Genomic DNA, 53,168 nt, shown 5'->3' with positions numbered 1-53,168 from the left:
GTCGATACAAACATCACTAAGAACACTTATATTTCTTATTAATGGCAAAGTTGGGATAGAGGAGATCTGATGCCGTGAGCCGGAAGAATCACATTATTATTGCCCGCCTGAAGAAGAAAGGATTCTCGACAGAGATGTCGAAGCATATCAAACTGACATTTCAGCACAATGGGTGCGATACAGAGATCCGAACATGGGTATCTCATGGCAAAAAGGAGATCGGCGATCGGCTACTCAGTCTCATGGCAGAACAGCTCCATCTCTCAAAGCAGCAGTTTATTGAGGCAATCGATTGCACGGTTGATGAGGCTGATCTGATTCATCTATATAATGAGCTGGATCTTCTTTAAGATCGAATCATTCAAATCAGTTTCCAAGCAGATATACTATCAAGAAGCATCATTTCCATCACTCACTCCCCTTACTGAATTTCTTGTTGTATCCCATTCATAGGAGATATCACGCACCTTCATGAGCATCTCATTTTTGAATTCTTCGAGTGGCAGGCAGGTGGGTTTTGAGAACCCGATCGCTTCGAGAGAGGATGGAATCCTGTACCTGATCAGGTTTCGATCGGATGTCAGAAAATAGTCTGAGTGATATGCCATCGCATAGGCAAGGTGGGTGCGATCGGTCGGCTCACGGATCATCCGGGTGTCAACCTCTTCCTCTCCCATAGTATAACAGAGGATCCGGACAGAATCGTTTGGAAAAAGAACGGTAATGTTCCATTCATCAAGGAGCTGATTCAATGCAGTGATATAGTCAAGCCCTTTTTCGTGCTCATGCATCTGGATGAAGGCTTCACCAAGAACCGAGATGGAGGTTTGAATCAAATACCCGGCATTTTTGGCATGCTGCAGAGGAGTCCTGGATCGCATATCTTCAGCGCAGGTGAAGAAGATAGGTGTGTCCAGAAAAATGGTTGGATTGTTCATGTATTCCTACAGTATCGTGGTTCAGCGATCGGAGGGGGCTTTCATAATCGATCGGAGGCGCCTCATATCTTCCAGGTACTCTTCCTCACTCACAGCAAACGAGATCCTGCCTCTGGCAACTCCCCCCCCGTAGGGTAACATCCCTCTCCTGTAGGGTTTCCCGATGACATCTTCGGGATTGAATTTCTTCTCCGTCATGCTTCTCCTGCTCCTTTAGTATTCATATTCTTAAGAAACCAGATAACCCTTTGGATATCCGCCTTTACCGCTTGTCTATATCGCTTCTCTCCAGTTCACGCGATAGAAACGAATCGTGGACAGACATTACCAGCAAACCCCCTCATAGATGGATCCAACCGCCGCCTTTTGAATACGCCTTCCATCGAGCACCAGCTTCCCGGTATAATCGAGTGCTTCAAAACCTTTCCATTCCGTTATAATGAGAACAGCATCACTCCTGAGCACCTCTACGGCAGATGAGGCATAGGTGATCTCCGGGAAGAGTGATCTGAAGTTCGCTATCGCCAGTGGATCATAGGCGATCACATCTGCACCCGCATCCAGTAGTGCAGAGACGATCGGGATCGCCCGGCTCTCCCGGATATCGTCGGTATCCGGCTTGAAGGCGAGGCCGAGTACTCCGATCCGCTTACCTTTGAGATCCGGGATATGCTTTCTGAGGAGAGCAAGGAGCCGGAGGGGCTGGTCTTCGTTTACTGCAACCACACTCGAAAGTATCTTCGGATGAAGACCGGAAGCTTCAGCCTGTGCGATCAGTGCCCGGACATCTTTTGGGAAGCAGGAGCCGCCAAAACCGATGCCGGACCTGAAGAACGCCGGGTTGATCCGGGCATCCAGACCAACGCCTGCGAAGACCTCGGCGGTGTCAATGCCCATCAATTTACAGAGGTTGCCGATCTCGTTTGCAAAACTGATCTTGGTTGCAAGAAACGCATTGCTCACATACTTGATCATCTCGGCAACCGGGATCGCGGTCACGAGTTTCGGGCAGTCAAAGGAGGCATAGAGTGTCTCAAGGACCTCCCGTGAACGGGGATCTTCTGCACCGATCACAATCCGATCCGGTGAGAAGACATCCGCAAGCGCCGATCCCTCCTTAAGGAACTCGGGGTTTGATGCAAGCCCAAAGTCACGGAATGCCTCTTTGCCGGATGCTTCTTCAAGTGTCGAACGAACGATTCCCTTCGTCGTTCCTGAGACAACGGTACTCTTCATCACAACCGTGTGCCAGCCCTCCTTCTCCTGGAGCACCAGCCCGATATCCCGGCTTGCGGACTCAATATACCGGAGATCGATTGAGCCATCCGGGTTCGATGGTGTCCCGACGCAGATGAAGGTGGCATCCGTGTCGCGGATCGCCTGTGTGGTGTCTGTAGTAGCTGAGATTCTATGCAGGTTCCTTGTCAGCAACTCATCGAGCCCTGGTTCATAGATGGGGGAGCGGCCGGTTCTGATACAATCGAGTTTCGTGGGATCGATATCGACAAATGTGATATCGTTACCCAGTTCTGCAAAACAAGCGCCGGTCACCGCACCGACATAACCGGTTCCAAGTATTGAAATTTTCACGCAGTATCACCAATAATTCTATTCAGATAGACCAATGCAGGCAATGAAGAAGGATATGGTCACGCATCATCTGTAGATGACGCTTCCTTCCCGGCATTGCCGTTTCAAAAGGAGATATCGTGCAGGATCTGTAACAAATTGTTACAACACCCGATACACACATCCATCCCTGACCTCATCATCCCCTCGAAGCATCCCGGTCACATCCACAACAATCGGTTTCCCATTGCAGATCCCGCAGACCTTCTCCAGCGTCAGTTCTGAAAAGACCGAGTGGGGTGCATTGATCACAATACAGTCAACCGGAAACCCAATCTCCTGAAGCGATGCCACAGGTAACGCCCCGAACCTTTCAATCTCCTCCGGACGAAGCAAAGGATCATACCCATAAACATCCACCTCAAACTCTCGTAATTCCCGGATCATCTCTTCGACAGGGCTTTCCCTGGTGTCGGGGACATTCTCCTTGTAGGTGAGACCCATGATGAGGAGGCGGGAGCCTTTGATCACCTTGCCGGCCCGGTTCAGCTCCTTGATCGCCAGCTGGGCGACATGCCGGGGCATCGCATCGTTGATTGCCCGGCCGGCCAGGATCACCTGCGGGTGGTAGCCGAGCTCCTCTGCCTTCATCACCAGGTAGTAGGGATCAACCGGGATGCAGTGGCCGCCGACGAGGCCGGGCCGGTAGCGGTGGAAGTTCCACTTGGTGGCAGCCGCCTCAAGGACCGCCCGGGTGTCGATGCCCATCCTGCCGAAGATGATCGCAAGCTCGTTCATCAGAGCGATATTCAGATCCCGCTGGACATTCTCGATCACTTTTGCCGCCTCAGCTGTCCGGATGTCAGGCGCAAGATGGACAGTTGTGATCATTCCATACAGGGCGGCGAGCCGGGCAGCGGTTGCCTCGTCCATGCCGGCGACGACTTTTGTGATCTTCTCGAGGGTATGGTCGTCGTCGCCCGGGTTGATCCGCTCAGGCGAGTACCCGACAAAGAAGTCGCGGCCGCAGACAAGGCCTGATGCACGCTCAAGCGCCGGGACGAAGATCTCCTCGGTGAGGCCGGGGTAGACGGTTGATTCAAGAACAACAATCGCACCGGGCTTCAGGTTCTGCCCGACGGTTTCAGCGGCAGATCGGACATAGGAGAGATCAGGATCCTTTGCCTTTGTAACAGGTGTTGGGACCGCGATGATCACATAGTCGGCATCATGGATCCGCAGAGGGTCGGTCGTGGCTTCAATCCTGTTGCCGGGGGTGGCATTGATGGATGCGATCTTAGTCGCATCGAGATCATAGCCGATTGTTCTGACCTTTTCGGCAAATACACAGGCAAGCGGGTAGCCGACATACCCAAGGCCAACGACGCAGATGGTGGTGTGGGAAGGATCCTGGCTCTCCATTTCAAAATCCTTCATTCCTGAATTGGACATCTCTAAAGATTGATTGGCATACAAGACATTAAGCGCTTTGATCCGGATTCAATCTCACCTGAATCTGCGCCAGGTTTTTGGGGAGATGCCTCCCCAGCCTACCCCTGCGCCCACCCGGTATACTCAAAGACCTTTGCCCCGGTCAGATCGTCATGGGATTCATAGATGAGGGTGAACTGCGGGAGGGTCTTTGCACCCTCGTGATGCAGCCGGAAGTATACCGATTCACCGGCGATATCAAGGAACTCTGTCTCGGTGAGTGTGCTGATATCGACACCGCCGAGGGAGAGGAAATTGGTGAATTCTCCCTGTGTCAGGTGCTGGGTGACGACATACCGGACATTGCGGCGATCAAGGATCCGCTCTGCGTCCTCTATGTCTGTCGTTGTCAGGAACCGCGATGACTCAACGATAGCTGTCTGGAAATTGTTTGACACAACCGGTCTCTCTGCTATATAGATGATATGGTTCCCCCAGTCCCAGCGGCTGATGACACTATAGTCGGGCTGCATTGTCATATCATGATAGCCTCCCGGGGAGGGCGTCTCACTTTTGAGAAACTCAAGCGCCCCAATCTTCTCGTCTGACGGAGGCCCGGGAAGCCGCTCATTCATGCCTGCTGCCGAGTGTACCGTCGGAACGATTATGATCAGAAGAGCAACCAGAACGCCAGCTGCACGCTGCATCTTCAGTGACTCCTCATTCTCCCGGTTCTTCTTCTTCCTCTTCTTCTTCTCAGCTTCTTCAGGCACCCCTATCTTTCGGATGCCAAGAGCCTCAAGTAGAGAAACAGCACCATATGATGCCCAGATCACCACCGGAACAATCAGCAGATCCAGGAACCGCGTCTGGAAGAGTACGAGGATGAGGCCGAAGAGTGCGAGGAGAATGAGCATAAGATCCGCATCATCAAAGGTTTTGTTCTTGACCCTTTTGGAACAATAGACGATCGATCCGATGACTGCAAGGAAAAGCGGGACAGTATAGAGGTCCCAGAACGGCATCAGTGAAAAGCTCCCTGTGATGTAGAGTATGGAGGCAGCCTCGCCAATATAGCCAAAAACCGGATCTGCGCCTAATATATAATTAAATCCTGAGAGAATCGCATTGTAGACGGACGGGAAGAGGAAGTATACAAGGGCGGCCCCGCCTCCTCCAATCCCGGCGAGCGTGGCGATGTACCAGGGCCATGGCCGTTTACTGAGGAGATCAGAGAGGAGGGCAGCTCCGGCTATTCCTCCAAGACAGAGGAAGAGGAAGGCCGGCTGGAAGACTGAGAGTAGTATTGGCTCAAAAACAAACCCTTCGAAGAAGAGGGTGTTGATGATGAGAGCGATAACTCCTGCAGAGCCAAAGGCGACTCCACCGGCATAGAGGAGATCGCGGGATGAGTGATTCCGTATATGGCGGAGGATGATCATGGCGACCAGGAAAAGCCCAATACTCCCGATATAAATCAATGCTGAGGGAATTGAGTAGATTGTAGCGAGAAAGGTGGCACCCAGAAAGAGAGACCAGAGTGTCAGCTTCTCAGGGCACCGGACAATCAGTAGTACTCCAAGGACCATGCAGGCCTGGAGAAGGGTTTCCATAACATGATGATCAACAAATCCAAGGAGTGAGATCAGCACATGCGCAGGGAGGATCGCGGCAATCCCGGCGGCTGCCAGTCCATACTCCTCTCCACCAAAGAAAACTCTGGCAGCGTAGTAGATTGGGAGAAGGAGAAGAAGGCCGATTACAACGGGTGCCACTGCCCCGACTGTTTCGATGAGCGTGACAGAGGGGCTTCCAAGCCCGAGTATGAAAGCAACGCCTCCAATTGCGGTATCAAAGAGTGGGGGCCAGCCGATTGCATGGCCACGCGGAAAATTGATATAGGTGTCAAAGGAGATGAAATTCGGAAAATATTCAGCAGAATAGGCAATTCTGCGCATATGGTAGTAGGGGTCATACTCAAGAAACAAGATTCCATGCTCGGTGAAGACCTGCTGGAACGTCTGGATCCGAAGTGCAACTGCAGCAAGGACAATGACGGCAAGAATACCCACTTTCTCCACAATCCGCAACCGGGGCATACCAGATGAGTCCGAGTTGAGAGATTATATAAGTAATTATTTGCGTATCCTGGTCTCTATCCGGGTATCGTTTCTGCTCCAGGCTCTTCATCTTATGTCTTGAAGCTTCTTGGTAGTAGAAGAGTCACAGACAGGCATGGAGTTACATTGGATAGGGGGCTCTGGTACTCTCGTGTCAGAAGACCCCCCCACCGCCCCTGACCCGTCCGCACATGCTTCGCAAGGGGTGTTGAGTCGGGTGATGGTCGTACTGGGTGTACTGGGTGTACTGTATGGCCGCATATGCTGGCGCGGGAGGGGCGGGAAAGCTTCCGTTTGGCTTTCAGAGGAGATATGCCCCGAAACTTTTGGAATCGCCTTTCAGGTTGCTCTGATGAGCAAGGGCTTATCACCTCTGCCAGCCTGCCTCTTTCGCTTGACCCCGCCCCCCTATACCCGCGCCGCAGCTGCTTCACTCATCCTGATTATTGTGGTTGCTGCATCTGGATCTCTACCCGGGATCTTTTCCCACGTTTCGAAGAATTCAGGAAAAACACAAGCGATCAGAATTTTGGAGAAGCGTCCTTGTACATTCATCTGTGTAACATTCTGTTACAATAGTCTGTGTAGTCTGTGTAGCCCGTGTCGTCGGGGTTGTCCTGGTAGTCCGAGAAGATGCTGCGAGGATTTGTGCTGAAGCATAAGCAAGACCATAAATACGGGTAAAATAAAAATGGATATAGGTTCCATGTCTCTTTCTGCACCAGATATCTCAGTTGTAATGCCCACTCTCAACGAAGAGAAGACGATCAGATCCTGTATTGAAAAGATCCATCAGGCCTTTGAAGAGCTTGGGATGGTGGGAGAGATTATCATTGCTGACTCTTCAACAGACAGAACCTCAGAGATTGCACGATCGCTTGGTGCAATAGTTGTGCATCCTGACTATCTCGGATATGGGAATGCATATCTTGCGGGCCTTGCCTCTGCACGGGGACGGTACATTGCAATAGGGGATGCTGATGATACCTATGACTTCCGTGATCTGCCAAAACTTGTCAGGCGCATCGATGAGGGATATGATTTTGTCCTTGGATCCCGCCTGAAGGGGGAGATCAGGCCCGGTGCAATGCCACGCCTGCATCAGTACATCGGAAATCCGTTCCTGACATGGCTTTTGAACAAGCTCTTCAATACAGACATCTCAGATGCTCATAGCGGCTTTCGGGTGATACAAAGAGATGCACTTGAGCAGCTTGACCTCAGGACAGGAGGGATGGAGTTTGCCTCTGAGATGTTCATTGAAGCGGCAAAGAAGGGGCTTTGTATCGGTGAAGTCCCGATCACCTACTGGCCGCGGGTCGCTCCATCCAAGCTGAACAGTTTCAGGGATGGATGGCGGCATATCAGGTTCATGCTCCTCTACCGCCCGATTCCGTTTATTGCTGTGCCGGGCCTTGTCTTCACCTTCTTTGGCCTCTTTATGATGCTCTTCTTCTATCTGCAGGGGGATATTGAGACCTCCAGTATGCATTCCTTCATCCTTGCCGCACTCGCCTTCATCGGCGGCCTTCAGGCTCTTCTGATGGGGGTGATGATCAAAGTGTACTCGGTTATTCACGGGTACAGCGATAAGAGCCGGTTCATTGGACAATTCATGCACTACTACAATCTTGAGCGGGAGCTCATACTTGGACTCCTCCTCATCTGTGGTGGTGTCGCGATTGGGCTTGGTATCATCTATGAGTGGGTGGCAGGCGGATTTGGTGATCTTTACCAGATAACAAATGCAGTCTGGTCACTCACCCTGTTTCTCTCAGGGATGCAGATCGTCTTCTCGGCAATTATCATCAGCATGATGCTGGTGAACCAAAAGAGCGATGAGGTGGAGTGACGGGATTTCCGGGTCCGGGAGAGCTCTGGTCTGGAGAGCCATCTCAGGATCGATCGGCTCTTCTCCATATGTCTGAAGGTTATTGGTATTGGGTATCAGATAACCGCCCCAACCGCCCCTCCCCCCGTCCGCAAGTGCTTCGCAAGGGGTTGTTGAGCCGGGTTGCCGCAGATGCTTCAGTCTCTCCTGATAATTCGGCTGTAGCATCGGGTTCTCTATCGGGATCTTTTCCCATATGTTCCTCAGACTTCAGGAATATCTTCGTGATTAGCGTTATGGAGAGGATTCAGATAACCCCCCCAACCGCCCCTTCCCCCGTCCGCAAGTGCTTCGCAAGGGAGGTTGAGTCGGGTTGCCGCAGATGCTGGCGCGGGAGGGGCGGGAATGCTCCGGGGGCTGCCAGAAGCAGATACCACCCCGATTCCTGCGGAATCGCCTTTCAGGTTGCTCTGATGAGCAAGGGTGTATCAGCTCTGTCATCCTGATCCCTATCGCTGACCCCGCCCCCCGATACCCGCGCCGCAGCTGCTTTTCGTCACTCCTGATGACTGATACTTGTTCTGGCACCTGACACTGGTACTGGTGACTGACACTTGTCTGTGTAACTACAATGGTCTCGCACCTGACAATGATCTGGACAACTGACACCTTTCCTGGCACCTGATGTGGTTATGAAGAATCGGGTGCAGTGTTGTGTGTAATGTCGTCTGTGCTATTGTCTGTGCTATTGTTTGCAGTGTCGTATGCCGTGTCGTACGCAGTGTCGTCTGCGATCTGAATCACCCCTCCCTCAACCGATTGGATCGAGCAGAGGGCATGCACAGGAATCTCCGGCCGGATCTGTTGCCTTCCCCCTTCATACACCTTCTCAACAAGCACCCCGACCCCGACAACCTCTGCACCTGCCCGGACTGCGAGCCTGATCAATGCAGCAACCGTCTCTCCCCTGGCAAGCACATCGTCGATGATCAGCACCCGGTCATCCCCATTCAGGTGATCGGAGATGATGGAGAGGGAGCTCTCTCTTCCCTTTGTCCTGGATATGACCTTCTCCTCGATCAGGTTGGCTGGAAACGTCTTTGGAACCTCTTTCCGTGCGATCAGGACAGGGATGTCCAGATGGATGCCCGCTGGCAGGGCTGCCAGGATCCCGCTCACCTCGCCAGTCAGGATCTTTGTCGGCTTTCCGGGCCTGAAATGCTCAGCAAATACTGATCCACACCGGTCAAGCAGTCCCGAATCTGCAGTATGGTGTATAAAGGACTGCATCCGGATCAGCCCGTCAGCACCTGCGGTGGCATCAGTTCTGATTCTGTCTGCAAGCTCGTCTCTTGCTCCTCTCTTTGGCATCATCAGGCCTCCCTAGCAGAAGAGAGGCAGGTATAATCGCATAAGTGTATCGCCTGTGTCGTGCCTGGCTTACGAAGGCAAAAGGTCGAATGGACTGCCAAAGGATGGTACACAGGTTTCACGAGAAGGGTGTTGCATAGGGTTCAATCCCCCTGTGATCCTGGACTATCCTGGATTATTCTGGATTATCCCGGATTATCCCGGACTATCCGGGTTTAGTCGAAAAATAAAAAGAGAAGCGAGTCTCAGAGTGAAAATACCCAGAGATTCCAGGAGATTATCCACCAGAGCATCGCAACTGCGGCGGCTGCAACAAGTGTGTAATGGATTCTGTGCAGGCGGCTCCAGTATGCCTCTTTCCAGGCAAAAGCAACAAAACCAACTGTTAGGAGCGTCAGGAGAAGAGACAATACCGGCACAGTCAGGACGATTGAAAATTCAAATGGTGGAACAGGACTCTGTAGGTATGTTGCTGCCAGTGCCGCATCATCAATTACCTTTGGCACGAGTATAAGGACAAATCCAAGGAGTGAGAGTGCAGCTGTACCTGCTATCCACCGTGCACGGGTTGCATTCTTGTTTGCATAGGGATCAGGAATGGCATGACTCACCCTGAATGCGGCGAGAAGCGGCCAGAGGAGGACGGTCGCAAGGATAATCCCTGCTATTGTAAACACATTCCCAAGAAATGCCGGGGTGTCATACCAGGCAAGCCGCTCAAACGCAAAGATCGGGACATTGCTATAGACAAAATAGTCCGCTCTCCCGGAATCGCCCACATTGAAGATGAGGTTCCCGGTGCCCTGTGTATCGCCATCAGGCAGCGCGAAGATATCGGGCTCGATCATTACGTACTCAAGGGTGGTGCTTCCGTAATCTATGAGGAGTGTCCCAGCACCAGAGGCAGAAACCACAATCGGCGATCGCTCGCCGTGATACTTCTCAAAGTGTGCAATGTTGCGCCGGTTTGTCTCATAGGTTCCGGCATATATCCTGAGATCGGGAACAAGAGCTGGGTCCGGATCAGGGATCGTCACCTCTTCAGCCGGGTAATAGTGATCCATAAAGGCGAATAAGAGATCATTTCTTGCCGTCGCCCCGCCGACACTGTTGTATGAGACGAAGAAGCCGGCCTGCTCTTCTGGAATATACATGAGCAGTGAGTGGAAGGTGAGGGTATCGCCGCCATGGCCGATCAACCGATGGTTATTGACATGCATCTCATAGAATCCAAGGCAGACCCCTGAGCCGCGTGGATCATTGGTGAACGCCTCTGCATGCATCAGCTCTGCTGTATCACGGGGGAGGATTGTGACATCATTACGTGTTCCTCCCATCATATGCATTGCAAGAAATGCCGCCATATCGGGTGCATTTGAGCTGATGGATCCGGCAGGGCCGATAGTAAAGATAAAATCCGGGGCTTCACTGTTCTTCCTGCCGAAGACATATCCCTTCGAGAGCCGCTCAGCCCTTTCAGGGGGGAGATCCTCCCTGATACTGGTACTGTCCATCCTGAGGGGTATGATTATCTGCTCATCGAGATACGCTTCAAAGGGAATGCCGGTGATATCCTCCACAACAACTGCTGCAAGCGTGGTGCCGTAATTTGAATAGGAGGTAAGTGTTCCGGGTGGACTGACCCGTGCGGGCATGTAGTCTGCACAATAATCCCGAAACGAGATCAGGTCATCCACGCTTTCAACCTGCATCATGACAGTACACTCTTCAAAACCGGCGGTATGCGTCATCAGGTGGCGCATCGTGACCGGCTCGCCGGGATAGGTGTCTGGTACCTGGAAATCCTTCAGGTACTGGTTTACATCAGTATCGAGATCGAGTCTCCCCTCAGACTGCAGCTGCATCACCGCTGTCCAGGTGAAGAGTTTTGTGATCGATCCGATCCGAAAGAGCGTGTCATCCGCATCCACGGGTACCCGGTTTTCGATATCACTATACCCATAGCCTTTCGCAACCACGAGTTCTCCGTCTTTCACAACCGCAACCGTTGCCCCCGGCACATTGTAGAGGGCGAGGTTTGCAGGCATGATATCATCAAGAAACGCCTCGACCCCGTCAGGGTCTGCTAATCCGATTGGCTGTACAGCGTGACCATCTGCTGCAGCAACCGGCTGGGCTGCTATGAAGCAGAGAAAAAGAAGAAGGGGAAAGAACCATCGTGAGTCCATGATGATTCATACACCGAAGTGGTAATAAGCCTTACCACGTCTCTGAAGCCAGTGTACAAGGCTTATATTTCTTTGAATCAGTCTTTTAAGCGAATTGAAACGATTGAATAGACCTCCAGCTGCTCAATTGGAATGATGACCCGGTTGCCAGTACTTGAAAACGCTATCTCACCGGTCACACCCGTCTCAAGATTATAGAGGATGACCTTCTCCGGGACCCGTCCATCAGGCATCTCAATTGAGAGCTCAAATCCGGGTGCGGTTGTGAATGTATCGGTTCTGTGATTATAGTTGTAGTTGACGAGATGAACCAGTACATGCTCATCTGTTGCATACCTCCTGATACCAACAGTTACCGGGGCATCGGTTCTGATCTCGGGATCATAGTAGGTTGTGAGGATGTCGCGGAATATTTGCAGGTTTGGATCCGCATCTGTCTTCTCTGAAGGCAGCCTGATTTCTCCATCATGGAGGTAATACGCATACCCTGGCATCTCAGCCACCGTATGCCAGGTGCCAGCACCGATCTGCTTTGCCCCGGTTCGCCGCAGCTCTTCCAGGCGATTATGGGTATTCGTCTCAAATTCCTTGTTGTAGAGGCCGAACTTCCCTGTCTGGATCACAACACCTCCGTTTCGCACATACTCAAGCAGTACATCGATCTCACCCTCATTCAGAATCGTTGTCGAGGGAAGGATGACAACCTCATAGCCCGCAATATCTGGTGCTGTTATGTCTCCCGGCACTACATCGCAGCCAGAGACGATCATAGAGAAGGGAACATAGAGATCAAAGAGGAGATCGACTGTTCCGGTGAGATCCATATCTGAGGTGCCGCTCAGTTCAAGAGGGAGGTACTGGCCTTTTCGTGAGGCAAGTGAATGAATGACAGCTACCCGTGCCGGCTCATCTGCATGGAATAATTCCGGATGATCATGGAGGTACTGTATGTACCGCCCGGCTTCCCTGCCATCATACCGGACATAGTCACGGAAATCGACATATGTCCTCCCATCCATTGTGAGGATACCTTCAGGCCCCCGAATCAGCATATTTGTCCGGGATGAATAGGCATCTGCAAACAGGTACTTGAAGAGGTTCTCGGTGTCACGGGGAATTCGTCCCCTGTCATAACTGACCTCAATGTAGGGGGTGAAATGCCTGGAATACCCTTCCGTCATCTTCTGCTCGATTCCAACCTTCTGCGGGCTGTGAAATACTGTACCAAAATAGAAGAATTCGCCACTGAGATAATCCAATGAATCCATCGGCAGGAAGCGATCCGGAAATGCCGGACCGGCATTCATGCTGAAGAAGAACTCCCTGCCATACGTCTCCCTTGAATACACTTTCATCTCATTGACTGTCTCTCTCCAGAACTCCATTCCGGCAAGTTTCTGGGATCTGCCAAACTCATAGATCAATGGGTGGGGGTTATATGAGGATTCCGTGAGCAGGTGTTCCATATTGTTTTTTAGAAGATAGTCGCCGAGATGGAATGTATCAATATCAGGGATGCCAAAGCGTGATTTGAGTTCCTCGTCAGTATACCTGTCTTTGAGGTACGCATTGAACAGGGCCATTGAGTACTCATCAAATGATCCCCCTTCCCTGAAGATAACAATATAGGCGCTCTGAGGATGATCCACGACGACTCCCTGCACTCCTGCATCAACATATGCCTTCAGATCAGATCGTATCTCCTCCTGCCAGAGGGGATTTAGGATATTCCGATAGTAATAGCCTTCGAGATAACCGGGATTGTGGGGATCAAACCATACTATCGGGTTTCCATGGATGTCGACTGCAGCCAAATCCTCCCGTTTGGTTGGATGCGGGCTTGTCGGGAGGTTTTCATCACGTCCTGCACCAATAAAATGGATATTTCTCTCCCTGAGCATCGCCATCATGTTCATATGGCCTACTCTATAAAATGACTCAAGAATAACCGGACTCCAGGCGACTCCATGTGGCTGCAGGTCATCAAGGGTTGCACGATCAATATCATAGGGTGTGCTGGAGATGAGAAAAACCGGCCCGTCAAAGAAGGTGTCTGCATCACCCGCCCTGATATATTCAAAATCAGGATCTTCACACCATGGCGGGGTCGGCCATGGCCCGGGTGGCGGACAGATCTGGAAAACCGCCATCATACCAATCCCAAGCAGTATGACAGCTCCAATACCTGCGGCTATAAGTATTATAGGGCTTTTCCCTGCCTCTTTTCGTGCGGAGAAGAGTGCTGCTATCCTGCATTGCTGATCAGTAAGCTTCAGGTATCCGCCATACAGGAGAAGCAGGCCTGCAAAGATGGTGATGTTCAGTCCAAATGCAAACAGGAGGACGACACCTGATACTGCCATAAGCCCTCCGCCAGCTCTCTTATCCGGGAGAAGAGCTCCTGCAATTCCTGCAATTGATATGATTAAAGCGAGTATGAAGGGCCAGTACTCTCCAGGCTGCAGAGCGTCTGCTGCACCAAGATCTCCAATGAGGATCAGGGGGAAGATATCCATTGCAAAGAACCAGGCTGCAAAGATGAGACCGATGAGACCACCGGCAAGCCCATACCAGAAGGGATGACGGGATGATGCTGTCATAATCCTTCCTTTGGGAGAGAACAATATTTGATTGTTTTGACAGCTGCTTTGGGAAACGAGAATGGCAGGATAGAAGCTGTCAGGGCAGAAGCTCAAAAGAAGGATTATCAGACCCATTTTCCAGAATTCTGATAACGAGGGTTTTTCCTGCATTCTTCGGAGCGTGGGAAAAGATCCCGGGTAGAGAACACGATGCAATAACCGGGATCATTGGGAGCAACTGGAAGCACATGCGGCAACCCGGTACACCCCGCTCAACCATCACCCGGCTCAACACCCCTTGCGAAGCACGTGCGGACGGGGCAAGCGGGCGGTGGGGGACACTCCTGATAATCGTCACTGCGTACGTGCATTGCTCTTGCATGCAGGTATGCACCAACCACCATATGTTGTGAACATAGAGGGGGTATACACCCACCCTTCAAAAACGGAGGAGAAGAACCAGATTAAATAAGCTTTGAATCTATCAGACCTGCAAGCATACGCCCAAGTTCTGTCAGCCTGATTGAGATATTCCTGCCATGCTTTTCCTTCCTGATGAATCCCGCCTCCTCCAGTTTTGTCAGGTGGTGGGAGAGCCTGCTCCGCTCGCTCCTGAACTCCCGGCTCTCCTTCCGGATACCGGGGTTGATCATAAAGATGATGCTGTCCAGAGACTCAACACCCTCGCCGATATGGGTGATAATCTCCCGCTGCTCGTCCCGTGGATAGCTTACTGGCAGAATAGGGATCTCAATGACATCCCCGATTCCAACTTCCTTCCCCTCTTCGTTGTATTTCTGTATTGAGGTGAGCATTCTTGACTGGGTCATGCAGGCTGCAATATATGCCCCGATTGAAAGTGTATGGGGTGAACCTGACGTGTTCAGGAATACTTCGTTTCCTTTGATCTTTTCCTCAGTGATTATCCTGAAGAGCTGGCTTGTTGCATTCAGCACCGACTGGCTGTCAATTGCGTGGATCTCGATCTCCCACATCACTTTCATTTCAGATGGTATTTGTCGTGAAATATTCGAAATAGCCTGTTTTCCGGAGTTACTTGTATCGTCTCCAACAATCAGGAAGAGTTTCGATAATGGGATCTCACGGAGGGCACTGATTGATTCGATCAGGCGCTCCTCCTGGTTTCCCACAAAAAAAATGTGTGTGGTGGGCATATATTTATTATAAAGTTGAATTGTTTATAATACTTTCTATGGATCAAAGAATAATCCATTGTCATTGTTTGTTATATAACAATCTCTCTCATCTTTGTGCATCATTTCCAATCGAAAATGCCCCTGAACGGACACGAATCTCAAATCGTGCCCCTTTCCCAAACACCCCGGTCTCCCGGATGACTATCCCGGTGATCCCAAGGATTTCCTGTGTCAGGAAGAGACCCAGTCCGGTATGCTTCCCATACCCGCTCTGAAAGATGAGTTCCTTCTGTTCCGGGGGTACTCCCGGGCCGTCATCCTCCCAGGTGATCAGCAGATCCCCATCCATTTTGCGACACTGTACCTGGACAGCGCCTGCACCTGCAGCATGCCGGAGCGTATTATCATAGAGGTTTGCAAAGACGAGCTCCACCATCGGATCTGCATAGATACTCACTGACTGGCAATCCAGGGTTATCGGGATGGTGGAATCATCAAGAGAGGAGACCAGTTCGCCGATGGAAAGCCATGCCGGATCATGGGCTCCAAGCTGCTCATACTGCCGGGTAAATTCTATCTGGCGCTCAATGAATGCTGTTGCCTGCTGGATCTGGTGGAGATGGCCGGTAGTCTCCTCATCAACTCTGCTGCTGTCTATGAGGGTGAGGTAGCCTTTGATCGTCATGATCTTATTGAGGATGTCGTGCCGTGTGATACTTGAGAGGAGGTTGAGTCTCTTGTTTGCCTCCCGGAGAGCATCATCAATGGCTTTCCGCTCTGTAATGTCAATGCCGATACCGATGATCATGCCTGCATCGGCTGCTGTCCGGACATATCGCCCATACCATTCGATGAGACGGCGCTGTCCTGTTCTGCTGATGATATGATTCTGGTTCACTGTTGCCTTGCCGGAACTGAGAAGCTCCTGAAAGACCGCACTCAGCATCATATGTTCTTCCGCAGGCACCACCGTCTCAATATAGCTCTTCCCGGTCAGGTCTGCCCAGTCTGCCTCAAGCGCCTCGGCAAGAGCGGGATTCACCTTCAATATCGTCCCGTCGTCTGCTATTGCGACGATATATGCAGGAGAAGTGTCCAGAAGGAGCCTGGTAAACGCCTGTTCCTTCCTCAGTGCTTCTGTTGCTTTTTTCCGTTCAGTACTATCCAGAATAATTCCATCCAGTAAGACTGTACCATCGTCTTCCATGATGGCACGTCCGTTTTCATAGATCCATCGGATGCTTCCATCCCTGTGGGTAAGACGACATTCAATCTCCCACGGCTTCCCCTCATGAATTGCCGCCTGCACCATTCGATCAACATAGTCCCTGTCATCCGGATGAATGATGCTCTTGAAGGTCCTGGCAGCATTGTTGATGAAGTCGCCTGCGGGATATCCGGTGATATCTTCGATATCGGTATTCAGATAGAGCATTGTCCAGTCTGTATCAGGGAGACAGCGGTAGACGACACCGGGAATATTGGCAACAAGTGATCGAAACCGGTCCCTGCTCTTCCGGAGTTCCTCCTGCAGCTGCTTCTGTTCAGTTGTATCGATGATGATGCCGCGTAATCCGGTAATGGTATCCCCTGAATAAACGGGTGATGAGTAAATCGCAACAGGTATGACCATACCGTCTTTTCTCAGGCCGCGATACTCATTTGGGATGGTATCCGGCAGCAGCCCTTCAAGCTGCCGTGAGAAGTTCTCCTTAGCCCTCAACAGGTCATCTGGATGGATGGTGGAAAAGACATTCAGACCTTTTTCAAACTCGCTCTGTGAATACCCATACATCTCAAATGCCTTCTGGTTGGCATAGGTCAGGTTTCCTCTCAGATCGGTCTCATAGACCACCTGTGGAAGCATGTCTGCAAGCTCCCTGAACCGGCTTTCGCTCTCAAGAAGAGCCTTTTCAGCGGCCTTGCGGCTGGAGATGTCACGGATAATACCAACAGCATGCCACCCGTCCTCGAGTTGTATTGCGGATATGGAGAGTTCAATTGCTATTACGGATCCATCCTTGCAGCATGCCTCGAGTTCGAGGGTTTTCCCAACAACCCTGCCCTCACCACTTCTCTGGAACCTCACAAATCCCTCTGTATATGCAGTATGGTAGCGGTCTGGTGCGAGCAGCAGGTGCAGATCTGATCCCAAAACCTCATCCTGTGTGTATCCGAAGATCCCCTCTGCTGCCTTGTTCCAGAATGAGACCTTTCCGGATGGATCCATCATCAGCACAGCATCCTGTGCAGTCTCCGCGATGGCACGGACACGGGCCTCCTCTGCACGCAACGCAGCTTCAGCTGCTTTCAGTTCGGTTATGTCCCGGATGCTCTCAATTGCTCCGGAGACCTCGCCGCGCTCGTTGTAGAGGGGTGAAGCGGTGAACCAGAGGGAGGCACCCGCTCCATCACGGAGATGCGGGATATGAATCTCTGATATGAGCTTGTCACCATCTGAACTGACATAGGGATACCGTTGCCGGAGCGCCGGATCATCCCTGAGCACAAGATCGATCAGTAAAGGCCTGCGTTCCCTGTAGATCGGAATGGCATACTCATAGTTGCCTTTTCCAAGCATCTCCCTGGCAGGAACTCCGGTCATCACTTCCATTGCCCTGTTCCAGGTAATCACTCTCCCTTCTGCATCAATTGCAAACGTGGCATCGGGGAGGAAGTTCAGGATATCTGATTCACGCTTCTGGAAGCGTTTCACCTGCTCTTCTGCCTTCCTTTGATCGGTGATATCCACTCCATGTGCAATTACCGAACGGAGCCTCTCCCCGGTGCTATCCATGATGGCTGCAGAATTCCAGATGACTCTCCTGCGGGTGCCGTTTCTCTGTTGTATCTGTATTTCGGCATTATTGAGCTGTTTTCCGGCAACTGTTCCGGATATGAGTTTCATTGATGATTCCATCATCGTTTCCGGGAAGATGGTGCCAGGGCTCTCTTCGATCAGCTCCTCAGCTCGCATGCCGGTCAGTTCGAGAACGGCATGATTGATACGGGTGATCCTGCAGTCCGGGTTCCAGATGATAATGGGGGCATTTGCATGGGTAATGAGATTATTCAGGTACTCATTTGCCTCCTGCAGGGCATCTTTTGCTTCTATGACCTCGTCAACCTGGGATCGCAGCTCCTCTTCAGCTGCTGCCAGCTCCTCGTTCTTTCTCAGGATCTCTTCTTCCCTCTCTTTCCGTTCAGTGATGATTTCTGTATAGACGATGAGGCCGCCTATTGAGCCATCCGGCTCAAACCAGGGGCGGCACTCCCACCGGGTCCATTCGATTCTCCCGTCTTCACGCGGATAGGGGTCATCGTCTGCACTGAATACCCCCTCTCCAGCAAGTACCCTCCGGTGAATCTCCTTCCACTTCTCCGGGAGATCCAAAAAAACGTCATAATGGTGCCTGCCGATGATATCTGCCTCGCTCACCCCGTAGGTATCCAGGTATCGCTGACTCACAAAGATATACGTCAGGTTACGATCATGGACGGCAACGGCAGCATTGTTATGCTCGATGATATAGCGGAGCAGATCATGGGAGTGGGCCAGCTTCAGTTCAGCTTCCCTGGTCTCCGTGATATCCCTGCCAACAGACTGGTATTCACTCAGGCACCCGTTCTCATCAAAGATTGCCGTTGTATTCCATCGCTGCCAGTGTACTGATCCATCAGGCATGAGGATCCGCTGGTCAAGAGATCCGGATGGATCATCCGGGGTGAGGGAGTTCAGGTGCATATGTACAGTCTCCCTGTCTTCAGGATGAATCGATGGACGGAACTTCGTCCCGGCCACACGCTCGCAGTCAATCTGAAAATACCGGCAGTATGACTCATTTGCAAAGAGTATTGTTCCATCAGGCAGGAATCGGCAGATAAACTCAGTCTGATCAGTTACAACACTCCGGTACCGCTCCTCGCTTCTTCGCAGTGCAATCTCGCTTCGTCGCCTCGCAACTGCATACCCCACCTTATTTGAGAGTTCAGCAAACTGGGACTTTGGATCCCCACCCTTCTGGAGATAGAAATCAGCGCCGCTGTTTAATGCCTCTATCACAACGTCTTCCCTGCCTTTGCCGGTGAAGATGATGAATGGTGTATCGTCCCCTGTCTGCCGAATGTGCTGAAGAAATGCTATCCCATCCATTCCGGGCATCTGGTAATCGGAGATGATCGCATCAACGGGCTTGTTTTTAAGAATTGCAATCGCCTCCTGTGCACTCTCTGCTGTCAGAACAATGGCATCACCATCCCGCTCGAGGAACATCTTTCCAATCTCAAGGAGCGCTGGTTCGTCATCAACATACAGCATCCGGATACAATCCGGCGGGGAGGGAGCAGGCATAAAAATAATGTGCAGATTGTCTGGTAATTAAGCCTTCGGTAAGGGGCGGAGAAAGATGATTTTCAGGAACCAATTCGTAATTCATAGCAATTCTGGCAGCCTCAACGAGAGATGCAAGGAAAAGAATTAATACTATGGAAAATCACATACAGTGATCGGCGAGGAGTACCCCCCTCTGGGCAAATTTGATCTCCTCGTCGTCCTCTTGTAGAATTGGAAGATGGAGGATCATTTTTCGTTCTCCCCATCCCTTCAAATGTGAACCGTTCTTCTGGCTCGGATAAGCCCCAGCCGTGATTTGAACACGGGACCTGCTGATTACAAGTCAGCCGCTATGCCGGGCTAAGCCACTGGGGCAGGATTATGCATCCGTGATTGCACATTTGCAATACGCAGAATGCCTTTAACTGTATGCCTGCAACCTTAAAAAGGTCTTCGGAACGGATTGCTCCGGGTGCAGGAGGGGGGTGCAGGAGCCGGGAATCTGTCCAGGGTGCCTTCCATACAAACGTGAGCCTATGCACGTATTCCGGCGATCACCGAGAAAGTCAAAACCGAGAGGATGAACGCCAGGGTGAGCATACCGACACTTAATGGGGGAATAAAGATCAGCATGGCATTGACCGTGCTTGCAAACTGTGCTATACGGTGCGATCCAAAGATGATCACGCCTTCGCACCAGGTTGTTGATGATCCAGCCTCTGCGGGTGCACAATCTGCAAGCGCCTCCGAGACAGCAGATCTGACATGCGGGATGATCTCGCCTGCCGGAATCACATGCCCGACAGGGTTCTTCCCGCTCACCAGGTTGACCACATGGGTATCTGTTGTCATAATCTCTGACTCATCGACAAGATCAGCAATCGCGAGGCGTATCTCCTCCCTGACACCTTTCTGGATATTGTTGCCATCAAAGAGCACATAGGCAGCAGTCACCCCATCCACGCGGGTAACAAGCACCTGGATGCCAAGATCCCCAAACCCTTCAGAACGTGTGAAGGGAAGACGATGGTGGGACACCCCGACTGCAAGCGGGAACAGCGGGGCAGAGGCTGCCTCTTCGAGGGCGGCAAGTGCTGCACGGTGATACTCGGTTCCAAGCGAGGTTGCATGCATAACCGGGGAGGTGACATCCGTCATGCAGTTGTGTGCGTCAATAAAGAGCACATCAGAGAACCACCTGTGGCCTTCGGCCATGATCAGGGCGCCGATTGTATAATCAATATCTTCTGTCCGCTCAGGTGATCTCGTCGATACCATCATCACCGAATCAGCAAACCGCTGTGTCAGGATTTCAACACTCCGGTACCGTGTCCTGACCGGCCGTGACGCCCCTTCACTGAATGTAAGATCTGCAAATGAACCCTGTAACGCATGAATAATCTTCTCAGCTTCAGATTCTGCGACAAGATTGAAGTCATGGGTGGCACACCCGTGGGCGACCAGCACCTCGCCATCCAGGTTGTCATGGAGAACCTTTGGAAGGTTTGCGCTCCCTATCTCACCCATCGGCCCCGGATGGACATTTGGAACCGTCAGCACCACCGGTTCGCGGTCTTTGCGGGAAAAACCAACACTCACCTGAGGCACTGTCACATCTTCGCCGATCTCCCGGAAGAAATCCTCAAGCGCCTTTGACCCATCAGTCATGTGGGCGATGAAGGCATTGAGGAAACTGAGTCCTGATAAGCCAAACGACCGCTTCAAAGGGCGATCAATGAGCCAGATAAAGATCGCACTCCCGGCTCCGAACGTGCATAAGAGTCCTGCTGCCCAGAACACAAACTCCGGGCCAAAATAGTAGTAGCCTGCCAGAACCCCTCCAAGACTCTGGAGAGCAGCAGGCAGCACCATCCTTCGGAGACGGTAATCCGAGACCGCAACCAGCACAGGCATCCGGATGGAGAGGATGATCCCAAGGCCTGTTGCATAGGTGATCGGCAGGAAAAAACCCGAATCAGCGCCAATTGCTGCACAGGCCGTTACAATAACTCCAAAGACACCTGAAGTAACTGCAAGAAGTGCGGATCTGTTCCAGCTGAGCTCCTTTCCGGTGAGCCGGATCAGCGGGCCCGTACAGGCAAATGCAACAAGTGCAGGCAGCGTGAAGGCAACTGTTCCAAAGAACCATATCGGCTCCTTAGCCTGAAGCAGTGCGATATCAATGAGAAGGCCGAGAATGACAATATAGGAGAGGGAACGCGGCCATGAGGGGGCTGTGAAGATATATCTTGACAGCCGCTCGATCCTCACATCACCCCCTCTCTCAGGCATCTCTTACACCAGCCCTTTCAGTATCAGCTCGCTTCTGCCAGGATATATCCTTGTCTCCTCCCCACTCCACCGGATTGGTGAATGGTAGAAGGGGGCGTTGACTGCCAGTGTTTCATATTCACCCCCTTCTCCTGCGATATGAATCCTGTTTTTGCCTGAGATTGTCCTGAGCGTATTCAGCATAGTTTCATCAATTGATGATCCAAGCATATCGGGGGAGAGCCCGTCTGCTGCACAGACCACAAGGATGGCATCCAGGCGGGTGATCACCTGTTCCATGATCCATTCCGGGTCCTGCTGCCAGAGCGGGCAGAAGAGTGCGAGGTTTTGGGCCTCTGCAATCGCACCGACCCGCTCAAACTGGTACCGTGATTCTATCGCACCGGCGATGAGACCCGTTATCGGCAGTTCTGCAAGCCCATCCCGGAGATCAAGAAGTTCCTCCTCCTTCTCTCCACCTGATCTGATCTCAATATATTTCATATTGCCCCGATCAGCAATCAGCCTGACCGCATCGAGGTTTGATGAGTGGAACATATAGGAATCGGGATTATCCGGCCTGACTGTCACGATGTACTCAACATCAAGTCCTGCATCCAGTGCCAGCTGAATGGAGAGGACAGAATCCTTTCCACCTGATGTCAATGCCGCATACACCGGCTCATCACCCGAAGTACTGCCTGTACCGTTCCTGAACCTGCTCCCATGTCGGGAGGTTCGTCTGGCATCCTGCTTTTTCAATGACAAACGATGAACAGACCGTGCCGATTCTGCAGCAGTCCTCAAGTGTCTGCTCCTTCTGGTAAGCAGTCAGAAAACCGGCCCGGTAGGCATCGCCTGCGCCAGTCGGGTCGACCAGCGTCACAGGCACTGATGGAATCACGGTGAGCTGACCGTCCTCAAAGAGCCTGCTTCCGTCACCACCCTGCGTAAAGATCGCAATCGGGACACGGGCGGCAAGCTCTTCCTCGGTATGGTTCAGGACACGCCCCATAATCTCCGCCTCAAACCGGTTTGTGAAGAGGATATCGATTGTATCAAGCAGCTGTTCAAACTGTTCTGCATCGTATTTATGGATATCCTGGCCAGGATCAAATGTGGCAAATCCGGCACGTTCGGCAACCTTCACATTATATGATGGATCGGCTGTTGCCATGTGAACAAAATCAAAAGACGGGGGATCTTCTTTTGTGAAGGCAACTGATGCTCCCCATTCAAAGAAGGTGATCTGGTCTTCCGCATCATCGGTGAACATGCAGGCAAGCGGCGTGTGGGCATCCTTCTCAATATAGAAATACCTGCCCACGTGGTTTTCATGCAGCCACGCGTCATACCCCGACCCCTCAAAATCACCGCCAACTGCCGATACAAGCGTTGACTGGCCGCCAAGGCAGGCGATACCGACTGCAATGTTTGCTGCCCCCCCTCCATAGAATATCTGGTGATCGATGATCTGGGTGGAGGTATTTGGGCTGGGAAGGCGCGGGACACGGAATATATGATCAGTTGCGGTATGGCCGACCACGTGGATCATATCTCAATCACCTCAACAACCTGAAGCGGGATTTCCCGAAGGGCTTTGCCAACTGTTGACTTTGCGATCCGCTCCGCATGCTGGGGTGACTCAGCCTTAAAGACCTTCATATCAAGCGTCAGTCCGACCAGTGCGGTGTGTGCCACCATAAGTGCGTTATTCAGCTCTTCCTCACAGCTTGGACAGGATGTCGCACCGATCTCCACCTCGACAAATTTTGCCGTCGGGTTCAGTCTTTTTCCCGCTTCACTGATTGCAATGCCTATTGCATCATCCACGGTTTTTACATCCTTTACAATCCACGCTGATTCAAGTGTTACATGATAATCTGCCATGATACCAATCTCTGTTACCAATAATCCTCGTGCAGGTGTTCGTGCGCGGGCATTCGTTCAGGTGAGGATGCATGCTCTGCAGCCTCCCCGATTGCAAGGATTGCAACCGGCCTGACATGGGTGGGTATCCCAAGAAGCTCCCGTACCTCATCCTCCTCAAATGCCCCAACCCAGCAGGTGGCACGCCGGAGGGCGTGAGCAGCAAGCATCATATACGTTCCGGCAATTGTTGCATCCTGTACGGCATAGAGTATACCGCGTTCTCCATACCGTGACATGGATCTGACATAATTTGCACAGACAACACATACTGCCCCTGCCTCCCTGATAAACTCCTGTCCATATGCAGCATCAGCGAGCGCCTCGAGGAGATCGTCCTGCCTGCATACGATCACGTCCCATGCCTCGCGGTTTCCGGCAGAGGGAGCAGTCGATGCAGCGGTGAAGAGGTACCGGATCTCATCAGGAGAAAGCTGATCTCCGGTATAGCTCCTCACCGAACTGCGGGATTTCAGAAATCCCAGGAATTCAGAAGATTCCATGGCTTGAGAGCACTTCCCATGCACGCTGAGCAGCAGTTGTTGCAGCAGATACACCCTCGCCGGCACGCTCCGTTGCAAGCCCGAACTGGTCGCTCTCGGTGAGGCTGATTACTTCAGAGAGGGCATTGCCTGCCTTTGTAAACTCCATCAGTCCGGTCGTCTGTGCAGCGATCTGTGCGTCTGCACGCACCTCTTCGATGACTGCAATCAGCATTCTGCGTGCTCCTGGCCGCTCACCCTTTTCATAACCCGGCAGGCTCATCAGCATCTTTGAAACCGAGATGATTTCGGCTTTCAGACGCTCGGCGTACTGCCATGTTATAACAGCTGTCTTGACATCCATATGGATATAGAAGTTTCAGAAGAATATAAAAAGGTAGGTAATCTTCTATTACCGCCTGGATTTTTCTTTTGCGCCCATCGCTGTCTTCTTCGATCGGCGGATATGTCGGCGGATACGGGGATCTGCAAGCTGTGGTCCTCTGCGTCCACGTCCGCGTCCCTGCTGCATAGAATTTGCAAGCTTCTGCTCAAGCTTTTTGACCATGGTATGTCGTTTATACCGCTGGTTTGGTCCGGGCTTCTTTGCCTCTCCACTCTTCTGTGGAACCAGTCTGATCTGACCCTGGTTCCCCTTAATCTGGTGCCAGTTTATACTGCCTGTTTTTCCCATAAGAAACTCCTTATAACTACTGTCTGGCGTTTTATTAAAGATATCTTTTCAGAGGATCTTCTGGATGGATCGTTTCAGCACATCTGAAACAACCTGGCCATCGATCCTCCCCCTGACTTCCTTCATGACGATCCCCATCACCGGGCCAAGTGCTGCCATGCCGCGTTCACGGATGAAGTCTGATCGCTCATCAACAATCCGATCAACCAGGGATTCGAGGTCTGCAACAGAGAATGCCGGTCCAACCGATTCTATGGCACCATCCAGGTCCAAACCGCCTGCAAGGGCACGTAAGATATCTGGGACAGCCTCTTTTGCCACTCCTCCCTCATTCACACGAGTAAGAAGCAGAATACACTGATCATCATCGATATCACTGCAGTCCACTCCATCACGGGAGAGCTCCCGCATCGTTGAGAGCAGCGTCCGTGCTGCAAGCGATGGCTTAATCCCGGCAAGAACGGCCTTCTCAAAGGTGATCAGGCGGTCTGAATAAGCGATTCTGCGTGCAAGATCCTCGTCGATTCCATACTCGCGTCTGAAGCGGGCTGCACGATCACTCAGCAGCTCCGGAAGTACGATCCCATCAACCATCTCCCTGGATAGTGCAATCGGGAGGACATCGGTCTCCGGGTACATCCGCGCAGCACCGGGAAGCGGCCGCATATAGGCGGAACTCCCTTCAGGGAGCATCTTCCGGGTCTCCTCAGGTACTCCCTCAAACGCCATCCGGCCACGTGACAACACCTGGAGGATTGCACAGGATGCCTCAGCAGCAGTGCCTGCCACGAGAACCACACAGTCATCGCTGCCTGCTCCGCAGGCCTCTTTCAGTGCCGCGACGTCTTCATCGGTGATCCCATATGCAGGCAGCTCATCGGTATGGAAGATCCCCCCGACACCGCATTTCTTTGCATAATCCGACATCTCGCTTCCAAGACGCCGTCCGGGCTGAATCTCACGCCCGACAATCCCGGCAAAACCCTTCAGGTTTACAGCCATGATAGAGCGGGCCTTCTTCAGGACTTTTGACTTCGTCTCTCTAAAGAGATCAGTTACATCGATTCCATCATCTGGCAGGGAAGCGCCCCGGCTGCTGAGTTCGTCACGGATAGCAAGAAGGCTCACCTGCCGCTGCACCTCACGGGAGACGACCTCTGGAATCAGGTCGAGATCCTGCACACCCTTGATCTCGATCCGCGCCCCCTCGGCAATGGAGATGTTCACATCCTGGCGGATCGTCCCAAGACCCCGCTTCACCCGGCCGGTTGACCGAAGCACCATCCCGATATATGCTGCAACCTCCCGCACCTCTTCGGGAGTATGCATGCAGGGAGCGGTAGTGATCTCGAGGAGGGGTATTCCCATGCGGTCAAGCGAGAATGTGTTGCCTGCAACCCGCTGGGCAGCCTCCTCCTCAAGGCAGATCGATTCGATCCGGCAGTCATTGCCTGCAACCCCGTTCATTGCAATGAGTGCGGTACGCTGGAACCCGGGGGTGTTGGATCCGTCGATGACCATCTTGCGCATGGTATGCACCTGGTCGATAACGGTCATCGAGAGTAGTTTTGCGATTGTGAGGCCGATATCAAGCGCCTCAGGATTCATCGGGGTCGGCGGCTCGTCGTCGTTTTCGATTAAGCAGGTTGTGTCGTACGTATAATAGGTGAAGAGGCGTGTCTGTTTCATCTCTTCTGCTGCCGCCCTGTCTATCACCCCCATCTCGGAGACTGTCGGCCTGAGGTAGCGGTGTATCTCAGCGGTTCTCTCCTCGATATTCCGGAGTCTCGTCGGGCACCTGCAGAAGAGCTTCTCCCTGGTATCGAGCTGCTGGTGTATCTCTATTCCGGCAGTCAGTCCAAGCGCCTCATAATCCATAGAGCGACCTCCTCTGGATCTCACCTTTCAGATTCTCCTGCATCAGTCTCGAAATCTCCTGCGGCTCATCGGTCTGGCCAAGCACCCACATCAGCTTCACCAGTGCCGTCTCGGGAAGCATATCGTCTCCTTCGATCACACCAGCCTGCAGCAGATCCCGTCCCGTGTTATAGACCCGGCTGCAGACACGGCCATGCAGGCACTGCGAGGTCATCACAATGGTGGTGCCATCTGCTTTCAACTGGCGAATCCCATCCAGCATCGAAGAGCCGATATGCCCAAGCCCTGTACCTGCGATGACCAGGCCGCGGCAGCTGCTGTGTGCATCAAGGATTGCCGGATCCATTCCGGGATAGTAGGGGATCAGGGCACAGCGCTCTTCGAGTGTATCGTGGAGTGCGAGATCGGTTGCATCACGTCTCACTGCCACGTCTCTTCTCTTTACCTGGAGATCGGGGTAGGTTACCGTTGCAACAGGCTCAGTTCCGATACTTTTGAATGCATCCCGCCTGGAGGTATGCATCTTCCGGACCCTCGTTGCCCGGTGGACAGCACAATAGTCATCATCAGATGTGGCATGCATGCAGACGAGGACTTCACCGAGATCCGCATCTGCTGCAGCAACACTGCAGAGTGTATTCATCGCATTATCGCTGCTCGGCCGGTCAGCGGATCGCTGGGATCCGACAAAGATGACGGGTACAGGCGTATCCAGCATAAAACTCAGCGCAGATGCCGAATATGCCATCGTATCGGTTCCATGGGTGACGACGATGCCCCGGACTCCTGCCTCGATCTCCTCATAGACCGCACGGGCGAGATCGATCCACATCGCGGGCCTCATATTTTCAGAGAGGATCGAAAATGGCTGGCGTGTCCTGTACTGCCCGATTGCTCCAAGCTCAGGTATTGCCCTGACGATATCATCAGCAGTTGATCTGCTTGTCACAGCACCTGTGCGGTAGTCGACACGGGAGGCGATTGTTCCCCCTGTTGAGATGATGGAGAAGACCGGGAGCCGGGTGTCCTGGACAACCGGGGGTTCAGCAACAGCCAGTTCCTCGCCGTCTCCCTGGAATGCTACCTGGTGTGGGTGAATACCGATGTTATATCCGGATTTCAGCTTCACAACCGCCATTCCATCACGTTCGGTGATATAGATCCCATCCACGGCAATGCCGGAGATGGTGCACGATACCTGGTCTCCTGTCTTCATTCTGCTGCAAGCCTCCCAATCATTGAAACCAGCTCTTCCTCTGCATTCTGTATTGTTTTCTTCCGGTCTGAAATCCACCCGGTGTCCCGGGCAAGCTGATCCTGCCTGGCAGCCAGGGCAGATCTGATCATCTCAACTGCCGGGCCGCCCGGATTCTGCTTTGATGCAACCACAAAGGCCGGATCGAGTGCCCGGGCAATCCGCTCTTCTGTCAGTCCCCTCTCAACCAGTGAGACCCCGCCGATCTCCCGGCCTGCAGCTTCAATCGAATCAGCTGTCAATGACCCTGACCTGACGGCACGGCCGACAATATTGTGCGCAGTCCTGAAGGGAAGTTCAAATTCCCGTACAAGGGTATCTGCAAGCTCTGTTGCAGTTGAGAACCCTTTACCGCTCTCTTCTGCCATCCTCTCAGGGTTAAAGCGGGCAGTTGCAATCATTCCCGAAAGGATACCTGTGCTTGCGTGCGCAGCTGAGATCCCGGCCCAGAGATGTGGTGTCAGGGTCTGGAGATCACGGTTGTAGCTCATCGGCAGGCCTTTGAGACAGACAAGTGCTGCCTGGAATGCCCCTGCCACCGTTCCCGAATGTCCCCGCATAATCTCCGCACAGTCGGGATTCTTCTTCTGGGGCATGATGGAGCTTGTTGAGCAGTATGCATCATCCAGTTCAACAAATCCAAAGAAGGCACTGCTCCAGAGGATCAGCTCCTCGCAGAGCCTGCTTGCGTTTGTCATCAGGATGGAGAGTGTGGCCAGGGTCTCAAGCGCAAAATCCCTGCCCGAGACGGCATCCATGGAATTGCCAAGTATCTCATCAAAGCCGAGGAGCCTGCAGACCATCTCACGATCAATTGCAAAACCGGTTGAGGCAAATGCAGCTGAGCCGAGCGGACACCTGTTCACCCGTGCATATGCATCAGTTAACCGCTCACAATCACGGGAGAACGCCTCCTCATAGGCAAGAAGGTGGTGGCCAAGGGTTGTCGGCTGGGCATGCTGGAGATGCGTGAAGCCGGGCATCACAGTCTGGCTATGCTCACTGGCAGTTGTGATCAGCACATTGCGGAGCTCTGCAAGCTCAGCAATGATCCCCAGGATATCCTCCCTGACCCGCATCCTCAGGCAGGTTGCAACCTCGTCATTTCTGGATCGCGCCAGGTGCAGGCGGCCTCCCGCATCCATACCGGCTTCTGCGATGAGCTGTCCCTCAATGCCTGCATGGATATCTTCAAACCGGCAATCAAAAGCCTCAGCCGGGATGCCCTCCCTGTACATCCCGAGGAGTGCACCGGCAAGGCTTTCTACATGCTCTTTTTGGATCAGTGACTGCTTGCGGAGCATGGCAAGGTGAGCCATATCCACGAGGATGTCTGCTGTTGCTATCCTCGAATCTGCCTCCATTGAGGAGAGATAGTGGGAAATCAGATCGCTCCTGCTTCCCGCAAGTCTTCCTTCCCGTATCTGGTCGTGTCTCATCCTCTTCCTCTGCAGATTGTTTTGATCTGACAACAGATTATCCCTTCGTACATCATACTGCCTGGCAGGCTCAGCAATGCTTCGGACGAAGCAACCGGTATCAGCTCTCTTTTTGTATCCATTATAATGACAATCTTCTCTCAAAAGGTTAATGCAAAGCGTTTCAATAAGATATGTTAAATAGGCCACTTTACTATTCCTACATATGAACATAAAGGTGCTTATGTCTCTTGTTGCGCTTCTCGCTGCAGCCCTCCTTGTGGCCGGCTGTGTTGAGGATGTGCCTGTAGCTCCCCCTGATGGTGTACAGGGTGAAGTAGGAATTATGTATACAGCAGTCGGGCAGATGCCGACACTCCTCGCAACCGGTCAGATTGACGGGTTTATGGTCTGGCAGCCTCTGGTTTCGATGGCTACCGTGTCTGAAATAGGAACTGTTGTAACCTATTCAAAGGATCTTCCTCCGGAAAGTACCTGGACGGATCACACCTGCTGTGCTCTCTCTGCACGAGAGGATTTTATTGCAGCCAATCCTGATCTGACAAATGCAATTGCCGCTCTTTTCATTCTCGCCGGTGAGTATGTCCAGGAAAATCCAGAACGTTCAGCAGAAATATCAGCAAACTGGCTCTATGGTGGTGCTGATATGACGTTTGGAGATGTGACAATCAGCTCCTACGATGTTTCGAAAGACTCGATCCCGACTATCAGGTTCACAACAGAAAACTCGCCTGAGTGGCTTGAGAGCAACCACAGGTTCATCGGAGCGCTCCGTGAAATCGGATACCTTACAGGCGAACTTGAAACGGCTTCACCAGACAAAGTCGATACGAAGCTCTTTGACTTTGGACCCTATGAAGCAGGGCTTGCGATGGTTGAGGCCGGGGAGATAAAAACTCCTCCAAAACTGACCAGGCCGGTATCACTTGGCTATCTCCCCTCTGATCATGATGCCCCTCTCTTTGTTGCGGTCAAGGAATGGGAATACTTTAACGACAACTATGGCATCGCGCTGAAACCACGGGCAGATGTGCCAGGAAAGGTGGAAGTTGCGGACTTAATTGTCAATGATGTTGTGGTTGCAGAAGTCCGGCTGGTCCTTGGTGAAGGTGGTGCTCCCCTGATGACCCTTATGGCTGCCAATGCAATCCAGTTTGCCTATGCCGGCACCCCGCCAGCAATCAGTGCCATTGACAAGGGAACTCCTATTAAGATCCTCTTCCCAACACAGACAGAAGGATCAGGATTTGTTGTTGATTCAGCAGCACCGGTAACAGACTGGTCCTCATTCATAACATGGGTGGAGTCAAGGACTGCAGAAGGCAGGCCGGTGAAGATTGCATCACCGGCACGTGGCTCTATCCAGGATGTGCAGATCAAATATGCACTCCAGGATAGCGGTGTGGTGGTGAAAGAAGTCAGATGAAATGGTATCTGAAAATTATACCCCTCCTTTTTATTCTCATTCTCTGGGAGCTTGCAGCGATCCTTCTGAATAACCCGTTTATCCTTCCGCATCCTTCGTCAGTCGCCTCGGTTCTCCTTGCACCAACTGCTGATATCCTTGGAAGCGGCAGTATTATCGATAATGCCCTCCTCTCCATATGGCGGGTGCTGCTTGGATTTGGGCTGGCTGCTGCCTGCGCTGTTCCATTAGGGATCATCATTGGTAATTACCGGACCCTGGAAGAACTGGTAAACCCCATCATCCAGCTCTTCCGCCCGATCCCACCCCTTGCATGGGTTCCTCTTGCGCTTGCCTGGTTCAAGATAGGCCTTGTCTCAATAGTCTTTATCATCTTCATCGGGTCGTTCTTCCCGATCCTGATCAACTCAATTGACGGTGTCAGGCGGGTAAACCGGACCTGGATAGAGACTGCCAGGATCTACGGGGCAGAAGGCTGGAAGATGCTTGCCTACGTGATCCTTCCGGCAGCTGCTCCTGTCATCTGGACCGGCCTCCGGGTCGGGTTTGGTGTTGCGTGGATGTGTGTTGTCGCAGCCGAGATGCTTCCCGGCACGACCTCAGGGATCGGGTACCTGATCATGTACTCCTATAACTGGGGTCAGGTGCAGGTGATCATCGCCGGTATGATTGTGATTGGTATCATCGGCATCGGTGTTGATATCCTCTTCAGGGAGATCGAGAAACGGAAATTTATGTGGCAGGAGATGAACCGATGACCGTGACAATCAGAAATGTCGGCAAAATCTTCGAAACCCGTCAGAAGGAGCCATTAACTGCACTTGACGGTATCTCACTTGATGTTGCGAAGGGTGAATTCCTCTGTATCCTTGGATCGTCTGGCTGTGGGAAGACCACCCTCCTCCGGATGATCGCAGGTCTTGATGAGCCCACATCAGGTGAGATCATTGTTGAAGGAACTCCTGTCACCGGCCCCGATCCCAGGCTTGCCATGATCTTCCAGGAGTACTCACTCTACCCCTGGAGAACGGTCAGGGCAAATGTCGGGTTCGGTCTTCAGATGCGCGGAACCCCCATCGCAGAACGCGAAGAGATTGTGGATCGGTTCATCAGGCTTGTCGGGCTTGAAGGGTTTGGTGACAGCTATCCATACGAACTCTCAGGCGGGATGCGCCAGCGTGTTGCGGTCGCGCGGGCACTGGCAACTGATCCGGCGGTCCTCCTGATGGATGAACCATTTGGAGCCCTTGATGCGCAGACGAGAAACCGTATGCAGAAGGAACTCCTTCAGATCTGGGAAAAGACCAAAAAGACCGTTATTTTTGTGACGCATAGTGTGGATGAGGCGGTCTACATGGCAGACCGGATCCTGGTACTTTCACCACGGCCCGGGAGGATCGCCGGAACCTATGATGTCACCATGGAACGGCCACGCAACAGGACAGGTGTGGAATTTGCAGAACTCCGCCGGGATGTCCTTGCGCTGATGGATCAGTTTGAGGAGCGTCAATAACTTTTATACCTTCTACAATCCACTTTATTAAGCACATTCTGATAGCGAGGAGTCATTTATCATGGTACGAAAACCCGCAAAGATGTACAGAGCCATCTCAAAGAAGGCATATACGCGCAGAAAATATATGGGAGGAGTTCCCGGCCTGAAAATTGTCCAGTTCGATATGGGCAACCTGAGAGAGGAGTTCCCGGTGGCCATTCACCTTGAGGTGAAAGAGGCCTGCCAGATCCGGCACACCGCACTTGAAGCGGCCCGTGTCAACATGAACCGCCGCCTGATGAAGGAAGTCGGAAGAAGTAACTTCCATCTGAAACTCCGTGTCTATCCCCACCATGTTCTCAGGGAGAACAAACAGGCAACCGGTGCGGGAGCAGATCGTGTCTCGGAAGGGATGCGCCTCGCTTTTGGAAAGGCAGTCGGAACAGCTGCACGGGTGCAGGAGAAACAGCGTGTCTTTACCATATGGACATCCCCCCAGTTTGTCGAGAGAGCCAAATATGCTCTCCTCCACGGCGGCCACAAACTCCCAACCCCGGTGAGTGTGGTTATAGAAAACTAACCTCAATAACTCGTTCACCAATCTTTTTCCCTTTTTGTCCTGACGGGTTTTATCATCTTTGTCAAACAAAATAGCGGTATGCATACCCTGGATGAACAGGCGCTTCGAAAAGCCGTAACTGATGCAACCCTTGCCTGTATTCATGATGCCGAGGTCTTCCTGCCTCAGGATGTGAAAAGCGCACTGAAGGCAGCCATGGAGCGGGAAACTGATCCTGTGGCTCGGGGAGAACTTGCAAATATCCGGGCAAATATCCGCGAGGCAGAGCGGCTGGATATTCCTCTCTGCCAGGATACCGGGATAGCTGCTGTGTACCTGACGGTTCCTCCACAGCTGCATGTATCAGCTCTCCTCTTGCGCGACGCAGTTCTTGACGGCATCAGGCGGGCAACCGGTTCTGTTCCACTCAGGCCAAACGCCGTTGATCCCATCACGCGTGAAAACAGCGGCGATAATACAGGTGTTGGCATACCGGTGGTCCATAGTAGTGAGGGGGAAGACCTGACAGTGACGGTACTCCCAAAGGGTGCCGGATCAGAAAATGTCTCGCGGATAGGCATGCTCCTCCCCTCACAGGCGGGGAGCATCCCGGAATTCATTGTCGAGACTGTTCTTCTTGCCGGGGGGCGCCCCTGCCCGCCTGTTGTTGTGGGTGTTGGGATCGGGGGAACATTCGATCTCGCGGCAGCCATGGCAAAAGAGGCTCTTCTCCTGCCAATCGATACAATGGATGCCTATGAACAGGAGATCTGTGATGCCATCAACAGCCTGGGCATAGGGCCTATGGGTCTTGGGGGGGATACAACAGCGCTGGCTGTGAAAGTCATGAAGGCTCACTGCCATACCGCATCCCTTCCGGTTGCGGTGAACATCCAGTGCTGGGCCTGCCGGCGTGCGACACGGAAGGTGGTGGTATGAAGCTTAAGACCCCGCTTGGTGAGGAGATCCTCTCTCTTGCTGCTGGAGATCAGGTTTTTTTATCCGGAATCATCTATACCGCCCGGGATGAGGCGCATCTCCGGATGATGAAAGACGGCATCCCGTTTGATCCGGCAGGAGCTGCAATCTATCATGCTGGCCCGGTGATACAGGATAACCAGATCCTGGCAGCAGGCCCGACAACATCTGCCCGGATGAATTCCCTCACCGGCTTTCTCCTTGACAGCGGTGTCCGCTGCCTGATCGGAAAGGGAGGGATGGATGAGTCTGTTGCCCTGTCGCTGAAGAACCGGGCTGTCTACCTTGCCTTCACCGGCGGATGTGCGGCACTGGCAGCATCCCATATGGAACTCAAAGGTGTCTTCTATCCTGATCTCGGGATGGCAGAGTCGATCTGGATCATCGACGTTACCGATCTCCCGCTTGTGGTTGGGATCGATGCCCATGGAGGCGATATCTTCGCTGATACCAACCTCAGGGCACGTAAACGGTTTGAAGTATGGAGGTCAGGAAGAGATGGCACAACGTGATCCGAAAAGCAAGTGCTTATTGATTAAAATCACCAATATATACCAGAGGGTTCAGTTGCATGAAGCTGGTTATTGATGAAACACGGTGCAAGGGATGCAACATCTGTGTGCTCGTCTGCCCGTATACTATCTTCCGGGAAGGAAAGCGGCCGAACCAGAAGGGTGTTTTTGTTCCGGAGCTGGATCGGCCCGAACGGTGCACAAACTGCAGGCTTTCACAGCTCTACGAGCGGCGCTTATGTGGGGTATGCCAGATGATCTGCCCGGATCAGGCAATTAACTGGATACCTGAAGCTCCGTTTGAACCCCAAAAGGTGGTGATAGAGTATTGACACGCGTTGACTTCATGCAGGGCAATGATGCCAGTGCGGAAGGTGGGATTGCTGCAGGCTGCCGGTTCTTTGCCGGATACCCGATCACCCCGTCATCTGAAGTTGCAGAACGGATGGCACGGCGCCTCCCGCAGGTTGGCGGGACATTCATCCAGATGGAGGATGAGATCGCGAGCATGGCAGCAGTCATCGGGGGTGCCTGGACGGGTGTACGGTCAATGACGGCCACAAGCGGTCCTGGATTCTCCCTGATGATGGAGAATATCGGGTATGCTGCCTTCACCGAGACTCCCTGTGTGGTGGTGAATATCCAGAGGGGAGGCCCTTCAACAGGCCAGCCCACACTGGCTGCACAGGGCGATATGCTCCAGTGCAGGTTCGGCTCCCACGGGGATTACAGTGTGATCGCCCTGTCGCCATCAAGTGTTCAGGAGATGTTCGATCTCACGGTGAAGGCATTCAACCTGGCAGATCGATTCCGTGTCCCGGTCTTTCTGATGGCAGATGAGATCGTCGGCCACCTCCGTGAACGCGTTGAATTCCCGGATTCGGTTGAATGCATTCCTCCGCGTCCCGCACGAGAGGGGAAACTGCCATTTGAACCAGAAGACGATCTTGTACCCGGCTTTACGCCCTTTGGGGAGGGACACCGTGTCCATGTGACGGGCCTGACCCATAACGAGAAAGGCTATCCCGCATCCACTGATCCTGAACTCCACCAGAATCTTGTGATCCGGCTGATCGAGAAAGTTGAGCGGGCACGGCATGAGATTGCAGACTATGACATCGAAAACTCTGAGGCTGAGATAGTCTTTATCTCCTATGGTGCCCCGACCCGGGCAGTACGGCAGGTTCTGCTTGATGAACCAGGGAAGGGCTTTGGCCACCTGAATCTCAGGCTGGTCTGGCCATTCCCGGAAAACCTTCTGAAGAAGTTTCCAAACGCACGGGTGTTTCTCGTTCCGGAGATGAATATGGGCCAGATGGCACGTGAGATTGGCAGGCATACGGATCTCCCGGTCGTCTCCCTCCCAAGAATCGGCGGGGAACTCCATCTCCCGTCATACCTTATTGAGAAGGCGGAGGAGTATGCATGAGTTTTGAAGACTGGTTCAGGCATGACCGCCTTCCGCACATCTTCTGTGCAGGATGCGGAAACGGATCCATCATCAACTGTGCACTCACGGCAATCGACTCGCTTGGATGGGAGAAGGACAATACCGTCTTTGTCTCAGGAATAGGCTGTTCATCCCGTGCACCCGGATACATCACCGCAGACTCGCTCCATACGACTCATGGCCGGGCACTTGCATTTGCAACCGGGGTCAAGATGGCGAAACAGGACTTTAATGTCGTTGTCTTTACCGGCGATGGTGATCTCTCTGCCATTGGCGGGAACCATTTCATCCATTCGGCACGGCGAAACATCGATATGACTGTTATCTGCATGAATAACCAGATATACGGGATGACCGGCGGCCAGGGAAGCCCCTGTACCCCATCTGGTGCTCTCTCCACCACGACTCCGTATGGTATGGATGAAAACCCCTTTGATCTCTGCGAACTTGCTGCAGCAGCAGGTGCCAACTTTGTCGCCCGCTGGACATCATACCATGTGAAGGAGCTGACCCGGTCAATAACCCTCGGCCTGCAGAAACCCGGTTTCTCCTTTATTGAGGTCTTTGTCCAGTGTCCGACGAACTTTGGACGGAGAAACAAGCTCCGTGATGTTGAGTCGATGATCTCGGTGATGCGGGATCATGCGCTGATTAAGGAGAAATATGATCGACTGGTTGCAGAAGGCAAACCCATTCCACCGGATATGTTTGTTGTTGGCAACCTCACCAATCGCAACCTGCCGGCACTCGGGGTGAAAAAATGAAGTATGAGGTGATCTTCTCGGGGTTTGGCGGCCAGGGAATAGTCACGTCTGCTGTCATCCTTGGGCGTGCGGCATCGATGTACGATGGAAAGTATGCTGTTCAGTCCCAGAGCTATGGCCCGGAAGCCCGGGGCGGGGCATCTTCCAGCACGGTCATTATCAGTGAGGATCCCGTCCACTATCCAAAAGTCTTCAACCCCAATATCTATGTCATCATGTCAGAGGCGGGATACCTGAAGTTTGGGTCAACTGCATCAGATCAGGATATTGTGATCATCGACTCCGGTCTTGTCCAGTCCCGCCCTGAAGGCGTCTCCTGCCGGAAAATTCCGGCAACAGCACTTTCAAAGGAGGAGCTTGGAAAACCTATCGTTGCCAATATCGTCATGCTCGGGGCACTTGTTGCCACAACCGGCATTGTCTCTCCGGAGGCCATGCAGAAGGCCGTCCTCGATATTGTTCCAAAGGGCACAGAAGAACTCAATAAAAAAGCCCTCCATCTTGGGATCAAACTCGGATCCGGTGAACAAAAACCATGAAATTACGTGAATATGAAGCCAAGAAGGTTTTTTCCGGATACGGAATAGCAGTGCCTGAGAGCGTGTTGATCAGATCTCCCGGGGAGGCTTTGGATGCCTGCAGCAGGATACACGGCGATGTTGTCCTGAAGGCACAGGTGGATGTCGGGGGCCGGGGCCTTGCAGGCGGCATCCTGATGGCCACAGAATCTGATGCGGCCTCTGTAGCAGATGAGCTCTTCAGAAAGGAGATTAAGGGCCTTTCTGTCCAGGAGGTGCTGGTTGAGCAGCGCCTAGAGATTGAGAAAGAGTATTTCCTCTCTATAGCAATTGACAGAAGCCGCCGATCCCCTGTCATTCTCTTTGCTGAAGCAGGAGGGGTGGAGATAGAGTCGACTGCCGGGGAGAGTCCCGATATCGTCAGAAGAGCCTATGTCTCCCCCCACTTCAAAGAGGTTCCGGGATTCATCCTCCGCTACCTCACAAAAGGATGTGAGAAGGAGGTGGCTTCTGTCATCTCAGGGTTGTACAGGGCATTCCTCGAGAAAGACGCTCTTCTTGCTGAGATCAATCCACTCGTCATCACTCCACAGGGAGTGCTTGCAGCCGATGCGAAACTGATCATTGATGATAACGCACTCAACCGGCAGGGAATCTGTGAAAACCGGGATCTCACCGAACGTGAGGCCGAGGCTGAAACGCATGGCTTCTCCTATGTCGAACTGGATGGGTCCATTGGTGTTATCGGCAATGGTGCCGGCCTCACAATGGCAACACTCGATCTCATCGCCCATCACCAGGGACGGGCTGCAAACTTTCTGGATGTCGGGGGAGGTGCAGGATCAGAGCGGGTGATGCATGCGGTGCGGCTGGTTGCGTCTGTGCCTTCTGTACAGGTGATTGTTGTCAATCTCCTCGGCGGGATCACCCGCTGTGACGAGGTGGCACGCGGGATCATCGATGCCGGGGTCTCCCAGCAGGTGATTGTCAGGCTTGCAGGTACAAATGAAGCAGAAGGCCGGGCCCTTCTTGAAGGTGCCGGGTACCGGATGCTTGATACCATGGAAGAGGCTGTCGCCTCAGCTGTGCAGGAGGCATCTTCATGATATATGGGGATAGATCAACACGTGTGCTTGTGCAGGGGGCAACCGGAAACCAGGGAGCATTCCATATCGACCTGATGAACAGGTATGCCCGTGACGTGGGTGGAGCAGGTGTTGTTGCCGGGGTAACACCTGGAAAAGGTGGCAGGGATGTGCATGGTGTCCCTGTCTATGACACGGTACGTGAGGCACAGGCGGCCCATGATCTCTCTGCATCAGTCATCTTTGTGCCTGCCGGCGCAGCAGCAGATTCGATCATGGAAGCAGCTGATGCCGGAATCGAGACGATTGTCGCGATCACCGAGCATATCCCGGTCCATGATGTGATGCAGGCAGTAGCCTATGCACGATCCTGCGGGTCGGCTGTGATTGGTCCAAACTGCCCCGGTCTCCTCTCGCCTGGTGAATGCAAGCTCGGGATAATGCCCTCACCACTCTTCTCAACGGGAAGTGTCGGTGTAATCTCACGGAGCGGCACTCTCACCTATGAAGTTGTCGACGAACTGACGCGGGCTGGCATCGGGCAGAGCACAGTTATTGGAATTGGAGGGGATCCGGTTATCGGTGAGACCTTTGTTGATTGTATCGAAGGTTTCCACCAGGATCCGCATACAAAGGCAGTCATCCTGATCGGTGAGGTTGGAGGTGCCCTTGAGCTTGACGGGGCAGAAGCAGCCCTCTCATGTGGTCTTCCCCTTGTCGCCTATATTGCAGGTGTCTCTGCGCCAAAAGAGAAACGCATGGGGCATGCGGGAGCGATCATCGAAGGTGGTGAAGGGGATGCCGCATCAAAGATCCGGCGCCTCGAAGCAATGGGTATTGTGGTTGCCCGTCGCCCGTCCGAACTCCCTCAAAAAATAGCAGATCTGATATGATACACAACAAGGAACAGGTACTGATGGCGGCAGCAGCCGAACTTGCGGAATCAGTCGGGGCTATTGCCATCCTCTCGTTCCTTGACCAGAACCAGTTTGAGACAGATATTCCTGTTGTCTGGGTGAAGGAGCATCAGCCGGATCTCTTTGTCAAAAAGAATATGCAGGAGCTTTTAGAGTTCTGTGAACATCATATCCTGGACGCGGTTGTCCAGTATCATCTCCGGACAGAGATCTCAACAGGGACGATTATTGGCGTCTTTCCCTTTGCCCTTCTCATCTATGATGTCGGAGAGGCACGCGATTACCTTGATCTGAAGTCATACAGTGATATCGTCCCGCCCGAGGTTCTCCATTCGGTTCTTGCACTGGCTCTTGAGCTCGCCCACGAAGGACGTGAAGGAAGGCATATCGGGACAGCCTTCATCATCGGGGAGGGATCATCCCTCCTTGCACGGTCCCACCAGGCGATATTAAATCCCTATGCAGGCCATCCCCTCTCAGTATGTGATATCCGGAACCGGGAGAACTGGGAGAGCGTCAAGGAGTTTGCCCAGCTTGACGGTGTTTTTATCCTGACAAAAGAAGGGCACATTATTGCTGCCGGCAGGTATATTGACGCCGATGCCCGCGGGGTAACCCTTCCATCAGGGCTTGGGGGGAGGCATATGGCAGCAGCTGCAATCACCCGGGATATTCCATCAGTTGGCATCACCGTATCCGAGAGTGGAGGGCTTGTCCGTGTCTTCCGGGACGGAGTCTGTATGCTGACACTCAGATCTGAAGTTTCGCTCACACGATGAACAGCATTAAAAGAGATCCCATCTCTATCTACTATATCTGACAACAATCTACCCGAGGGTTTTCATGACAAGAAATATCAGTATTGCATCTCTTCGACAGACACCAATTGAGGAACAGGCTATCGAACTTGTTGAACGGAAATGTGTTGGCCATCCTGACAGTATTGCAGATGGAGTTGCAGAAGCCATCAGCCGCGCGCTCTGCAGGGAATATGATGAGCGATGTGATGCTGTGCTCCACCACAACACCGACCAGGGAGAGGTTGTTGCAGGCGCTTCACTTCCACAGTTTGGAGGAGGCAGGATAGTCAAGCCGATGTACCTTCTCCTGACCGGTAGGGCAACAAAAAGCTTCAATGGCCAGACGATCCCAACCGATGCTGCAGCAGTTGAAGCGGCCCGGCACTATCTCAGAGAGACGCTTCCCACCCTGAATATGGAACGCGATATTATCGTGGACTGCAGGATGGGGGATGGATCCACTGATCTCTGTGATGTCTTCAGGACATGCGGGCAGAACCAGGTGCCGCGGGCAAATGACACATCATTTGGTGTCGGCCATGGGCCGTTCTCCGAGGTTGAACAGATTGTGCTTGCCATGGATCAGGAGATCGCAACCCATCTCAGGCCAAAGAACCCGATAATCGGTTATGATATCAAAATTATGGGTCTTAGACAGGGCGATGAGATGACCTTTACCATTGCGTCTGCCATGGTTGATCGCTACTGCTCATCAATTGATGAGTACGTTGAGGCAACGCATCTCATGCAGGACCACCTTGCGTCGGTTGCCAGGCAGTATACAGAGAGAAAGGTTGTGGTTTCTGTTAATACCGCTGATGATATCAATAGTAACAGTATCTTCCTGACCGTGAACGGGACATCAGCTGAGATGGGTGATGACGGCTCTGTTGGCAGGGGCAACCGGGTCAACGGCCTGATCACGCCGAACCGTCCGATGAGCATGGAAGCGGCAAGCGGGAAGAACCCGATAAACCATATCGGCAAGATCTACAACCTGCTCTCCACTGATATTGCACAGGAAGCATGTGCCAGGGTTGATGGCATCACCGAGATGTATGTCCGTCTCCTCTCCCGGATTGGTCAGCAAATTGATCATCCGCTTGTTGCGGGTGTCCAGATAATTCCGGAAGACGGGGCAGATTTCAACAGCATCTCCCGTGATGTTACAGAGATCGTCAATGACCGGCTTGAGACCATATCAACCATCACAGAGAGGGTTATAAAAGGTGAGCTCAAGACCTTCTGATAGAATCCGGCTTGCAATCCCCAATAAAGGCAGGATTGCAGAGCCTATTGCAGCACTCATCGAGAAGAGCGGCCTGCATATCAATGGCGGCGGCGTGCGCCAGCTCATCGCAAAAACAGTTGATCCGCATATCGAGATACTCTATGTCCGGCCAATCGATATCCCTGAGTATGTTGCCCAGGGAGTGGCTGATCTTGGGATCACAGGCCTTGATATGGTGGCGGAGCGTGGATCTGTTGTAGAAAACCTTCTGGATCTTGGCATGGGGAAGGCGAGGCTTGTCATTGCTGTACCCGACGAGTCACGATATACTGTTGCTGCTGATCTTGCGGGAGCAAAAATTGCAACAGAGTTTCCCGGTATTACCCGGTCGTTTTTTTCTGAGCGAGGTATCGATGTCGCAATTGTCTCAGTATCCGGTGCATGTGAGGCAGCACCCCAGCTTGGGATTGCAGATGCAATTGTTGACCTGACAAGCTCCGGAACGACGCTTGAGACACACCATCTCAGGATCCTTGCCGATGTATTCTCAAGCTCAACCTGGCTCATCGCAAACCCGGCGTCTGCCGGTAAGCACAGGGACAAAATCGATGAGATCACCCTTGCTCTTGAGAGTGTTGTCAGGGCAAAAGGCCAGTGTTACCTGATGATGAATATCAGCCGGGACAGCCTTGAGGAGATACGGGCAATCCTTCCCGGACTGGCTGGCCCGACAGTGATGGATGTGGCCTCAGATCAGAACCTCGTTGCCGTCCATGCAGTTGTTGCTGAAGAGCGTATATACCAGTTGATCAACCAGGTCAAACGTGCCGGAGCAACAGATATCCTGGTTATGGATGTCCAGCGTATGATCCCGTGATGCCTATGGATATCTTTCCAGCAGTTGATATTCTCAATGGACGCTGTGTCCAGCTCGTTCAGGGGAAGCGTGAGACTGCACAGGTCTATGGAAGCCCCCTTGATGCAGCGCTCAGATGGATAGATGAAGGTGCAACCGCCCTTCATATTGTAAACCTTGATGGCGCATTTGGAAATGCAGGAGCCAATGCGGAGATCATCAGGCAGTTAATCGCCGGGACAGATGTCTTTATCCAGCTTGGCGGCGGTATCAGGTCGGCCTCCGATGCGGCAGGCTGGCTTGATATCGGTGTTGATCGTGTTATTCTCGGTACAGCCGCAACAGAGGATCCTTTTATTATCCGAAGGCTCTCTCAGGAACATGGGAGCGGGAGGATCATGGCAGGTGTTGATGCACGCGGCGGCGAGATTGCAATCCATGGGTGGGAGCAGACTGCCGGCGATGCTGCAGTATGGGCGGCACGGTTTGAGCAGGAGGGGGCAGGCTCCCTCCTCTTTACCAATGTCGATGTAGAGGGGCTCTGCAGTGGTATTGACGCCGGACTGGCAGAACATGTCATCCGGTCGGTACAATGCCCTGTTGTGGTCTCTGGAGGCGTCTCAAGCGCAGCTGATCTGAGGGTTCTCAGGGAGCTTGGTGCGGCAGGAGTGGTTCTTGGATCCGCCCTGTATAGCGGGATGCTGTCACTTCCTGCAATACTTGAGGAGATATCATGAGACGGGCAGATGTAAACCGGAAGACAAAGGAGACGACAGTAGCAATCAGTTTCGATCCCGATGGCGGAGATGTCAGTGTAGATACCGGCATTCCATTTCTCGACCATATGCTTGAGTCTTTTGGCAGGCACGGGAAGTTTGGCCTTACCGTCGATGCAGCAGGAGATCTCGCTGTTGACTGCCACCATACAGTGGAAGATATCGGCATAGTGCTTGGGATGGCAATGAAGCAGTCAATTGGTGAAGGCAGGGGAATAACCCGGTTTGCAGATGCCACCATCCCGATGGACGAGGCACGCGCCTCTGTTGCCCTTGACTGTGGAGGAAGAGGTTTTCTCGTCTTTGAAGGTTCGTTTGCCGGCAGGGAGACCGGTGGGATTCCAAATGATCTCTTTGAACACTTCTACTCGTCCCTTCTCCAGCAGGCTGGCATCACTGCTCACATCACGTTTTCAGGGAGATCAGATCACCATAGCTGTGAGGCGATCTTCAAGGCATTTGGCATTGCCCTCAAACAGGCGCTTGCAAAAAACCAGGACGATAATGAAATTCCAAGTACAAAAGGTGTCTTCTGATTTGTGAAAAGAGGAGAATTGATTATGCTTCGCCCTTTGCGGCGAGATCAATATCTTCCTCTTTGATCGTCTTTCTTCCGGCATGAACTGCATACTGGTTTGCTTTCTTTGTGAGATCAGCAATGTATGCCTCTGCCTTTACAACAAGTGCTTCAGCAGCATCACTGCCTACTCGTTCTGCACCATTCTTCTTTGCAATTCTGACTACAGCTGCAATTGGTAGGTCTGACATAACTTAAGCCACCATTCAATGAATATATCGTTGAATACTTATAGTTTTCGTCTATTGCCAGTTTTTCCTTTCGTATTTTCTATTTTCCAGACTGTATAGGGGTATTAATCAATTCTTTCGTATTTTTTGAAAATATGCTTTATTATGGTTTATTATTTGATATAAGGGTTTATTTTGCTTTATCTTGGAGTTCTCAATGCTGCCGCAAGAGAAATGGCATTTTCCAGCCAGGGTGATGCGCGCGATGTATCGACGAAGGTTACACCGATATTTACAACAGGTGCGCCATATGATTTGCCGGATCCAAGAAGAACGAGTGTCCGGAATATCAGGTTGCCTGAGATGCCATCCGGAGCGATCACAATCCCATGGCTGCCCACGACCTCCTCGATGAGGATCTCTTTATGCTCTTCGCAACAGATGCGGGCAAGCAGCTCGGCATCGGCAAGTGACCTGTCCACAACAGGGTTTCGCCCGACATCTCCGAGACGGCCTCCGGAGAGGATACCGACAGACTGATCGATCCCAAGCTGTCTGGCAAGGGCTTTTGCTTTTTGGATAAGATCCAGTTTTGAACCAACAGTCCACCCCTCATCAATTCCGACCGGGGCAAGCAGAAACCGATCTCCGCCTGCTGTCTCAAGAACAGCAATGCGTTCAAGGTGGCCTGCACCGGTCTGCTCCCTGAGGTGCCTGAGGGTGCTGTTTGCAGGGAGTGTGCCACGAACCGCCCCGTCGATCTCGTTCTTCACAAGGGCGTCTATCATCGTCGTCTCCGGGGTTTTGGACACGTGCATTGAGATCCCGGAAATCTCAGGGTCCGGGATCTCTTCTGTTGTATAGATCACAATGCCGATCCCCTGGGCAGCAGCCTTTTTTGCTGCCCAAAGGACGTTCTGTGGATCTCCTGAAGCACCGATGCCGATTGTTACCATCGTTTCTGACACCAGTCGATGGATCCCATGATCCCGTCAATAGAGAAGTCAAAGACTTCTGTTGAGCTCCCCTGGTAGGCAACGGTCAGCTCTCGAGAGTTATTGACGGTTCCTATCACCTGTGCTGCCATACCAGCCTCCCTGAAGCGCCTGCAGACCTCATCCACATGGATCTGCTCAGCTGTCAGGATGAATCCCATTCCCGGGTACATCCGTACCCAGAGCTCAAATTCTATCCCGTGTGCAGCAAGGTCCGGCATCGGTATCGCATGAAGGTCAATTGAGGCACCCATCCCGCTGACTTCAAGGAGCATCCCAAGCGTTCCGATAATGCCCGGGTTTGATATGTCCTTTGCGGCAGTCACAAGCTTATCTTCCCCAAGCGTCTTCATCACCCGGATCTGTGCCCGCAAGGTCTCTCCATCCTTCATCGTGACGGAATCCCAGTTCATGATACAGGAGGGATGGACACGCCCGTTGAGATCGATTGCGGCAATCACTGCATCCCCATCCCCGGCACGGTCGCTGTAGATGACAGAATCAAGGGCAGCTGATCCAAGTATTGCAACATCGATGACATTATAGGGGGTGTTTGGGTGGAGGTGGCCCCCAACGATCGGAACACCAAACCGCTCTGCAGCATCTGCCATGCCCCGTGTCACCTCATACATCAGCTCTTCGTCTGTGTAGGAGAGGATATCAACCAGCGCCAGGGCTTCTCCACCCATTGCGGCGATATCATGGATATTCACAAGCACTGCGCAAAAGCCTGCCCAGTACGGATCCGCCTCCATCAGCTTATTCCAGATTCCATCTGCGGCGAGAAGCAGGGCCCGGTCTCCCTGCCGTATGACTGCAGCATCCTCTCCAAACGATGCCACAACATCGGGGGAATCCTGATACAGCGAATGTATCATATCCCCGATTGCGTGCTTCCTGGTCACGCCTTCATAATCTCTCACCGCGGATGCTACGGATTGAGTGGAGCATTTTTTCGCCACAATAAACACCAATAACAGATTACCAGTTATGTTTCTGCTTCATCTGAGATAATGTATTTGTTCTATGTTTTCTGATCCCGCAAACCTATTTTGTCTTTGCACATGAATAGATCCTACATGGACTGGACGGAGAAGTACCGGCCACGGCGGCTGGCGGACATTATTGGCAATCAGTCTGCGGTTCGTGAACTCTTCGACTGGGCGTCTGACTGGACACCGGAGAAGAAGCCGGTCCTCCTCTATGGAAAACCGGGCATCGGGAAGACATCCACGGCATATGCGCTTGCCCATGACCTCGGATGGGAGATAATTGAGCTGAATGCAAGCGATCAGCGGACAAAAGGAGCAATTGAGCGAATTGCTGGCAGCTCAAGCACAACAGCCAGTCTCTCCGGATCAAGCCGGCGCCTGATACTTCTCGATGAAGCTGACAACCTTGAGGGAAATGCCGATCGGGGCGGTGCAAAGGCGATTGTGGATGTTATCCGCAGATCCAAACAGCCCATTATCCTCACTGCAAACGATGCCTATGGTGTTGCCCAGGATATCAGGCGGCTCTGCTCTGAGATCCAGTTCAAAGCGATCCCCGCACGCTCCCTTGCTCCTCACCTCAAGGCGATCTGTCTGCACGAGGGTCTGGAATGCGACCCTGAAGCTGTTGGAATCATTGCTGAAGAGGCACATGGTGATATCCGCCAGGCAGTCAATATGCTCTTTGGCGCGTCAGTTGGAAAAACGCATATTACTCCGGATAGTCTTGCCACCCAGCAGAAAGATTCGAGGTACAGCATTTTTGATCTTGTGGCAAAGACCACGTCGGGGAAGTATGACGACGATGCATTGCTTCGGCTCTCATATGATGTTGATGACACCCCGGATGCCCGTATCCAGTGGCTTGAGACTGCAGTTCTGCAGCAGCGCGATAGCAGACGGCGTGTTCGTGCGATGCAGTATCTCCGGAGGGCGGATATCTATCTTGGAAGAACCCTTATTCGCCAGTATTATACTCTCTGGAAGTACGCAAGCGCTATTATGATCATCGGATGCGCTGCTGCCCTCTCCGGATCAAATGAGCGAAACAGAATATCCCCTCCTGGTCGATGGAGGCGTATGAGCCAGGCGCGCAGACAAAAAGCAATCCGTCTGCAACTCCTGAACCGGTTTTCAGAAAAGTACCTGATACCCGAAAAGACCATAGCAAAGGAGTATCTCACCCCGATTGGCCTTCTTGCAGATAAGGATCCACATAGCTTTGTCAGATCACTTTGCCTGGATGCCGATCAGCTGGCACTTTTACTCCATGACAGGGCCAGGGCGCAGTCTGTTCACAAAGAGATCGAGAAAGAGGCAAAAGAGGAAGAGAAGAGGAAGGCTGCCTTAAAAAAACAGAAAAAAGGGGTGGAGCAGGATACGCATGACACCGGGTCAGGGCTGAATGCTGCAGTTTTGGATCATTCTGCAGACCCTGAGAAGCCAAAGAAGAAAGAGGCGAGCCAGTCAACGCTCTTCTCGTTCTGAGGCGTAATAGCGGTGGAGAATGACACCACAGTCAATAATCTCCCCGCCGTTTTCATATATTTCGTTTCCAAGGTGGTACACAAGCAGATCAGATCCGACTCTTTCAGCGAGTGCGAGTAACCCCGGGATCATCTCTATACCGGGCCTGATGGCATAGATACAGTCTGATCCTTTGTATAAACTGATATCCGGATCGTCGATGTCATCAACTGCAGTTGGAATTCCGCCTGAAGAGGTAAATGGCCTGATGTCAGTACAGAGAACCGATCCACCCATGCCGCAGATGATGCTCGCGGCGGTGAACCTGCCTCCAAAGCCCACCTCGACTGTTTTTTTGTAATTGCCACCAATGTAGCGGCCGATTGTTTCTTCAATATGTTTATACCCGTTCATTACCCAGTAACAGGTATGGGGATCGTAATCTATTGGGATTATCGATCTGTTGATGGTATTCAGCTTCCGGTTCAGCGAATTATTTCTGATGTTCTCGGTTCATCTGTGGAACTCATTCTGGGAGATCACTTCCCTCTTGAAGGGTATCATCGGATCAGGCGACAGTATGATGCCGGACGGGTTATCAACCGGATCAGCCTTTTCAAACGGATGCATGGCATTCTGGACCCGTTTCTTCTTGTTATACCCGATGATCTCTATGCTGATTCGACTGATTTTGTCTTCGGACTTGCCAGGGAGTCATATGGGAGTGCTGTCATATCAACTGCACGGCTTGAGAATTCCTATTACGGGATTGAACCTGATATCCGCCTGATAATTGAGAGGACTGCAAAAGAAGGTGCACATGAGATAGGCCATCTCCTCGGGCTTCAGCACTGCCATATTCCACAATGTATTATGTATAAACCTGAGAGTTTAAGCGAACTTGACAGGAAAGAGCGGTTCTTCTGCCCCGATTGCAGATCCCTTCTTCCCCGGAGGTAAAGGCATATGATCGGCACCTTCTGGAACTTTTCAAAAAGCTTAATCCCTGAAACAAAGGATATAATGAATACTTCTGTCAATGAGGGTTGATTATTGGTTTCTCTGAATGTTCCCTGGCTGGCCATCTGGGGGTATGGCGCCCATATTAAATCGACACCGGGTCTGTTGTATGTACAGAAACGCTCCCAGCAGTCGAATTATCCTATCGAAGAGATCAGGCACCTCCTCCTGGTAGGGGGACACACCATCCAGACAGCGACGATTAACCGTCTGCTTGAGAAAGGATCGTCAATCTCCTTTTTTGATGCTCATGGGACGCCACTTGGTACGCTCCGCCCGTTTGGCACACAAAACAATGAAGAGAGATGGTGCCTTCAGACATCAACTCCACCACACCGCTATATTGTGGAGATTGTACGGGCATCTATGAAGTCACGCCTTCTCCGGCTTGAGGAACTGGATCAATCCTTTGATTCGGGACTCTTTTACCAGGGGGAGCTGGATGTGATGCGTCAGGCTCAGAATGAGGTTGAATACCTGGTCAGGATAGAGGAGATCCGCAGGCTCCATACCCTGGTGACGGATATGTATTATGAAATTCTGTCCAGGACGACTCCATCTGAACTGAATTACCGGCGACGGACACACCGGCCACATTTTGATCCAATCAACGCGATGCTCTCGTTTGGCTATGCCCTTCTCTTTGGAAACGCATGTGTTGCTCTCATCGGGGCACATCTGAACCCCGATCACGGGCTTTTGAATCAGGGTGCAGGAGGGCTGGTGTACGATATCATAGAGCCCCTGAAGCAGTCCATGGTGGATTCTGTTGTCTTTGATATCGCAACCACACACCTTGGGCCAAAAGATTATGAGCTGAGCCAGACGCGGTGTGTTCTCTCTGATCAGATCATCTCCCATATGCTTGAGCGGCTCTACACCACAATTGATCAGCGTATAATTGATCAGAATGTTTATGCATATCTCCAGTCGCTTGAAAAGGGGACCGGATTTTCCTTTATATATTAATTTTTCAGAGGAAAACTGTTCTTTTGATGGAGAAATCCGGGAACTGGGTGAAGATATACTCATTGACGGTCATGTCCCTGATTATGGCGCGGGGGCAGCCATAGAGCATTGAGGTGAATTTTTCAAGGATGACATCTTCTCCGGTAGCAAGAACACGAACTCTCCCGTCAGCAAGGTTCTCCACCTCCCCGGAGACACCCAGGGATGTTGCGATATGCCTGACACATGCACGAAAACCTACCTTCTGCACCCTGCCGGAGACCAGCAGTTCAATAGTCTTCATCTTCCTGCTCCTGTTGTTTTCGTCATGAATTGTTGTCTCCTGTTTCTTCAGAAGTACTACTGCGCCCGGGATATATACTGGTATTCGTCCATCTGCTGGATCAGCTGCATGGCTATCTCCAGCTCCTGGAAGACTTCATCACGTACATCTGCCCTGGAGATGTTTGTCGCGGTATCCATTGCCATATCAAAGAAATTTCCACCATGTTCATATTCTCCGTATGCAAAACAGGTGAGTGCGAGGTCACATTGATAATATGCCCTGCGCGAGAGGGGTCGAATGACGCTTACTTCCCGGCCAGCCTGCTGGATGAGTTGTTCGATACGCCTGCTCTTTGCCCGGCGCCTGTTGGCTATGGCGATACCAAGGTAATACTGTGCCAGTATTCCTTTGTCTGAGATGCCCTGGAGTGCCTGGTTAATATCCAGATCATCAGCAAGGCGTATCTTCTGTTGCAGGAGTTGCGTAACCAGAGAATCTGGTGCCAGACTTTGATCAGAGGACTCACCAGGCAGTGCCATCAGTCCGAATTCCCCTGCAATACTGAGCCGTATACGTGGATCTGTGATATTGTGCAGAAGATCAAGGATCAGCTCACCTGCCCTGTCCCGGCCGGACCTGGTGTAATCGTCAACAAGGAGGGAGATGATCTGTTTTTTGAGTTGGAACCTGATATAGGGGATTTTTATCTCCTCAGCTGCCTCAATGGCCGCATTGAAGCATGCCTCTTTTGTCTCTTCCTGCATCCTGTCACGTTGTGCGGCTGTAAAGTCTGTGAGGAGGAGTGCCCGGGTATATGGTGCTGGAATGGCAAGCATTGTATCATAGGCTTTCTGTATACAACCGGCATGCGTCAACTCATCATCACAGGTAGCAAGGAGAGGGATTGCAGCCCTGACATACTCAGTTGGATCTTCAATTGATTCGAGCATGCGGTATGGATCAGGGATTCGGAGAGCTTGATCGGCCTTTTCAGGATACCTGGCTGTTGCAGCAATTATCTTTCGTGCAGCAGAGTCTGCATCATACCCGGATAATGCACATTGGAAGTCTGCTGCCGTATGAATGCATTCTATTGCACGTGCAGTATCTATTCCGTAATAGCAATGTGCAGTGGCAGTCAGAATATCTACTGCCTCGCCTGCGTGCAGTTGTGGGACTGTCAACTGGATTGTATCCAAAATCTCCTTTGCAGTTGTATGATCTCCAAGCAGACGATATGCATGCGTGAGAGAAGCAAGCTTCTGTGCCCGGGTGTATGGATCAGGTATTTCGCCGATCATTTTTTCGACCAGCCCAAGCACAACAGGTGATCGTTGTGCAGGCTGGTACTCGAAAATGAGAGAAGCGAGCATTTCATAGGGACTATTCAGATCTATCTGGTTTAACAGTGTTCTGATCTGTGCGCTGCTCCTGACGAGGATCGTTTTTCTTTTGATATGGTCTGGCTCTTCAAGCAGGAAGAATGCTAGTGGAATGAGCAATGGCATCGATTCCTGCATCTGATCCAAATCGAGAATGGTGTCAATGGCAAGAGCAATTGTATGCGACAGCTTCTTTGGCGGAACTGATTGCCGGATTATCTCCTGGGCATGAATGAATGGTTCAAGGGCCCATTCAAGCTTATTTGGATCTGTCAGCAAGGCTCCTGTTCCAAGGCGTGCAGATCCAAAGCTGATATATGCCTGTATGCATGACTCGCAGAGCTCCTGGCGGATGCCTGGATCCATAACCTCCCGTGCAAGGTCATATGCTGCAGAGACAGCCCTGGACGAATCTCTCTGCTCTCCAAACCGTAGTAATCCGCCTATGATATTCTCAAGCGATCTCGTCCTGTAATCCCCGGAGAGGAGTTCAAGGCACCAGGTGCTGATCCGGATTAAAAGATCAAGATCCCCGTCCCGTGTGGCATAGGCTGTTACTTCATTGATGATTTGGGCAAAAGCATCATAGCGGGCCTGCGTTCCCTCGAGCATACACCCGAAGGCGACGGCCTGCTGGATGGTATCACGACTCTCATGTCGTACTCCGTTTCTGGTAATTTCAACAATGATCTGGGAGAGGCTATAATCTTTTATGGCTGGATCCTGAACCTGACGATTGAGAGTGAGAAGCGTACTGATGTGCAGGTGAACTGGTATATCCGAGTCAATAAGTATGAGAATGAGATTTGAGAGTGCCAGATCCGGTTTTGAATGAATCATGGCTATCTCTATGAGCTTTTCTACCATTGTCTCCAAATCTGAAGAGGAGACAGCCTGTATACACCTGTGCTGGGCGGTCAGGATCAGTTCATCACGGTATGGCTGATCATCTGCGAGAGCAAAAAGCAGATGGCAGCCTGCATTTGATCTGGTCCTGCTTCTGAGCGAGTGTGTGAGCAGATCTACAGCAGCCTGAAACACTCCGGGTTTTTTCTTCTCACCGGCTGTGAGCAGATCAAGAACAAGTTCATATGCCCAGTCGGCATATCCTGCATCAATTAAAAGGTGAATGAATACATAGAATTCTGCTGATTGTACAAACAGCAGCGGGTTTTCCTGTACCTTCCTGTATATACAGAGCAGTTCATGGTTGTGAAGCTCTCTCAGTCCGGGGAGGGCTACCAGGTAGAGCAGTTTTTTAACCTGGTTCTCACTCAGATCAATATCTGCGTCTTCGATCTCTCTGAGCAGTGCCTGGAGGGTTTTTTTGTCAGGAGTACTGATCAGGCATTTTAATATACTGTTTATCGCATCAACGCGGTTGGTTCCGGCAAGATCAAAGAGATATGCAAGGTCTTTTCGGAGCGCCTCAGGCTCTCTTTTGAAACTGATGAGACTTTCTGTAAATGCAGTAATAAAGGATCGTCTGCTCTCCGGGGACAGGCTCTCATACCTGCCTTTGATATATCCTCCGCCATCAAAGATGAGCTGGTCCCGTTGGAGGGCTTTCAGCGTCGAGAATATCTGACTGAATGCCTCATACTGCATGCTCTTCTGGGGGATTTCCTCAGCCCGTAGGAATGCCTCTTCCAGGAGCTGGTAGTTCTCAGTGGAGGTGCCAATTGATATATGCGCCCGGATTATCTCAATCTCAAGATTTGATCGTGGTTTTGTCCTGTGGACGAAATGAAGCAGTTCACAGGCTCTGTTGAGGAGGTCAGGGTTCTCTGTCCTGACAGCATAGCTGGTAATGCGCGGCAGCAGGGTGTTGACCGAAGCAGATCGGTTCTTTTTAAACTCTATCCTCTCGATGCATGTAATCCCCTGCCGGATCAGCTCAGCGTCTCGTCTCCTGATACCTGCATTGATGAAGCGCTCTGCGATCTGGCTTGTGCAGAGGGAACGCCGGCTCTTTAACGGGATTGCGTGTAGAAGCCGCCTTGCTGCGCTGAGCCATTCGGGGTCACCGGTTTGTATACACTCTGCTGCACAGGAGATGGCGACGTCCTCTGCAGCCGGGAGGTGGTGTTCAATTCCAGCCACCAGGTATTTGGGCTTTCCATTTTCAAAGGCGGCTTCTCTGAGTTGATTTGCTATCGCTTCAAGCAAAAGACGGGAAGATTGGTCCTTTTGGTGCCTGGCATCCTGTATGATCTGCTGGATCCCATCCAAATCTTCAGCATGAATATATGAATTCACAACCTCAGGTGAATATTTTGGGATCTCATCTGTTGATACCATTCCAGAGTCTGTTGTATGTATATAGTTAGTGCTGGCTTAAAGATTAGGAAATATTTTTAAAGGATTTTTTATATTTTGTATTGATTTATTAAGGATGTATCTTCTCCTTCCACGCTTCTCCTGTCATACCTCTTCTTGTGAGAACTTCGAATAACCCCTCCCCATCGAAAGTACTTTATACTGGGGGATCGATC

At 52.1% G+C, this 53,168-nt stretch carries 48 protein-coding genes and 1 tRNA gene; 22 read left to right on the top strand and 27 right to left on the bottom strand.

The window, feature by feature from the left end:
- The first annotated feature begins 74 nt into the window (after window positions 1-74).
- On the top strand, window positions 75-350 hold the full coding sequence (locus ABCO64_RS09565; RefSeq protein ID WP_292615682.1) for a hypothetical protein: 276 nt from the start codon (window positions 75-77) through the stop codon (window positions 348-350).
- 39 nt (window positions 351-389) lie between these two features.
- Here the strand turns inward: ABCO64_RS09565 and ABCO64_RS09560 are convergent, their stop codons facing one another.
- The 5 genes from ABCO64_RS09560 to ABCO64_RS09540 form a co-directional block, all read right to left on the bottom strand.
- Window positions 390-791, bottom strand: a complete 402-nt coding sequence (locus ABCO64_RS09560) for a hypothetical protein (RefSeq protein WP_343089332.1) — start codon at window positions 789-791, stop codon at window positions 390-392.
- A 168-nt stretch (window positions 792-959) separates the two neighbouring features.
- A complete protein-coding gene (locus ABCO64_RS09555; protein WP_343089331.1) occupies window positions 960-1,136 on the bottom strand; it encodes a hypothetical protein in 177 nt (58 codons plus the stop codon).
- Window positions 1,137-1,262: 126 nt separating this feature from the next.
- Window positions 1,263-2,528, bottom strand: coding sequence for a UDP-glucose dehydrogenase family protein (locus ABCO64_RS09550; protein ID WP_343089330.1), 1,266 nt, complete (start codon window positions 2,526-2,528; stop codon window positions 1,263-1,265).
- 141 nt (window positions 2,529-2,669) lie between these two features.
- Window positions 2,670-3,944 (bottom strand): nucleotide sugar dehydrogenase, encoded by a 1,275-nt coding sequence (locus tag ABCO64_RS09545; RefSeq protein WP_253460675.1) that lies wholly within the window; start codon window positions 3,942-3,944, stop codon window positions 2,670-2,672.
- A 113-nt stretch (window positions 3,945-4,057) separates the two neighbouring features.
- Window positions 4,058-6,037 (bottom strand): STT3 domain-containing protein, encoded by a 1,980-nt coding sequence (locus tag ABCO64_RS09540; protein ID WP_253460678.1) that lies wholly within the window; start codon window positions 6,035-6,037, stop codon window positions 4,058-4,060.
- Between the two features lie 760 nt (window positions 6,038-6,797).
- Between ABCO64_RS09540 and ABCO64_RS09535 the strand changes: the two genes are divergently transcribed.
- Entirely contained in the window at window positions 6,798-7,910 is a 1,113-nt protein-coding gene (locus ABCO64_RS09535) for a glycosyltransferase family 2 protein (protein WP_253460681.1), read from the top strand.
- Window positions 7,911-8,579: 669 nt separating this feature from the next.
- Here the strand turns inward: ABCO64_RS09535 and xpt are convergent.
- From xpt to argH, 16 genes are all read right to left on the bottom strand, one after another.
- A complete protein-coding gene (gene xpt, locus ABCO64_RS09530) occupies window positions 8,580-9,263 on the bottom strand; it encodes a xanthine phosphoribosyltransferase (protein WP_253460684.1) in 684 nt (227 codons plus the stop codon).
- Between the two features lie 242 nt (window positions 9,264-9,505).
- Window positions 9,506-11,449 (bottom strand): serine hydrolase domain-containing protein, encoded by a 1,944-nt coding sequence (locus tag ABCO64_RS09525; protein WP_253460687.1) that lies wholly within the window; start codon window positions 11,447-11,449, stop codon window positions 9,506-9,508.
- A 77-nt stretch (window positions 11,450-11,526) separates the two neighbouring features.
- The gene (locus tag ABCO64_RS09520; protein WP_253460690.1) at window positions 11,527-14,049 is read right to left on the bottom strand and encodes a DUF4064 domain-containing protein; all 2,523 of its coding nucleotides are present in this window, start codon (window positions 14,047-14,049) and stop codon (window positions 11,527-11,529) included.
- A 446-nt stretch (window positions 14,050-14,495) separates the two neighbouring features.
- Window positions 14,496-15,206 (bottom strand): HFX_2341 family transcriptional regulator domain-containing protein, encoded by a 711-nt coding sequence (locus ABCO64_RS09515; RefSeq protein ID WP_253460693.1) that lies wholly within the window; start codon window positions 15,204-15,206, stop codon window positions 14,496-14,498.
- 88 nt (window positions 15,207-15,294) lie between these two features.
- Window positions 15,295-19,539: a PAS domain S-box protein gene (locus tag ABCO64_RS09510; RefSeq protein WP_292616137.1), complete on the bottom strand. Its 4,245-nt coding sequence runs from the start codon at window positions 19,537-19,539 to the stop codon at window positions 15,295-15,297.
- A gap of 283 nt (window positions 19,540-19,822) precedes the next feature.
- Window positions 19,823-19,896 (bottom strand) — tRNA-Thr (locus ABCO64_RS09505).
- A 159-nt stretch (window positions 19,897-20,055) separates the two neighbouring features.
- Complete coding sequence (locus tag ABCO64_RS09500; protein ID WP_253460699.1) at window positions 20,056-21,813, bottom strand: DUF2070 family protein; 1,758 nt, start codon at window positions 21,811-21,813, stop codon at window positions 20,056-20,058.
- A 3-nt stretch (window positions 21,814-21,816) separates the two neighbouring features.
- Window positions 21,817-22,470 carry a diphthine--ammonia ligase gene (locus ABCO64_RS09495; RefSeq protein WP_292616581.1) on the bottom strand — a complete coding sequence of 218 codons (654 nt, stop codon included), beginning with the start codon at window positions 22,468-22,470 and terminating at the stop codon, window positions 21,817-21,819.
- 7 nt (window positions 22,471-22,477) lie between these two features.
- A complete protein-coding gene (locus ABCO64_RS09490) occupies window positions 22,478-23,347 on the bottom strand; it encodes a carbohydrate kinase family protein (RefSeq protein ID WP_253460705.1) in 870 nt (289 codons plus the stop codon).
- Window positions 23,344-23,682, bottom strand: a complete 339-nt coding sequence (locus ABCO64_RS09485) for a DUF555 domain-containing protein (RefSeq protein WP_253460708.1) — start codon at window positions 23,680-23,682, stop codon at window positions 23,344-23,346. The genes ABCO64_RS09490 and ABCO64_RS09485 overlap by 4 nt, the downstream gene beginning before the upstream one ends.
- 14 nt (window positions 23,683-23,696) lie before the next feature.
- Window positions 23,697-24,224 carry a nitroreductase family protein gene (locus ABCO64_RS09480; protein WP_253460711.1) on the bottom strand — a complete coding sequence of 176 codons (528 nt, stop codon included), beginning with the start codon at window positions 24,222-24,224 and terminating at the stop codon, window positions 23,697-23,699.
- On the bottom strand, window positions 24,211-24,567 hold the full coding sequence (locus tag ABCO64_RS09475; protein WP_253460714.1) for a hypothetical protein: 357 nt from the start codon (window positions 24,565-24,567) through the stop codon (window positions 24,211-24,213). Before ABCO64_RS09475 ends, ABCO64_RS09480 begins: the two co-directional genes overlap by 14 nt.
- A gap of 48 nt (window positions 24,568-24,615) precedes the next feature.
- Complete coding sequence (locus ABCO64_RS09470; RefSeq protein WP_253460717.1) at window positions 24,616-24,897, bottom strand: DUF5350 domain-containing protein; 282 nt, start codon at window positions 24,895-24,897, stop codon at window positions 24,616-24,618.
- A gap of 48 nt (window positions 24,898-24,945) precedes the next feature.
- Window positions 24,946-26,775, bottom strand: a complete 1,830-nt coding sequence (gene gatE / locus ABCO64_RS09465) for a Glu-tRNA(Gln) amidotransferase subunit GatE (protein WP_253460720.1) — start codon at window positions 26,773-26,775, stop codon at window positions 24,946-24,948.
- Window positions 26,765-27,991: a Glu-tRNA(Gln) amidotransferase subunit GatD gene (gatD, locus tag ABCO64_RS09460; RefSeq protein WP_253460723.1), complete on the bottom strand. Its 1,227-nt coding sequence runs from the start codon at window positions 27,989-27,991 to the stop codon at window positions 26,765-26,767. The genes gatE and gatD overlap by 11 nt, the downstream gene beginning before the upstream one ends.
- Complete coding sequence (gene argH / locus ABCO64_RS09455) at window positions 27,988-29,469, bottom strand: argininosuccinate lyase (protein ID WP_253460727.1); 1,482 nt, start codon at window positions 29,467-29,469, stop codon at window positions 27,988-27,990. Before argH ends, gatD begins: the two co-directional genes overlap by 4 nt.
- A gap of 205 nt (window positions 29,470-29,674) precedes the next feature.
- Between argH and ABCO64_RS09450 the strand changes: the two genes are divergently transcribed.
- From ABCO64_RS09450 to hisB, 17 genes are all read left to right on the top strand, one after another.
- Complete coding sequence (locus tag ABCO64_RS09450; protein WP_253460730.1) at window positions 29,675-30,895, top strand: ABC transporter substrate-binding protein; 1,221 nt, start codon at window positions 29,675-29,677, stop codon at window positions 30,893-30,895.
- Complete coding sequence (locus tag ABCO64_RS09445) at window positions 30,892-31,653, top strand: ABC transporter permease (protein ID WP_253460733.1); 762 nt, start codon at window positions 30,892-30,894, stop codon at window positions 31,651-31,653. The genes ABCO64_RS09450 and ABCO64_RS09445 overlap by 4 nt, the downstream gene beginning before the upstream one ends.
- On the top strand, window positions 31,650-32,408 hold the full coding sequence (locus ABCO64_RS09440; RefSeq protein WP_253460736.1) for an ABC transporter ATP-binding protein: 759 nt from the start codon (window positions 31,650-31,652) through the stop codon (window positions 32,406-32,408). Before ABCO64_RS09445 ends, ABCO64_RS09440 begins: the two co-directional genes overlap by 4 nt.
- A gap of 61 nt (window positions 32,409-32,469) precedes the next feature.
- Window positions 32,470-32,970 (top strand): 50S ribosomal protein L16, encoded by a 501-nt coding sequence (locus ABCO64_RS09435; RefSeq protein ID WP_253460739.1) that lies wholly within the window; start codon window positions 32,470-32,472, stop codon window positions 32,968-32,970.
- A gap of 78 nt (window positions 32,971-33,048) precedes the next feature.
- Entirely contained in the window at window positions 33,049-33,888 is an 840-nt protein-coding gene (locus ABCO64_RS09430; protein WP_253460742.1) for a fumarate hydratase, read from the top strand.
- A complete protein-coding gene (locus ABCO64_RS09425; protein ID WP_253460745.1) occupies window positions 33,885-34,439 on the top strand; it encodes a FumA C-terminus/TtdB family hydratase beta subunit in 555 nt (184 codons plus the stop codon). The genes ABCO64_RS09430 and ABCO64_RS09425 overlap by 4 nt, the downstream gene beginning before the upstream one ends.
- A gap of 59 nt (window positions 34,440-34,498) precedes the next feature.
- Complete coding sequence (locus ABCO64_RS09420; protein ID WP_253460748.1) at window positions 34,499-34,771, top strand: 4Fe-4S dicluster domain-containing protein; 273 nt, start codon at window positions 34,499-34,501, stop codon at window positions 34,769-34,771.
- Window positions 34,768-35,868, top strand: coding sequence for a 2-oxoacid:acceptor oxidoreductase subunit alpha (locus tag ABCO64_RS09415; protein ID WP_253460751.1), 1,101 nt, complete (start codon window positions 34,768-34,770; stop codon window positions 35,866-35,868). Before ABCO64_RS09420 ends, ABCO64_RS09415 begins: the two co-directional genes overlap by 4 nt.
- Window positions 35,865-36,653, top strand: a complete 789-nt coding sequence (locus ABCO64_RS09410; RefSeq protein WP_253460754.1) for a thiamine pyrophosphate-dependent enzyme — start codon at window positions 35,865-35,867, stop codon at window positions 36,651-36,653. The genes ABCO64_RS09415 and ABCO64_RS09410 overlap by 4 nt, the downstream gene beginning before the upstream one ends.
- Window positions 36,650-37,192 carry a 2-oxoacid:acceptor oxidoreductase family protein gene (locus ABCO64_RS09405; RefSeq protein WP_253460757.1) on the top strand — a complete coding sequence of 181 codons (543 nt, stop codon included), beginning with the start codon at window positions 36,650-36,652 and terminating at the stop codon, window positions 37,190-37,192. Before ABCO64_RS09410 ends, ABCO64_RS09405 begins: the two co-directional genes overlap by 4 nt.
- Window positions 37,189-38,277: a succinate--CoA ligase subunit beta gene (locus ABCO64_RS09400; protein ID WP_253460760.1), complete on the top strand. Its 1,089-nt coding sequence runs from the start codon at window positions 37,189-37,191 to the stop codon at window positions 38,275-38,277. The genes ABCO64_RS09405 and ABCO64_RS09400 overlap by 4 nt, the downstream gene beginning before the upstream one ends.
- Complete coding sequence (gene sucD / locus ABCO64_RS09395) at window positions 38,274-39,149, top strand: succinate--CoA ligase subunit alpha (RefSeq protein WP_253460763.1); 876 nt, start codon at window positions 38,274-38,276, stop codon at window positions 39,147-39,149. Before ABCO64_RS09400 ends, sucD begins: the two co-directional genes overlap by 4 nt.
- Window positions 39,146-39,952, top strand: coding sequence for a DNA integrity scanning protein DisA nucleotide-binding domain protein (locus ABCO64_RS09390; RefSeq protein WP_253460766.1), 807 nt, complete (start codon window positions 39,146-39,148; stop codon window positions 39,950-39,952). Before sucD ends, ABCO64_RS09390 begins: the two co-directional genes overlap by 4 nt.
- A gap of 64 nt (window positions 39,953-40,016) precedes the next feature.
- Window positions 40,017-41,222, top strand: a complete 1,206-nt coding sequence (locus ABCO64_RS09385; protein ID WP_253460769.1) for a methionine adenosyltransferase — start codon at window positions 40,017-40,019, stop codon at window positions 41,220-41,222.
- A complete protein-coding gene (gene hisG, locus ABCO64_RS09380) occupies window positions 41,203-42,081 on the top strand; it encodes an ATP phosphoribosyltransferase (RefSeq protein ID WP_253460772.1) in 879 nt (292 codons plus the stop codon). Before ABCO64_RS09385 ends, hisG begins: the two co-directional genes overlap by 20 nt.
- Window positions 42,082-42,086: 5 nt before the next feature.
- Entirely contained in the window at window positions 42,087-42,797 is a 711-nt protein-coding gene (gene hisA, locus ABCO64_RS09375; protein ID WP_253460775.1) for a 1-(5-phosphoribosyl)-5-[(5-phosphoribosylamino)methylideneamino]imidazole-4-carboxamide isomerase, read from the top strand.
- Window positions 42,794-43,372 (top strand): imidazoleglycerol-phosphate dehydratase HisB, encoded by a 579-nt coding sequence (gene hisB / locus ABCO64_RS09370; RefSeq protein ID WP_253460778.1) that lies wholly within the window; start codon window positions 42,794-42,796, stop codon window positions 43,370-43,372. Before hisA ends, hisB begins: the two co-directional genes overlap by 4 nt.
- A gap of 22 nt (window positions 43,373-43,394) precedes the next feature.
- Here hisB and ABCO64_RS09365 read toward each other — a convergent pair whose 3' ends face one another.
- The 3 genes from ABCO64_RS09365 to ABCO64_RS09355 form a co-directional block, all read right to left on the bottom strand.
- Window positions 43,395-43,604, bottom strand: a complete 210-nt coding sequence (locus tag ABCO64_RS09365; RefSeq protein ID WP_253460781.1) for a histone family protein — start codon at window positions 43,602-43,604, stop codon at window positions 43,395-43,397.
- 179 nt (window positions 43,605-43,783) lie between these two features.
- Entirely contained in the window at window positions 43,784-44,539 is a 756-nt protein-coding gene (gene mtxX / locus ABCO64_RS09360) for a methanogenesis marker protein Mmp4/MtxX (RefSeq protein ID WP_253460784.1), read from the bottom strand.
- Entirely contained in the window at window positions 44,533-45,540 is a 1,008-nt protein-coding gene (locus ABCO64_RS09355; protein ID WP_253460787.1) for a methanogenesis marker 2 protein, read from the bottom strand. The genes mtxX and ABCO64_RS09355 overlap by 7 nt, the downstream gene beginning before the upstream one ends.
- Before the next feature lie 117 nt (window positions 45,541-45,657).
- Between ABCO64_RS09355 and ABCO64_RS09350 the strand changes: the two genes are divergently transcribed.
- Window positions 45,658-47,058 (top strand): replication factor C large subunit, encoded by a 1,401-nt coding sequence (locus tag ABCO64_RS09350; RefSeq protein ID WP_253460790.1) that lies wholly within the window; start codon window positions 45,658-45,660, stop codon window positions 47,056-47,058.
- On the opposite strand, the gene ABCO64_RS09345 is transcribed toward ABCO64_RS09350, so the two are convergent.
- Complete coding sequence (locus tag ABCO64_RS09345) at window positions 47,038-47,451, bottom strand: UPF0146 family protein (RefSeq protein WP_253460794.1); 414 nt, start codon at window positions 47,449-47,451, stop codon at window positions 47,038-47,040. The genes ABCO64_RS09350 and ABCO64_RS09345 overlap by 21 nt on opposite strands.
- 15 nt (window positions 47,452-47,466) lie before the next feature.
- On the opposite strand from ABCO64_RS09345, the gene ABCO64_RS09340 reads away from it, so the two are divergent.
- Window positions 47,467-47,997: an archaemetzincin family Zn-dependent metalloprotease gene (locus tag ABCO64_RS09340; protein ID WP_253460797.1), complete on the top strand. Its 531-nt coding sequence runs from the start codon at window positions 47,467-47,469 to the stop codon at window positions 47,995-47,997.
- Window positions 47,998-48,090: 93 nt separating this feature from the next.
- Window positions 48,091-49,026, top strand: a complete 936-nt coding sequence (cas1, locus tag ABCO64_RS09335) for a CRISPR-associated endonuclease Cas1 (RefSeq protein WP_253460800.1) — start codon at window positions 48,091-48,093, stop codon at window positions 49,024-49,026.
- A 4-nt stretch (window positions 49,027-49,030) separates the two neighbouring features.
- Here cas1 and ABCO64_RS09330 read toward each other — a convergent pair whose 3' ends face one another.
- Window positions 49,031-49,309, bottom strand: coding sequence for an acylphosphatase (locus ABCO64_RS09330; protein WP_253460803.1), 279 nt, complete (start codon window positions 49,307-49,309; stop codon window positions 49,031-49,033).
- A gap of 56 nt (window positions 49,310-49,365) precedes the next feature.
- A complete protein-coding gene (locus ABCO64_RS09325; RefSeq protein WP_253460806.1) occupies window positions 49,366-52,974 on the bottom strand; it encodes a hypothetical protein in 3,609 nt (1,202 codons plus the stop codon).
- Between the last annotated feature and the right edge of the window lie 194 nt (window positions 52,975-53,168).

It is taken from the genome of Methanocalculus natronophilus (genome assembly GCF_038751955.1).
Classification (GTDB): Archaea; Halobacteriota; Methanomicrobia; order Methanomicrobiales; family Methanocorpusculaceae; genus Methanocalculus; species Methanocalculus natronophilus.
Note: the sequence above shows the minus strand (reverse complement) of the source record. Positions and strands in the feature narration are given on the sequence as shown.

Excerpts from the sequence above, each read along its gene's own strand:
- ABCO64_RS09540 (WP_253460678.1), bottom strand. The coding sequence starts at position 6,037 with ATGCCCCGGTTGCGGATTGTGGAGAAAGTGGGTATTCTTGCCGTCATT.
- gatD (WP_253460723.1), bottom strand. The coding sequence starts at position 27,991 with ATGAAGACAGGAGACCAGGTATCGTGCACCATCTCCGGCATTGCCGTG.
- ABCO64_RS09510 (WP_292616137.1), bottom strand. The coding sequence starts at position 19,539 with ATGCCTGCTCCCTCCCCGCCGGATTGTATCCGGATGCTGTATGTTGAT.
- ABCO64_RS09340 (WP_253460797.1), top strand. The coding sequence starts at position 47,467 with ATGGGGATCGTAATCTATTGGGATTATCGATCTGTTGATGGTATTCAG.
- ABCO64_RS09480 (WP_253460711.1), bottom strand. The coding sequence starts at position 24,224 with ATGGAATCTTCTGAATTCCTGGGATTTCTGAAATCCCGCAGTTCGGTG.
- xpt (WP_253460684.1), bottom strand. The coding sequence starts at position 9,263 with ATGATGCCAAAGAGAGGAGCAAGAGACGAGCTTGCAGACAGAATCAGA.
- ABCO64_RS09410 (WP_253460754.1), top strand. The coding sequence starts at position 35,865 with ATGAGTTTTGAAGACTGGTTCAGGCATGACCGCCTTCCGCACATCTTC.
- ABCO64_RS09535 (WP_253460681.1), top strand. The coding sequence starts at position 6,798 with ATGCCCACTCTCAACGAAGAGAAGACGATCAGATCCTGTATTGAAAAG.
- ABCO64_RS09405 (WP_253460757.1), top strand. The coding sequence starts at position 36,650 with ATGAAGTATGAGGTGATCTTCTCGGGGTTTGGCGGCCAGGGAATAGTC.
- ABCO64_RS09400 (WP_253460760.1), top strand. The coding sequence starts at position 37,189 with ATGAAATTACGTGAATATGAAGCCAAGAAGGTTTTTTCCGGATACGGA.
- ABCO64_RS09520 (WP_253460690.1), bottom strand. The coding sequence starts at position 14,049 with ATGACAGCATCATCCCGTCATCCCTTCTGGTATGGGCTTGCCGGTGGT.
- ABCO64_RS09470 (WP_253460717.1), bottom strand. The coding sequence starts at position 24,897 with ATGGGAAAAACAGGCAGTATAAACTGGCACCAGATTAAGGGGAACCAG.
- mtxX (WP_253460784.1), bottom strand. The coding sequence starts at position 44,539 with ATGGTAACAATCGGCATCGGTGCTTCAGGAGATCCACAGAACGTCCTT.
- ABCO64_RS09560 (WP_343089332.1), bottom strand. The coding sequence starts at position 791 with ATGCATGAGCACGAAAAAGGGCTTGACTATATCACTGCATTGAATCAG.
- ABCO64_RS09430 (WP_253460742.1), top strand. The coding sequence starts at position 33,049 with ATGCATACCCTGGATGAACAGGCGCTTCGAAAAGCCGTAACTGATGCA.
- ABCO64_RS09545 (WP_253460675.1), bottom strand. The coding sequence starts at position 3,944 with ATGAAGGATTTTGAAATGGAGAGCCAGGATCCTTCCCACACCACCATC.
- ABCO64_RS09450 (WP_253460730.1), top strand. The coding sequence starts at position 29,675 with ATGAACATAAAGGTGCTTATGTCTCTTGTTGCGCTTCTCGCTGCAGCC.
- ABCO64_RS09440 (WP_253460736.1), top strand. The coding sequence starts at position 31,650 with ATGACCGTGACAATCAGAAATGTCGGCAAAATCTTCGAAACCCGTCAG.
- ABCO64_RS09525 (WP_253460687.1), bottom strand. The coding sequence starts at position 11,449 with ATGGACTCACGATGGTTCTTTCCCCTTCTTCTTTTTCTCTGCTTCATA.
- ABCO64_RS09330 (WP_253460803.1), bottom strand. The coding sequence starts at position 49,309 with ATGAAGACTATTGAACTGCTGGTCTCCGGCAGGGTGCAGAAGGTAGGT.
- sucD (WP_253460763.1), top strand. The coding sequence starts at position 38,274 with ATGATATATGGGGATAGATCAACACGTGTGCTTGTGCAGGGGGCAACC.
- hisB (WP_253460778.1), top strand. The coding sequence starts at position 42,794 with ATGAGACGGGCAGATGTAAACCGGAAGACAAAGGAGACGACAGTAGCA.
- ABCO64_RS09420 (WP_253460748.1), top strand. The coding sequence starts at position 34,499 with ATGAAGCTGGTTATTGATGAAACACGGTGCAAGGGATGCAACATCTGT.
- ABCO64_RS09555 (WP_343089331.1), bottom strand. The coding sequence starts at position 1,136 with ATGACGGAGAAGAAATTCAATCCCGAAGATGTCATCGGGAAACCCTAC.
- ABCO64_RS09490 (WP_253460705.1), bottom strand. The coding sequence starts at position 23,347 with ATGATCCACGTGGTCGGCCATACCGCAACTGATCATATATTCCGTGTC.
- ABCO64_RS09435 (WP_253460739.1), top strand. The coding sequence starts at position 32,470 with ATGGTACGAAAACCCGCAAAGATGTACAGAGCCATCTCAAAGAAGGCA.
- ABCO64_RS09500 (WP_253460699.1), bottom strand. The coding sequence starts at position 21,813 with ATGCCTGAGAGAGGGGGTGATGTGAGGATCGAGCGGCTGTCAAGATAT.
- ABCO64_RS09390 (WP_253460766.1), top strand. The coding sequence starts at position 39,146 with ATGATACACAACAAGGAACAGGTACTGATGGCGGCAGCAGCCGAACTT.
- ABCO64_RS09350 (WP_253460790.1), top strand. The coding sequence starts at position 45,658 with ATGGACTGGACGGAGAAGTACCGGCCACGGCGGCTGGCGGACATTATT.
- ABCO64_RS09485 (WP_253460708.1), bottom strand. The coding sequence starts at position 23,682 with ATGGCAGATTATCATGTAACACTTGAATCAGCGTGGATTGTAAAGGAT.
- gatE (WP_253460720.1), bottom strand. The coding sequence starts at position 26,775 with ATGGATTATGAGGCGCTTGGACTGACTGCCGGAATAGAGATACACCAG.
- ABCO64_RS09425 (WP_253460745.1), top strand. The coding sequence starts at position 33,885 with ATGAAGCTTAAGACCCCGCTTGGTGAGGAGATCCTCTCTCTTGCTGCT.
- ABCO64_RS09445 (WP_253460733.1), top strand. The coding sequence starts at position 30,892 with ATGAAATGGTATCTGAAAATTATACCCCTCCTTTTTATTCTCATTCTC.
- ABCO64_RS09385 (WP_253460769.1), top strand. The coding sequence starts at position 40,017 with ATGACAAGAAATATCAGTATTGCATCTCTTCGACAGACACCAATTGAG.
- ABCO64_RS09365 (WP_253460781.1), bottom strand. The coding sequence starts at position 43,604 with ATGTCAGACCTACCAATTGCAGCTGTAGTCAGAATTGCAAAGAAGAAT.
- ABCO64_RS09345 (WP_253460794.1), bottom strand. The coding sequence starts at position 47,451 with ATGAACGGGTATAAACATATTGAAGAAACAATCGGCCGCTACATTGGT.
- argH (WP_253460727.1), bottom strand. The coding sequence starts at position 29,469 with ATGAGACACGACCAGATACGGGAAGGAAGACTTGCGGGAAGCAGGAGC.
- ABCO64_RS09475 (WP_253460714.1), bottom strand. The coding sequence starts at position 24,567 with ATGGATGTCAAGACAGCTGTTATAACATGGCAGTACGCCGAGCGTCTG.
- ABCO64_RS09515 (WP_253460693.1), bottom strand. The coding sequence starts at position 15,206 with ATGCCCACCACACACATTTTTTTTGTGGGAAACCAGGAGGAGCGCCTG.
- hisA (WP_253460775.1), top strand. The coding sequence starts at position 42,087 with ATGGATATCTTTCCAGCAGTTGATATTCTCAATGGACGCTGTGTCCAG.
- ABCO64_RS09325 (WP_253460806.1), bottom strand. The coding sequence starts at position 52,974 with ATGGTATCAACAGATGAGATCCCAAAATATTCACCTGAGGTTGTGAAT.